At 69.7% G+C, this 55,217-nt stretch carries 53 protein-coding genes, 1 tRNA gene and 1 riboswitch (1 of these 55 running past the window's edge); of the genes, 29 read left to right on the top strand and 25 right to left on the bottom strand.

Features of this window, described 5'->3' with window-relative positions; translation table 11 throughout:
- Positions 1–126: the end of a hypothetical protein gene (locus RUR49_RS04350; protein ID WP_409145069.1), read on the top strand. Its footprint begins 135 nt before the window's first position; 126 of the gene's 261 nt are visible here — the last part of the coding sequence; its start codon lies beyond the left edge, outside the window; the stop codon is at positions 124–126.
- Positions 123–1,565, top strand: a complete 1,443-nt coding sequence (locus RUR49_RS04345) for a primase-helicase family protein (protein WP_409145068.1) — start codon at positions 123–125, stop codon at positions 1,563–1,565. The genes RUR49_RS04350 and RUR49_RS04345 overlap by 4 nt, the downstream gene beginning before the upstream one ends.
- A 1,359-nt stretch (positions 1,566–2,924) precedes the next feature.
- Here the strand turns inward: RUR49_RS04345 and RUR49_RS04340 are convergent.
- Positions 2,925–3,881, bottom strand: a complete 957-nt coding sequence (locus RUR49_RS04340; RefSeq protein WP_409145067.1) for a hypothetical protein — start codon at positions 3,879–3,881, stop codon at positions 2,925–2,927.
- A 119-nt stretch (positions 3,882–4,000) separates the two neighbouring features.
- Positions 4,001–4,459: a multiprotein-bridging factor 1 family protein gene (locus RUR49_RS04335; RefSeq protein WP_409145066.1), complete on the bottom strand. Its 459-nt coding sequence runs from the start codon at positions 4,457–4,459 to the stop codon at positions 4,001–4,003.
- A gap of 78 nt (positions 4,460–4,537) precedes the next feature.
- On the opposite strand from RUR49_RS04335, the gene RUR49_RS04330 reads away from it, so the two are divergent.
- The 5 genes from RUR49_RS04330 (at position 4,538) to RUR49_RS04310 (ending at position 9,469) form a co-directional block, all read left to right on the top strand.
- Positions 4,538–5,314, top strand: coding sequence for a hypothetical protein (locus RUR49_RS04330; protein ID WP_409145065.1), 777 nt, complete (start codon positions 4,538–4,540; stop codon positions 5,312–5,314).
- A 139-nt stretch (positions 5,315–5,453) separates the two neighbouring features.
- Positions 5,454–5,945 carry a hypothetical protein gene (locus RUR49_RS04325; RefSeq protein ID WP_409145064.1) on the top strand — a complete coding sequence of 164 codons (492 nt, stop codon included), beginning with the start codon at positions 5,454–5,456 and terminating at the stop codon, positions 5,943–5,945.
- A 3-nt stretch (positions 5,946–5,948) separates the two neighbouring features.
- Positions 5,949–7,853 carry a prohead protease/major capsid protein fusion protein gene (locus tag RUR49_RS04320; protein ID WP_409145063.1) on the top strand — a complete coding sequence of 635 codons (1,905 nt, stop codon included), beginning with the start codon at positions 5,949–5,951 and terminating at the stop codon, positions 7,851–7,853.
- Between the two features lie 133 nt (positions 7,854–7,986).
- A complete protein-coding gene (locus RUR49_RS04315; protein ID WP_409145062.1) occupies positions 7,987–8,259 on the top strand; it encodes a hypothetical protein in 273 nt (90 codons plus the stop codon).
- On the top strand, positions 8,246–9,469 hold the full coding sequence (locus tag RUR49_RS04310; protein WP_409145061.1) for an integrase: 1,224 nt from the start codon (positions 8,246–8,248) through the stop codon (positions 9,467–9,469). The genes RUR49_RS04315 and RUR49_RS04310 overlap by 14 nt, the downstream gene beginning before the upstream one ends.
- Before the next feature lie 84 nt (positions 9,470–9,553).
- Here the strand turns inward: RUR49_RS04310 and RUR49_RS04305 are convergent.
- Positions 9,554–9,628: transfer RNA gene (locus RUR49_RS04305), tRNA-Gly, on the bottom strand.
- Positions 9,629–9,942: 314 nt separating this feature from the next.
- On the opposite strand from RUR49_RS04305, the gene RUR49_RS04300 reads away from it, so the two are divergent.
- Entirely contained in the window at positions 9,943–10,836 is an 894-nt protein-coding gene (locus RUR49_RS04300) for a Hint domain-containing protein (protein WP_409145060.1), read from the top strand.
- A 42-nt stretch (positions 10,837–10,878) separates the two neighbouring features.
- Here the strand turns inward: RUR49_RS04300 and RUR49_RS04295 are convergent, their stop codons facing one another.
- Positions 10,879–11,967: a 2'-deoxycytidine 5'-triphosphate deaminase gene (locus RUR49_RS04295; RefSeq protein ID WP_409145059.1), complete on the bottom strand. Its 1,089-nt coding sequence runs from the start codon at positions 11,965–11,967 to the stop codon at positions 10,879–10,881.
- A gap of 157 nt (positions 11,968–12,124) precedes the next feature.
- A riboswitch (SAM riboswitch) is annotated at positions 12,125–12,202 on the top strand.
- Positions 12,203–12,326: 124 nt separating this feature from the next.
- Between RUR49_RS04295 and RUR49_RS04290 the strand changes: the two genes are divergently transcribed.
- Positions 12,327–13,559 carry an O-succinylhomoserine sulfhydrylase gene (locus RUR49_RS04290; protein WP_409145058.1) on the top strand — a complete coding sequence of 411 codons (1,233 nt, stop codon included), beginning with the start codon at positions 12,327–12,329 and terminating at the stop codon, positions 13,557–13,559.
- A gap of 92 nt (positions 13,560–13,651) precedes the next feature.
- On the top strand, positions 13,652–14,044 hold the full coding sequence (apaG, locus tag RUR49_RS04285) for a Co2+/Mg2+ efflux protein ApaG (protein WP_409145057.1): 393 nt from the start codon (positions 13,652–13,654) through the stop codon (positions 14,042–14,044).
- A gap of 22 nt (positions 14,045–14,066) precedes the next feature.
- Here the strand turns inward: apaG and RUR49_RS04280 are convergent, their stop codons facing one another.
- The gene (locus tag RUR49_RS04280) at positions 14,067–15,107 is read right to left on the bottom strand and encodes an extensin family protein (RefSeq protein ID WP_409145056.1); all 1,041 of its coding nucleotides are present in this window, start codon (positions 15,105–15,107) and stop codon (positions 14,067–14,069) included.
- Between the two features lie 852 nt (positions 15,108–15,959).
- Here RUR49_RS04280 and thrS point away from each other — a divergent pair.
- A complete protein-coding gene (gene thrS / locus RUR49_RS04275) occupies positions 15,960–17,939 on the top strand; it encodes a threonine--tRNA ligase (protein WP_409145055.1) in 1,980 nt (659 codons plus the stop codon).
- 166 nt (positions 17,940–18,105) lie between these two features.
- Here the strand turns inward: thrS and RUR49_RS04270 are convergent, their stop codons facing one another.
- Positions 18,106–18,480: a hypothetical protein gene (locus RUR49_RS04270; protein ID WP_409145054.1), complete on the bottom strand. Its 375-nt coding sequence runs from the start codon at positions 18,478–18,480 to the stop codon at positions 18,106–18,108.
- Positions 18,481–18,564: 84 nt separating this feature from the next.
- On the opposite strand from RUR49_RS04270, the gene RUR49_RS04265 reads away from it, so the two are divergent.
- Both RUR49_RS04265 and RUR49_RS04260 read left to right on the top strand, forming a co-directional pair.
- Positions 18,565–19,137 (top strand): hypothetical protein, encoded by a 573-nt coding sequence (locus RUR49_RS04265; protein WP_409145053.1) that lies wholly within the window; start codon positions 18,565–18,567, stop codon positions 19,135–19,137.
- The gene (locus RUR49_RS04260; protein ID WP_409145052.1) at positions 19,127–19,720 is read left to right on the top strand and encodes a hypothetical protein; all 594 of its coding nucleotides are present in this window, start codon (positions 19,127–19,129) and stop codon (positions 19,718–19,720) included. The genes RUR49_RS04265 and RUR49_RS04260 overlap by 11 nt, the downstream gene beginning before the upstream one ends.
- 148 nt (positions 19,721–19,868) lie before the next feature.
- Here RUR49_RS04260 and RUR49_RS04255 read toward each other — a convergent pair whose 3' ends face one another.
- Positions 19,869–20,900 carry a hypothetical protein gene (locus tag RUR49_RS04255; protein ID WP_409145051.1) on the bottom strand — a complete coding sequence of 344 codons (1,032 nt, stop codon included), beginning with the start codon at positions 20,898–20,900 and terminating at the stop codon, positions 19,869–19,871.
- A 289-nt stretch (positions 20,901–21,189) separates the two neighbouring features.
- On the opposite strand from RUR49_RS04255, the gene RUR49_RS04250 reads away from it, so the two are divergent.
- The gene (locus RUR49_RS04250) at positions 21,190–21,753 is read left to right on the top strand and encodes a nitroreductase (protein WP_409145050.1); all 564 of its coding nucleotides are present in this window, start codon (positions 21,190–21,192) and stop codon (positions 21,751–21,753) included.
- A 37-nt stretch (positions 21,754–21,790) separates the two neighbouring features.
- Positions 21,791–22,414: a flavin reductase family protein gene (locus RUR49_RS04245; RefSeq protein WP_409145078.1), complete on the top strand. Its 624-nt coding sequence runs from the start codon at positions 21,791–21,793 to the stop codon at positions 22,412–22,414.
- 50 nt (positions 22,415–22,464) lie between these two features.
- Here the strand turns inward: RUR49_RS04245 and RUR49_RS04240 are convergent, their stop codons facing one another.
- From RUR49_RS04240 to RUR49_RS04215, 6 genes are all read right to left on the bottom strand, one after another.
- Entirely contained in the window at positions 22,465–23,349 is an 885-nt protein-coding gene (locus RUR49_RS04240) for an HpcH/HpaI aldolase/citrate lyase family protein (protein ID WP_409145049.1), read from the bottom strand.
- Positions 23,350–23,405: 56 nt separating this feature from the next.
- Positions 23,406–23,873: a MaoC family dehydratase gene (locus RUR49_RS04235; protein ID WP_409145048.1), complete on the bottom strand. Its 468-nt coding sequence runs from the start codon at positions 23,871–23,873 to the stop codon at positions 23,406–23,408.
- 29 nt (positions 23,874–23,902) lie between these two features.
- The gene (locus RUR49_RS04230) at positions 23,903–24,697 is read right to left on the bottom strand and encodes an NAD kinase (RefSeq protein WP_409145047.1); all 795 of its coding nucleotides are present in this window, start codon (positions 24,695–24,697) and stop codon (positions 23,903–23,905) included.
- Between the two features lie 110 nt (positions 24,698–24,807).
- Positions 24,808–25,101 (bottom strand): DUF2218 domain-containing protein, encoded by a 294-nt coding sequence (locus RUR49_RS04225; RefSeq protein WP_409145046.1) that lies wholly within the window; start codon positions 25,099–25,101, stop codon positions 24,808–24,810.
- 71 nt (positions 25,102–25,172) lie between these two features.
- Positions 25,173–27,851: a DUF3772 domain-containing protein gene (locus RUR49_RS04220; RefSeq protein ID WP_409145045.1), complete on the bottom strand. Its 2,679-nt coding sequence runs from the start codon at positions 27,849–27,851 to the stop codon at positions 25,173–25,175.
- A gap of 148 nt (positions 27,852–27,999) precedes the next feature.
- Positions 28,000–28,584, bottom strand: coding sequence for a hypothetical protein (locus RUR49_RS04215; RefSeq protein ID WP_409145044.1), 585 nt, complete (start codon positions 28,582–28,584; stop codon positions 28,000–28,002).
- Positions 28,585–28,794: 210 nt separating this feature from the next.
- Here RUR49_RS04215 and RUR49_RS04210 point away from each other — a divergent pair, with 210 nt between their 5' ends.
- Positions 28,795–30,171: a hypothetical protein gene (locus RUR49_RS04210; RefSeq protein WP_409145043.1), complete on the top strand. Its 1,377-nt coding sequence runs from the start codon at positions 28,795–28,797 to the stop codon at positions 30,169–30,171.
- A gap of 21 nt (positions 30,172–30,192) precedes the next feature.
- Here the strand turns inward: RUR49_RS04210 and ccrA are convergent, their stop codons facing one another.
- Positions 30,193–31,485, bottom strand: coding sequence for a crotonyl-CoA carboxylase/reductase (gene ccrA / locus RUR49_RS04205; RefSeq protein WP_409145042.1), 1,293 nt, complete (start codon positions 31,483–31,485; stop codon positions 30,193–30,195).
- A gap of 269 nt (positions 31,486–31,754) precedes the next feature.
- Here ccrA and RUR49_RS04200 point away from each other — a divergent pair, with 269 nt between their 5' ends.
- From RUR49_RS04200 to RUR49_RS04190, 3 genes are all read left to right on the top strand, one after another.
- Complete coding sequence (locus RUR49_RS04200) at positions 31,755–33,791, top strand: methylmalonyl-CoA mutase family protein (RefSeq protein WP_409145041.1); 2,037 nt, start codon at positions 31,755–31,757, stop codon at positions 33,789–33,791.
- Between the two features lie 350 nt (positions 33,792–34,141).
- Positions 34,142–34,573, top strand: coding sequence for an Hsp20 family protein (locus RUR49_RS04195; RefSeq protein ID WP_409145040.1), 432 nt, complete (start codon positions 34,142–34,144; stop codon positions 34,571–34,573).
- 124 nt (positions 34,574–34,697) lie between these two features.
- Positions 34,698–34,958, top strand: a complete 261-nt coding sequence (locus tag RUR49_RS04190; RefSeq protein ID WP_409145039.1) for a DUF1150 family protein — start codon at positions 34,698–34,700, stop codon at positions 34,956–34,958.
- A 99-nt stretch (positions 34,959–35,057) separates the two neighbouring features.
- On the opposite strand, the gene ptsN is transcribed toward RUR49_RS04190, so the two are convergent.
- The 8 genes from ptsN to RUR49_RS04150 form a co-directional block, all read right to left on the bottom strand.
- Positions 35,058–35,525 carry a PTS IIA-like nitrogen regulatory protein PtsN gene (ptsN, locus tag RUR49_RS04185; RefSeq protein WP_409145038.1) on the bottom strand — a complete coding sequence of 156 codons (468 nt, stop codon included), beginning with the start codon at positions 35,523–35,525 and terminating at the stop codon, positions 35,058–35,060.
- Positions 35,526–35,679: 154 nt separating this feature from the next.
- Entirely contained in the window at positions 35,680–36,276 is a 597-nt protein-coding gene (hpf, locus tag RUR49_RS04180; RefSeq protein ID WP_409145037.1) for a ribosome hibernation-promoting factor, HPF/YfiA family, read from the bottom strand.
- Positions 36,277–36,523: 247 nt separating this feature from the next.
- Positions 36,524–38,059 carry an RNA polymerase factor sigma-54 gene (gene rpoN / locus RUR49_RS04175; protein ID WP_409145036.1) on the bottom strand — a complete coding sequence of 512 codons (1,536 nt, stop codon included), beginning with the start codon at positions 38,057–38,059 and terminating at the stop codon, positions 36,524–36,526.
- 85 nt (positions 38,060–38,144) lie between these two features.
- The gene (lptB, locus tag RUR49_RS04170) at positions 38,145–38,966 is read right to left on the bottom strand and encodes an LPS export ABC transporter ATP-binding protein (RefSeq protein WP_409145035.1); all 822 of its coding nucleotides are present in this window, start codon (positions 38,964–38,966) and stop codon (positions 38,145–38,147) included.
- 68 nt (positions 38,967–39,034) lie between these two features.
- Positions 39,035–39,691, bottom strand: coding sequence for an LptA/OstA family protein (locus RUR49_RS04165; RefSeq protein ID WP_409145034.1), 657 nt, complete (start codon positions 39,689–39,691; stop codon positions 39,035–39,037).
- The gene (lptC, locus tag RUR49_RS04160; RefSeq protein ID WP_409145033.1) at positions 39,688–40,419 is read right to left on the bottom strand and encodes an LPS export ABC transporter periplasmic protein LptC; all 732 of its coding nucleotides are present in this window, start codon (positions 40,417–40,419) and stop codon (positions 39,688–39,690) included. The genes RUR49_RS04165 and lptC overlap by 4 nt, the downstream gene beginning before the upstream one ends.
- A 159-nt stretch (positions 40,420–40,578) precedes the next feature.
- Positions 40,579–41,193 carry a ribonuclease H-like domain-containing protein gene (locus RUR49_RS04155; protein ID WP_409145032.1) on the bottom strand — a complete coding sequence of 205 codons (615 nt, stop codon included), beginning with the start codon at positions 41,191–41,193 and terminating at the stop codon, positions 40,579–40,581.
- Positions 41,194–41,329: 136 nt separating this feature from the next.
- Positions 41,330–42,196: an outer membrane protein gene (locus RUR49_RS04150; RefSeq protein ID WP_409145031.1), complete on the bottom strand. Its 867-nt coding sequence runs from the start codon at positions 42,194–42,196 to the stop codon at positions 41,330–41,332.
- A gap of 268 nt (positions 42,197–42,464) precedes the next feature.
- On the opposite strand from RUR49_RS04150, the gene RUR49_RS04145 reads away from it, so the two are divergent.
- Both RUR49_RS04145 and RUR49_RS04140 read left to right on the top strand, forming a co-directional pair.
- Entirely contained in the window at positions 42,465–43,964 is a 1,500-nt protein-coding gene (locus RUR49_RS04145) for a S8 family peptidase (RefSeq protein ID WP_409145030.1), read from the top strand.
- Between the two features lie 201 nt (positions 43,965–44,165).
- Entirely contained in the window at positions 44,166–45,617 is a 1,452-nt protein-coding gene (locus RUR49_RS04140) for a S8 family peptidase (RefSeq protein ID WP_409145029.1), read from the top strand.
- Between the two features lie 24 nt (positions 45,618–45,641).
- Here RUR49_RS04140 and RUR49_RS04135 read toward each other — a convergent pair whose 3' ends face one another.
- Positions 45,642–47,456 carry an ABC transporter transmembrane domain-containing protein gene (locus tag RUR49_RS04135; protein WP_409145028.1) on the bottom strand — a complete coding sequence of 605 codons (1,815 nt, stop codon included), beginning with the start codon at positions 47,454–47,456 and terminating at the stop codon, positions 45,642–45,644.
- A 234-nt stretch (positions 47,457–47,690) separates the two neighbouring features.
- On the opposite strand from RUR49_RS04135, the gene rpmE reads away from it, so the two are divergent.
- The gene (gene rpmE / locus RUR49_RS04130; protein WP_409145027.1) at positions 47,691–47,912 is read left to right on the top strand and encodes a 50S ribosomal protein L31; all 222 of its coding nucleotides are present in this window, start codon (positions 47,691–47,693) and stop codon (positions 47,910–47,912) included.
- 341 nt (positions 47,913–48,253) lie between these two features.
- Here rpmE and RUR49_RS04125 read toward each other — a convergent pair whose 3' ends face one another.
- A complete protein-coding gene (locus RUR49_RS04125; RefSeq protein ID WP_409145026.1) occupies positions 48,254–48,445 on the bottom strand; it encodes a DUF1192 family protein in 192 nt (63 codons plus the stop codon).
- Between the two features lie 174 nt (positions 48,446–48,619).
- On the opposite strand from RUR49_RS04125, the gene RUR49_RS04120 reads away from it, so the two are divergent.
- Complete coding sequence (locus tag RUR49_RS04120; protein ID WP_409145025.1) at positions 48,620–49,645, top strand: NAD(P)H-quinone oxidoreductase; 1,026 nt, start codon at positions 48,620–48,622, stop codon at positions 49,643–49,645.
- Between the two features lie 328 nt (positions 49,646–49,973).
- A complete protein-coding gene (locus tag RUR49_RS04115) occupies positions 49,974–50,693 on the top strand; it encodes a DUF1013 domain-containing protein (RefSeq protein ID WP_409145024.1) in 720 nt (239 codons plus the stop codon).
- Positions 50,694–50,828: 135 nt separating this feature from the next.
- On the opposite strand, the gene RUR49_RS04110 is transcribed toward RUR49_RS04115, so the two are convergent.
- On the bottom strand, positions 50,829–51,383 hold the full coding sequence (locus RUR49_RS04110; protein WP_409145023.1) for a DUF3833 family protein: 555 nt from the start codon (positions 51,381–51,383) through the stop codon (positions 50,829–50,831).
- 175 nt (positions 51,384–51,558) lie between these two features.
- Here RUR49_RS04110 and RUR49_RS04105 point away from each other — a divergent pair, with 175 nt between their 5' ends.
- The 5 genes from RUR49_RS04105 (at position 51,559) to RUR49_RS04085 (ending at position 55,157) form a co-directional block, all read left to right on the top strand.
- Positions 51,559–52,410 (top strand): 23S rRNA (adenine(2030)-N(6))-methyltransferase RlmJ, encoded by an 852-nt coding sequence (locus tag RUR49_RS04105; RefSeq protein WP_409145022.1) that lies wholly within the window; start codon positions 51,559–51,561, stop codon positions 52,408–52,410.
- A gap of 172 nt (positions 52,411–52,582) precedes the next feature.
- Positions 52,583–53,116 carry a hypothetical protein gene (locus RUR49_RS04100; RefSeq protein WP_409145021.1) on the top strand — a complete coding sequence of 178 codons (534 nt, stop codon included), beginning with the start codon at positions 52,583–52,585 and terminating at the stop codon, positions 53,114–53,116.
- Positions 53,113–53,790, top strand: coding sequence for a ribonuclease T2 family protein (locus tag RUR49_RS04095; protein ID WP_409145020.1), 678 nt, complete (start codon positions 53,113–53,115; stop codon positions 53,788–53,790). The genes RUR49_RS04100 and RUR49_RS04095 overlap by 4 nt, the downstream gene beginning before the upstream one ends.
- Entirely contained in the window at positions 53,787–54,641 is an 855-nt protein-coding gene (locus RUR49_RS04090; protein ID WP_409145019.1) for a hypothetical protein, read from the top strand. Before RUR49_RS04095 ends, RUR49_RS04090 begins: the two co-directional genes overlap by 4 nt.
- Before the next feature lie 30 nt (positions 54,642–54,671).
- Complete coding sequence (locus RUR49_RS04085) at positions 54,672–55,157, top strand: hypothetical protein (protein ID WP_409145018.1); 486 nt, start codon at positions 54,672–54,674, stop codon at positions 55,155–55,157.
- Positions 55,158–55,217: the final 60 nt, after the last annotated feature.

Below are 55,217 nucleotides of genomic sequence, written 5' to 3'. Positions count from 1 at the left end.
CTGGCATTGCGTGTGCGGCGCCTGTCCGATCCCTTCCGCGCCGACCCTGAGCGGATCTTCGCCGAGAAGGACGAGATTGCCGCTAGGCTGCTGCAGCTCGCGCGTCGCCTCGAGGTGGCGGCATGAGCGACGGGGAGGACGACAATCCGATCCGCCGCACGGTGCTGGCGGCAGTCCGCTTCACGACAGAAGGCGAACCGGCGGCCGCAGGCGCGGACGTGCACGCGATCGGCGATTGGACCGAACGGCTGAACGAGCGGTACGCCGTCGTCAAGCTGGGCTCGCGGGTGATGATCCTCGACGAACGGCGCGGCAGCGGGGCACCGCCGGAGTTCCTCACGGTCGAGGCCTTCGGCACGTGGATGAGCAATCAGTTCGTCGAGCGACGCAAAGGATCCGGCGGCGGCGTCGAGGCGGTTCCGGTCTCGACGCTCTGGATGCGGGACGGGCGGCGGCGGCAGTATGAGGGTGTCGGCTTCGAGCCCTTCGCACCTGGCGAACCGGACCCGATCGAAGACGGGACTTTCAATCTCTGGCGCGGCTTTGCCGTCGAGCCCGATCCGGCCGGCGACCCCGGCGCGTTCTTCGACCACCTGATGGACAACGTCTGCGGTGGCTCGCAAGAGCTGTACGACTGGCTGCTGGCGTTCTTCGGCCACATGATTCAGCGGCCGCGTGAGCGGGTCGCGACGGCCCTTGCGCTGCGGGGGCGCATGGGGACGGGCAAGAGCATCGTCGGTGAGATCATCGGCCAGCTTTTCCCCGCGCACTACTACCTCGTGGACGATCCCCGCTATGTGGTCGGCAACTTCAATGCGCACCTGCGGGCGTGCCTGCTGATGCAAGTCGACGAGGGCTTTTGGGCTGGCGACAAACAGGCGGAGGCGCGGCTCAAGAGCCTCATCTCCAGCGAAACGACTATGGTCGAGCTGAAGGGCGTCGATCCGATCCAGGTGGCGAATCGGGTCCGGCTGATGGTCACCTCCAACGACGACTGGATGGTGCCGGCTGGAAAGGAAGAGCGCCGCTGGGCGGTCTACGACGTGGGAGACGGCCGGATCCGTGACGGCTCCTATTTCGCCGCGCTGAAGCACGCTATGCGTCAGCCTGGCGCCCTGGGTGGGCTCCTCCACCAGCTGATGCACGTTTCGCTCGTCGGAGTGGATTTGCGCGACGTGCCGGCGGCCCGGGCGCTCTTCGAACAGAAGACGCACAATCTCAGCCCCTTCGAGTCTTGGTGGCTAGAGCGGCTTCGCGACGGCTCACAGCTCCCCGGCGAGGGCGTCTGGCGCGACTTCGTGCCGACGAGCCGTCTTCTGCGGAGCTACCGTACGGAGGCCGAGGCCATCGGAGCGCGCCGGAAGGCGACGGAGATCGAGTTCGGCCACGCCTTCAACAAGGCAGTGCCGAGGCTCAAGCGCGTGAAGCGACTGGACATTGACGACGCGCCACCGGGCGGGGCAAACAGGGTGTGGGGCTATGTCTTCCCGCCTCTGGCCGAGGCGCGCGCCGCGTTCGCAGAGGCGATGCGCTCGGAGATCGACTGGGACGCCGGGGAGGAGTAGCGGCCGCGTCCCATAGTCAATGGGACGTCGTCCCATCGGACGCTCTCCCGCGGCGCCGAATTCATCAATGATTTCAAGGGGCGTCCCATAAGTCCCATAAGTCCCATTGAATCCCCTCGTGCGCGCGCGTGCGCTCGCGCGAGACCGACGCTTCCATCCCCGTGACTTTTTTCAATGGGACTTATGGGACTTATGGGACTACCCCAGCGTTTCTGCGGTTCCAGGCGCGTCCCATTGACCTCCGGCGGCCTCGATTGAATGGGACCTATGGGACGCGGCCGGCGCGCCTCGTTTGGACGTGGGTGGCGCCCATCTCCAAGCTGGCAGTGACGCAGCCCACCCCATGCGGGTCCTCCCGGCGCCAGTGCCCCCGACGGGAGCTCAGCCGCCTCGGGCCTGGGCAGTAGGTCGGCTTACAAGCGGTACACGGAACGCACGATGGCACGCGTGGACGCGTGCGGCCGCCCATTCGCGTGAAGGCTCACGCGTGAATGGGTGAATCCGTGAACCACTTGCGCACGGTTCTACTGCCGAAGCCTGAGGCGGCTGAGCTCCCGTTGGGGCAGCCATCTACAGAAGGACCCGAATGGGTGGGGGCACCGCGGTAGCGGAGCCGGCCGCGGGCGCGCCCCTCACAGCGCCGTAGCTCGCGGGCGGCGGAGCGGGCCAATCGACGAATTTCGTCGCTTCGGGTGCGGCGCGCCTTGCGCGGGGACGGTTGTGTCCCGCCTGGCGACTAAGGGGAGCCCTACCCCGGTGGGTCCTACCCGGAGGATCTAGCGCACGGGCAGCACGGCGCCCGAGGGTTCGGTAGTCTGACCGCGTTCGGAGAGCCTTCAGACGGGCTAAAGTCGAGCCTTAACAGCAAGCGGCAGCGGCGCGCGGCGCGAGCGGCAAGCGGACGGATTCCGTTCGGGTGCCGCGCCTACCCCTTCCGGGTCCTCCTGGCGGCCATCCCCCTCGCGGGTGCTCAGCTGCCCGAGGGCTCCTCAGAAATGCAGCCGCTGAGCTGGGTTGCGGATGGGTTGCGATGGTTGCGGAGGCGAGCGACGGGTTGCGGATGGCTCGGGCGCCGACACTGATGCTGCGGCCGCTGTTCGCCCCGGCGCAATGGTCGCGATCGTTACGTGCGCCCAGCAGCCGCTTCGTAACCCACCAAGCCCTTTGTAACCTCCGTAACCGCACCGTAACCCACCCGGCCGGCTGCATTTCTGCGGAACCCTCGGGCTGCCGCGCCCCCGCTGGGGCGTATCAGGCTGGAGAGGACCCGAGGGCCGCAGCCGACTTCGGTCGCTCATAACGGCGCCTGGGAGCGTGGCGGTGGATTGTGTAAGAGCCAGTTGTGCCGCGCGCGGGAGATCACTGCTGTCTAAGCATGCTCCTAAGTCTATGGGAAAGCCCTACAACCGAACCTCCGTTTGGTCTTTCGTCCTCAAGAAAAAAATCCATATCTGCCGATCGATAGGATGCATTCATTTCACGCAACAGCCAATATCGGCGTAAGATCGACTTGTAAATATTCATAGATTCGTCCGGAAGCCGCCCAAGTTCGCTAATTCTTTGAATATCTGATGCATCCAATGTAGGCTTGTGCAACTCTGCAATTGTTTGAGCGGAGTGCTTCCTGTTAATGTCGTCTAACTGTTCTAGCACATTCAAAATTATTGAAATAAGGTTCTCCTCAGTTTCAATGCGTGCATCTGTAGAATCGCCTTCAGCATCTGTTGTGCTGACAATTCTTAGATAATCTGCAATTCCAGGGCAATCTATAAAGATCGCGTCCTGATCCAGTTTTTCCTTTAGTTTTGCTACTATTCTCCATTCTTTCTGATATGAGTATTTCTCAAGTTTGATGAAGGGGTTGCCCGAAGTGGAGCGCCCTCGTGTCAAGGGGCTTCTGTTGCTTCTATACGAAACTGGGTCGCAGATTAGCTCGGATAAAACGTCCTTGACCGCGCCCTTATCGCGAATAATGCCATCGCTCCAGAGTAATTTGACGCATTCTTCCAAGTTTGTAATCTCAATACACGTACCATAACCTGCAGGATCAATATCTAGCTTGCGAAAAGATGAGTGCAGTTCTTCTGCGTCTCCGTAAGAAAAGCAAAATACAAAACAGTCAATCTCTCGAATTATCTCTATATTCGAGACTTCTAAAGAGGTCGCTGCGTCAACCTCTATGTATGCAGACCGCAAGAGCTCGCGGTCTTGGTTGCCATCTTCGCCCGGAGAGACGAGTAGATGGTCGATGAACTCGATAGATCTGCCCTCATTTTTGTCGCCGATTCTGTCGTCTCCAAAGACAATTTCAAGCATCTGATAATATCGAAGTCGGCCGAACCGTAATGTTCCGCTCGCAGTTGACTCAGCATAACGGGAGGGGGTGAATTTAAAGTACGGCACTGCATCCTCCTTCGCTCGGCTTGCCCCGGCCGTTACTTATTTGCGTAGATCCGTCGAGCTGCCATCAGTGCTTCCTTAAAGTCGCTAATATCGACCCATTCCTTCTCACGCATATGGTCTAGCCAGCCGTAACCCTCATTCTCCTCCCAAACGCGGGATCGTTGAATAAAGTATGTACCATCGCGCGCCTCTATCCCGCGGTCCGTAACCGCCCACTGCCGTCCAATCCAGATGATCGCTGACGAGAGTCTCTCCCCGCGATTCCGCACTAGCTTCATTTTGACGCCTGGCTCCTCCGCTCCGAACAACTCGACCCCGTGGGCCTCTAATGTTCGTCTGAGCGCTTCAAGGGTGGAGTTAATCGGCGATCGCCTGCCGGATTCGAAATCCGAGATCGTACGCTCCGCGACCTTGGACTGATGAGCGAGTTCGCTTCTCGACAAGCCCAAGAGGGCCCTGGCGGAGCGGCATTCAAGCGGCGACAGGGTCATGTTGCAACCTTGCTGGATTTATGCATATCTTCGTGTCGGCAATCTTGCCGGAAAGAAGCGTATCACAGGAGCCGCCGCATGTCGCGCATGGAGGGGGCACGGGAAAGCCGTGCCCATGCCGCCACCTTCTTCACGCTCGCACCGGCTGACCTCGTCGCCAGGCTGGAGGCAATCGTCGAGGCCGGAATCGAGCTGCTCGATTGGATCGAGGGCGACAGCGACTATGAGCCGTCGCTCGACAGCCCATGCCCTCACTACTTCGCCATCGACGCCGAGGCGGACGATGCGGACGACGAGGACGACGGCTGCAGCGAGCCCTCCCTTGCAGCCCCTGAGACCGAGCTGCGTGGCGCGGACTATCTTTTCCCTGATGGGGCGACCTTCGCTCACGCTGAGCCGCTCGGCTCGCAGGTGGGGTGGTCGCGGGGCGGCGACGACGACCGGGAGGACGAAGACGAGCACGGTGGAGACATTCAGGAAGAGCCGCACGATGACGGCTTGCACTGTGGCGCCGACAGCGAGCCGTCCCTCGGTTGGACAATTGACGGCCAAGTCGGCTGCAACAGCGACAGGGAAAAGGACCCAAGCGGCGGTCCCTATCGCCGTCGCCGGTTGACGGCTACGCGACCTTCCGAGCCTCCGCCCCTTGTGGAAATCGACCCGGAGCACGAGGCGGGGCTCTGTTCTGCCAAGGGACGAATCTTCACCGACTCCCGCGGCCGGCGCTTCCCGATCCCCCCGGCCCATCGCTTGCCGCCGCTCGCGCCCGGTGAGCGGCTGTTCATCGACATACACGGCGCCTCGTACCGCTTCGCCCCACGGTCGCCAGCGCCTGCCGTGGAGGTGGTCCGTTGAGTGCCCCGACGGGCGGCCCGTCTGGAGCGCCCGGCATTCCAGCTGAAGCCTCTTGGCGACAGACCGCTGGAAAATTCCTGAAGGTCGTTGACCAGCGCCGCGATGTGAGGCATCCTCTAGAAAGATTCTGGAGGTGACCATGCCAAATATGATTGTTTCCACCCTCTGCCGGCTCACCGGCTTGGAGCGCGGCCGCGTCGATACCTGGGTGAGCGACGGTGACCTGTTCTTCGATATGCAGGTGAAGAACGGGCAGACCCGCCACCTCACCAAGATGGATGCCTTGCGCATCCTCGTCTTCGCCGAGGCACGCGCCATCGGCCTCAGCACCTCGCGGGCGCGGGATGCCATTCACATGCTGCGCGGCGGTTTCGAGGGCTACGGCGACCTGTTCGTGATGCTGAAGGTCTACTCCGCCCGGTACGCGGGCGCCGGCGACTTCGCCGACATCGACCCCACCGGCGACGCCAACAGCGTCGCCTTCACGGGCAGCCTCAAGCGGGCCGGCGAGCTGCACGAGATCGCCAACGACGTGCGGCGGCCTACGACCATCGTGATTGCGCTGGCGCCGCACGTGGCGATGGTCGAGGCCCTGTGGCGTGCCGCGGGCATCGACGAGGCGGAGGGTTAAGGCGTGACCATCCAGCCCAATCTGCACGAGCGCCGGGCGACCCTGCCGCTGCAGGCGCGCCTGGCCACCGTCGAGACCCGCGACGCAGCCGCACGCACGGTGACCGTCTGCTTCTCGACGGGCGCGGCCGTCGCGCGAGCGGCGAGCAACCGATACGGACGCGAGCACGGGGCCTATGAGGAGGTGCTCGTCGTCAGTGAGGAGGCGCTCGACCTCACCCGCTTTGCCTCAGGGCGCGCACCCGTCCTCGACAGTCACGGCGCCTGGTCGGCTCATGGACAGCTCGGCGTTGTCTCTCGCGCGTGGATCGAGGGTGGCAAGGCCTATGCCGAGGTGCGCTTCCCGAGCTCCGGCATCTCGCCGCAGATCGACGAGTTCGTCGCCCTCGTTCTCGACGGCCAGCGCGCCAACGTGTCCGTGGGCTACAGCGTCGATCGCGTGCAGATCGAACCGGCCGGTGAGGGCCAGCCGGAGCGTTGGCTCGTCGTCCGCTGGACGCCTTACGAGTTGTCGTTCGTGACAATGGGCGCCGACCCGGACGCCCACGTCATTTCAGGCCGCCGCACCCTCGACACCGCCGATCGGGAGTTCCCCGTCGTCATCGCCGCGTCGGCACTGCCCCCCGCCGAGGCCGAGCGGCAAAGGGTGCTCACACTCTCCGCCATCGCGGCGAGCGTCCGCTCAGGGCTCCCGAGCGACTTCCTCACACGTCACGTGGCGGCCGGCTCAGACGAGCCGACGTTCCGCTCTGCCGTCCTCGATTTCCTCGCAACGGAGTCCGACAGAATGTCGAGTTTCCCCCACATCGCCGTCGGCGCCTCCGGCGACGACCCGGCTGGCCGCAGCGCCGCCCTCGAGAACGCCCTGATGCACCGGCTTGGGGTGCCCGGCGCACAACTCACCCCGCGCGGCCGCGAGTTTCGCGGTCTCTCGCTCGTCGGCATGATGCGGCAGGCGATGGAAGAGGCCGGCATTCGCGCGCGCGGCATGACGGACCTCGACGTGGCGAATGCCACCTTCGGCGGGCTGCAGGGGCGGTCGCACACCGTGTCCGACTTCCCGCTGGCGCTGGAGAACGCCCTCAATACGCGGCTGCGGGCCGCGATGGTGGCGGCCGACAGCGGCGTTAGCCTGGTGCTCGCCGAAAGCAGCGCCAACGACTTCCGCGAGCAGGCGGAAGTGGACTTTTCCGACTATCCGACGCTGGAGGCTGTCGGCGAGGACGGCGAAGTGAAGTACGGCACCTTGCACGAGGGCAAGGAGGCCGTTCGCGCCGCAAGCTTCGCGCGGGCGATCAACATTTCCATGCAGGTGCTCGTCAACGACAACCTCGGCGCACTCGAACGCGCCGTGTCGCTGGCACCGGGACGGTCGGCAGCCGAGCTGAAGACGCGCCTGGCGGTGGCCGCACTCATGGGCAATCTCTCTGACGGGCTGCCCATCTTCCACGCCAGCCGCAGCAATCTCGGCACCGCCGCCGCGCTCGGAATCGAAGCCATCGGTGCCGGGCGGCTCGCGATGCGGCAGCAGAAAGCAATCGGCTCGACGGTGCCGCTCGGGATCGGCCCCGCCTTCCTAATGGTCCCTTCGGAGCTGGAGACCGAGGCGGAACAGATCCTGGCGCCGATCGCTGCCGCCACGTCTCAGGCGGTCAATCCGTTTGCTGGCCGGATCCAGCTCGCTGTCGAGCCCCGCCTCGCCGATCCGCTCGCCTGGTTCCTCTTCGCCAGCCCCGAGGTGGCCCCGGTCCTGAAGTTCGTGACCCTCGTCGGGCACGAGGCGCCGAGGCTGGAGACGCGCAACGAGTTCGATCGGCTCGGTGTGTCCTACCGCGTCACCTGGCATTGCGGGTGCGCCCCCGTCGACTTCCGCGGCGCCTACAAGAACCCCGGCGCCACGCCGGAGTAACCGTACCCCCTGCGCCCCTTCGCTACGGGTGGCCCGGCCCATCCGTGACCAAGCCAGCCTCCCCACGGCGCAGGGGTACTCGGCCTTCGGGGCCAAGGCTGGCGAGGCCGGGACCTTTGCGTGCGAGGTGGCAATGCCGACGGCGAAGCGACAGACGGGCGAGGCGGTACGGAAGCAGGGCTTGTTCCCGTCCGAGGCGGAAATCGCTCGGCGCCTGTCGCAGACGCCTACGGAGTGGGCTGCCAAGGCTGCGCTTTTGGAGCGCGCCGGGCTGCCCCGCATCGACCCTGTGATGGGCGGGCGCTTCTGGCCCGCCGTCGAGGCCTACTGGCGCCGGCGGTACGGTCTCTCTAGCGTCGAGGTGTCCACTCTGGACGGATTGGAGAACCTTGATGCCTTGGCATGATCTTGACACACCCGGCCATAAGGTCCGGCGAACCAAATCGGGGGCAGCACACTATTGGGTGTGCCGCGACGACATTCGAAAGCAGGGCTACACGCCGACTTTGGTGCGGCTGCACTACAACATTGACGATCCGGCCGAGCGGCTACTGCTGGCGGGTGCCTGCAGGCGCCTTCAGGCCGAAATGCTGGCGTGGTCGAAGGGCTTCCGGCCCGACCCGCTCGCCTTTGACGGGACGGTCGCAGGGCTGGTGCGGCTCTACCAAGTCGACGAGGCGAGCCCCTATCGGAACCTCAAGTGGAACACTCGCCGCACTGTCGACCATACGCTCAAGATCATCGAGCGGGCGTTCGGCAAGCGTGCGCTGGCGGCGCTGCGGATCGCCGACTTTCGCCGCTGGTATGACGAGGCCAAGAAGCCGAAAAACCCCGGCGAGCCGGAGCGCGTGAGAAAGGCGCACGGCATCATCTCCATGACGCGGCGCATCGTCGGCTATGGGGTGACTGCGGAGCTGCCGGAGTGTGCGCGCCTCGCCGCGATCCTCGACGAGGCCCGTTTCAAGCAACCGGCGCGCCGGCGCGTGACGCTCAGCCTCGACCACGTGCGCGCCTTCATCGAGGCGGCGTTGGCCGCTGGCAGGCTGTCGCTCGCCCTTGGCACTGCGCTGCAGTTCGAGACGGCGCTCCGACAGCGCGACGTGATCGGCGAATGGGAGCCGATCCCGGACGGTGCGGCCGCAACAGGCATCGTCCTCAATCGCCGGCGGTGGGTTAACGGCCTTACGTGGGCGGACCTCTCGCCGGACCTCGTCCTCTACAAAGTCACGACGAAAACGGGGGCGGACGTGACGCACGACTTGCGCCTGGCGCCGCTCGTGCTCGCCCTTCTGGAGAAGGTGCCGCCCGATCAGCGCGTGGGACCGATGATCATCGACGAGACGGCGGGCCGACCCTACGCCGAGTTCGCCTACGGCAGGGACTGGCGCACGATCGCGCAAGCGGCCGGCATTCCCGACCACGTTCGCAACATGGACGCACGCGCCGGCGCCATTTCCGAAGCGGACGATGCGGGCGCGGACCTCGACCACATCCGATCGGCCGCGGGCCACACCTTGGCGTCGACCACGGCCAGGTACGTGCGCGGTGCCTCCGGCAAATCCCGCAAGGTCGCCGAGCTGCGCTTGGCGCACCGGGCCACCCGGAACGGGGCGTAAACAGAAATGGGGAACGCGGTAGGGAACATGGGGAACGCGTAGATCAGCGGTAGGGCGTCAAGTCCCTGAGTTCGCTTCGGATATTGGAGCGGGCGATCGGGATCGAACCGACGACATTCAGCTTGGGAAGCTGACGTTCTACCACTGAACTACGCCCGCGTCGGACCAAGGCCCGAGAAAGGGTGACGCCGCGGCGCGCCGCGGCCCTTCCGGTGGCAGTTGTACGCGGAACCGGTCGCCGTCATCAAGGCCGTCGCGCAGCTTTGGGCGCGACCGGCCCGTCGGCGAGGCGAGGACTTCACGCGGCCTCTCGTGACCGGGACGCCCTCCGGCATCCGCCCCTGCCGCGGCCTCACGCGGCGGGGCAGCGCTCTGCGCCGATTTTTTCCCGATCAGTGGGTACAACCACTCTTTGCACATGTGTATCATCGCGTGTGCGGGGGCGCGTAGCTTCGCTTCTGAAGGGAAGTCAGATGGCGACCTTTACCGCCGGGTATGCGTATGTTCTGGGTCAGGTTTCGGAGAACCAGTACACCATCGACAATGCGTTTATCATCACCACTGTCGCAGATGATGGCGATTCGAGTGGTGCATTCGAGCTTGGGGATGTCTTGACAGGGCAGGGCCTGCCGCCGGATGGACTGACCTATATCGGCTCGTACCTGGACGGGTGGATCGGCATCACGCAGGACGAGGGTACGATCTACTTTCTATCCAACCAGATCTTGCCGACCAGCTCGACGCCGTTCACCGCCAGCACCGATGCATTCACGCCCTGCTTCCTCGCGGGCACGCTGATTGCTACCCCGGCGGGTACTCGCTCAGTCGAGTCTCTCGCCATCGGCGACCTCGTCCTGACGGCCGACGGCCGCGCGGTGCCGGTGCGCTGGGTCGGGCGGCGGACGGTCGTCACGGCGTTCGGACCCGGTGCCGAGCAGGCCCCGGTTCAGATCTCCGCCGGCTCACTCGGCCCCGGCCTGCCGGCACGGCCGCTGCGGCTGACGGCGGACCATGCACTCTGTCTCGAGGGGCTCCTCGTGCAGGCCGGCGCCCTCGTCGGCACGGCGGCGCGCCGCCTGAGCGCGGCCGAGCTCGGCGAGCGCTACACCGTCTTCCACGTCGAGACGGAGGCCCATGACCTCATCCTCGCCGAAGGCGTGCCGGCCGAGACCTTCCTCGACACCGTGACGCGGCGGCGCTTCGACAACGCCGCGGAATACGATGCCCTCTACGGCGCGGCCATGCCGGTCATCGCCGAGATGGTGCTGCCGCGGGTGAAGTCCGCCCGCCAGTTGCCGGCGGCGCTGCGCGCTCGGCTCGTCGCGCGGGCGGCCGACCTCGAGGACGTCGTCGCCGCGGCGGCTTGAGGCGGTCCGCGACGGCTCCGATGCCTTCTCCGCGCCGCGGCCTCACGCGGTGCGGAAATGCTTCGACAGCTTCAGCCCCTGGGCCTGGTAGTTCGAGCCGATGTCCGTGCCGTAGAGGCGGGACGGGGGCGCCGCCATGCGCTCGTAGACGAGCCGTCCGACGCTCTGGCCGTGCTCGAGGATGAACGGTACCTCGCGGCTGCGCACTTCGAGCACCGCCCGCGAGCCGTGGCCGCCGGCCGCGGCGTGGCCGAAGCCGGGGTCGAAGAAGCCCGCATAGTGGACGCGGAACTCGCCGACGAGCGGGTCGATCGGCACCATCTCGGCCGCCGTCGAGGGCGGCACGTGGACGGCCTCGCGCGAGACGAGGATGTAGAACTCGTCGGGGTCGAGCACGAGGCCGGAGGCCGGATCGGCGGCGATCGGCTCCCAGAAGGCGCCGACGGCACAGCCGCCGACACGGTCGACGTCGACGACGCCGGTGTGGCGCTTCGCCCGGTAGCCGACCGGCGCCCCCGGCGCGGCGGGGGTGAGGTCGACCGACAGCACCAGGCCCCCGTCGATCACCGGCGCGCCGGGTGCGGCGATCGTCTCGGCGGCGTGGAGGGCGGCGAGGGCTGCATCGTCGAGGAGGGCCTCGCCCTGCCGGAGCCGCAGCTGCGACAGCCGCGAGCCGGTGCGCACCAGCACCGGGAAGGTGCGCGGGCTCACCTCCAGATAGAGCGGTCCGCGGTAGCCGGCGGGGATGGTGTCGAAGGCGCGGCCGTAATCGGCGATGACGCGGGTGAAGACGTCGAGGCGTCCGGTCGAGCTCTTCGGGTTGGCGGCGGCGGCGATCGCCTCCGGCAGCTCGAGGCTCTCCTGCAGCGGCACGAGGTAGACGCACCCCGTTTCCAGCACCGCGCCGTCGGCGAGCGAGATGGTGTGCAGCGTCAGAGCGCCGAGCTTGTCCTCGACGCGCGCGTCGGGGCCGGGCAGGAAGCTCGCGCGGATGCGGTGGGCGACGGGCCCGAGACGCAGATCGAGGCTCGCGGGCTGCACCTGGCCCTCGGCGAACGGCCGCGCGGCGATGATCGCCCCGGCCGCGGCGAGCCGCTCCAGCTCGTGGTCGGGAAGGATCCCGCTCGTCATCGCCCGCTCCCCGGCGCCACCCTGCGCGCGCCCGTCCTGTGAGCTAACCCATCACGGCAGCGCCGCCAAGCCGCGGGCGGACGATGGCGCGAAGCTTGCGTTGCCGTGCCCCGCGACGCCGGCCGCGTTGACGCCGTCGCGGGGCGCGGCTAAGGAATGCGGGTGTCGTGGTGATTTGGCCGGCCGGCTTGCAGCCACGTTAAACAACTCGCTAAAAGGTCGGGCTCCCGCCAGGCGGACCCCGGGCACCCACGAGGGTCCCGATCCCCGACAGGGCACACCCGGTCACGGCGAGCGCGTCGGCCGGGTTTTTTTGTGCCCGGCGCCCGGTGAGGGCGCCGCATGTCGGAGGTTCCTCGATGTCGACCCCGAGCGACCGCGGCGCGCCGCGACGCTACCGCCCCGCAACCGAGCTCGTGCACGGCGGCGGCCTGCGCACGCCGTTCGGCGAGACGTCGGAGGCGCTCTTCCTCACCCAGGGCTTCGTCTACGAGACGTCGGCCGCGGCGGAAGCGCGCTTCAAGGGCGAGGATCCAGGCTTCATCTATTCGCGCTTCTCGAACCCCACCGTGGCGATGTTCGAGAGCCGCATGGCACTGCTCGAGGGCGCCGAGGACGCTCGGGCGACCGCGAGCGGCATGGCCGCCGTCACCGCCGCGCTGCTCTGCCAGGTGCGCGCCGGCGACCACGTGGTGGCGCCGAAGGCGATGTTCGGCTCCTGTCGCTACGTCGTCGAGGACCTGCTGCCGCGCTACGGCGTCGCCTCGACGCTGATCGACGGCGCCAGCGCCGACCAGTGGCGCGCCGCCGTGCGGCCGAACACCCGCGCGGTGTTCCTGGAGACGCCGACCAACCCGACGCTCGAGGTCGTCGACATCGCGATGGTCGCCGAGGTGGCGCACGCCGTCGGCGCGACGGTGGTGGTCGACAACGTCTTCGCGACGCCCCTGCAGCAGAAGCCGCTGGAACTCGGCGCCGACGTCGTCGTCTATTCGGCGACCAAGCACATCGACGGCCAGGGCCGCTGTCTCGGCGGCGTCGTGCTGTCCTCGAAGGCGTGGATCGCCGAGCACCTCCACAACTTCCTGCGCCAGACCGGGCCGAGCCTGTCGCCGTTCAACGCCTGGGTGTTGCTGAAGGCGCTCGAGACCCTGCCGCTGCGCGTCGAGCGCCAGACGACGAGTGCCGCCCGCATCGCCGACTTCCTCGCCGAGCAGCCGGGCGTGTCGCGGGTGATCTATCCGGGCCGGGCCGATCATCCGCAGGCCGAGGTGGTGAAGCGGCAGATGAAGGGCGGCTCGACGCTCGTCACCTTCGAGCTTCCCGGCGGCAAGGCGGAGGCCTTCGCGGTCGCCGACGCGCTGCGCCTCGTGAAGATCTCCAACAATCTCGGCGACGCCAAGAGCCTCGTCACCCATCCGGCGACGACGACGCACCAGCGGCTGTCGCCGGAGGCGCGCGCCGAGCTCGGCATCACCGACGGCATGCTGCGGCTGTCGGTGGGTCTGGAAGACGTCGACGACCTGCTCGAGGACCTCGACGCGGCGCTCGCCGCGCTCGGTCGCGGCGCCCGCGTCCGCGCCGTCGGCTGAACCATTCCCGTCACCCGGCGGCGCGGCGGCGTTGACGGCGCCGCGGCGCCGCGCTAGCTCCCGCGTCCAGTCACAGCGGAGCGGAGGCCGCCATGTACCGCGCCGTCACCAACGGGGTTCAGGTCACCGTCGAGCCTCGCTTCGTCGCCGAGGAATCGCAGCCCGACGACGGACGCTGGTTCTGGGCCTATCAGATCGAGATCCGCAATCTCGGTGGCGAGGAGGTGCGCCTCAGGACGCGCCACTGGCGCATCACCGATGCCACCGGCCGCACCCAGGAGGTGCGCGGCGCCGGCGTCGTCGGCGAGCAGCCGGTGCTGAAGCCCGGCCAGGCCTTCACCTACACCTCCGGCTGCCCGCTGCCGACGCCGTCGGGCATCATGGTCGGCAGCTACCGGATGGAGGGGGAGAGCGGCACGGAGTTCGACGTCGCCATCCCGGCCTTCTCGCTCGATTCCCCCGACGAGGCGCGCACGCTGAATTGAAGCTGCGGCCGGCGCGACGGGGTCAGCTGGCGTCGGTGCCGGGAATGCGCCAGCGGCAGTAGCTGCGCGTCGAGCGCCGCTGGGCGAGGTCCACGTGGATGTGGTTCTCGTGGTAGCCGTCGGAGCCGGGGCCGAGGATCGTCTTGAAGCGGGCGCAGGCGGTGGCGCGCATGGTGACGCGGAACGGTTTCGGCAGGCCGTTGCCGGCGACCTCCAGCACCCGCCCGTCGGCGAGCTTGAAGCCGCCGATGTCGATGGCGTTGCCGCGGCCGTGCTCGCTCATGCGGGCACCCTTCACCCGGTTGCGCGGCCGGCAGGAATAGTCATCGGCGACCTTCACCGCCACCACCGCCGAGCCGCCCCGCTCCAGCGCCGGCACGAGGTCGTCGCGCAGCCAGGCGGTGGCGGCCGCCGCCATGTCGCAACGCAGCTCCGCCGCCGGCGACAGCGCCACCAGCCGTCCGTCGGGCATCTTCAGCGCCTTCAGGCGTACCGGCCGCTCGATCCCGCAGGCGCCCGATTGCGGCAGGTCCGGCGCCGCCTCGACGACGGCGGGACCCTGCGCCATCAGCGCGGCGCAGTCGGCGCTGGTCGGCCTCGCGATGGTCTTGAGGGCCGTGGCGGGTGCGTCCGCCTCTCCGGGTTTCGCCGTCTCGATCGGCGGCGCGCCGGGTGCCGTCGGCGCCGGCGTCACGGCGGCGGGCGGTGTCGGTGACGCCGTGGCCGGCGCGCGGGCCGTCGGCGGCAGCTTGCCGTCGCGGGCGGTCCAGCGCGGCGACGGCCGCGCCTCCGTCGGCGCGGGAGCGTAGGCGAGCGTCGTTGGCGGGTCGACCGGGGCCGGTTCCGCCGGGGCGGACGTCGCCGGAATCACGGGCTCCGCGGTCGCGGTCTCGGTGGGTGCCGCGCCGGCGGGCGACGGGTCGGCGGGCGCACCGGCGACGGCGGTGCCGCGAGCCGGCGCCGGCCGTGGCAGCACGGGGGCGGAGCCCGCCACGACCGCCGGTGTCTCGACGGCGGTTTCCGCCGGATCGGCGGACGGCGTATCCGTCGGCGCGGTCGGCACCGGGGCCGGTGACGCCGCAGGGGCCGACGCGGGCGGTGCAACGGGCGTCTCGATGCTCGCTGTCTGCGTGACAGGACGACGGCGGGGCAGCGCCGTCGCCACTGACGGAGAAGCGGGCGGTGAGGCCGCCGGCGACGCGGTCGTCGCCGCCGGCGACGGTGAAGGCGGGGCCGGCTCGGTGGCCGTTACGGCGGCTGGCCGTGCCTCGGCTGGCGCCGGTTCCGGCACGGCGACCGTTGCCGTCGATGCCGGGCGGCGCTTGGCGGCCGCAGCAACCGCTGCCGGCGTCAGGCCGGCCGGCAGAACCGGCGTGTCGCCGAGCGCCTTCGGGGCCGGAAACGGTGACGCAACGGCGGCGGCCGGGTCTGGCGACGGTTTGGTTTCGGTGGCGGCGGAGACGGGTGGCGGTGCCGCCTCCGGGGCGGCCGATGTCCCGGCTGCTCCGGCGGTACCGGCGGACCCCTGCGGCCGCGGCGACGGCACCGGCGTGTCGGCGGCGGCGATAGCGGTGGCGACGCCGAGGGTCATGATCAGCACGAGGCTGGTGGCCGCGAGCCGGCGCGTCCGGCCGCCGGCAGCGCCGAAGCCCTGTCCAAGGCGCGGCTCAGGGCGGATGCCGCCCGTCCGCCGGAGGTGTGTTCGAACCGGAATGCGACCGCTCCGCTTGGACCCGCCCCACCCGCCTCGTCGCACGGACGGAAGGGGGAGGCAAGCTTGGCACCCGGGGAAGGCGGCAAGCGCGGCGCCAGCTTCCCCATGCCGCCGGCGTTGACGGAACGGCGCGATCGCGCGAGAACGCCGCCCGAAGCTTACCTGCGCTCGTAGGCAGCGAGTGAGCAAACGAGGACTGACATGATCGAGCTCGTCTTTCCGGACGGCGCCGCGCGCCCGTACGATGCCTCCGTCAGCGGCCGCGACGTCGCCGCCTCCATTTCGAAGTCGCTCGCCAAGAAGGCGGTCGCCTATGCCCTCGACGGCGAGGTGCGCGATCTTTCGGACCCTGTGGGTCGGTCCGGCCGCGTCGAGATCCTCACCCGCGACGACCCGCGCGCGCTGACGCTGATCCGCCACGACGCCGCCCACGTGCTGGCGGAGGCCGTGCAGGAGCTGTTTCCCGGCACCCAGGTGACGATCGGCCCGGTGATCGAGAACGGCTTCTACTACGACTTCCACCGCAACGAGCCGTTCACTCTCGACGACCTGCCGAAGATCGAGGCGAAGATGCGCGAGATCATCGCGCGCGACGCCCCGTTCACCAAGGAGCTGTGGAGCCGCGAGGAGGCCAAGCGCGTCTTCGCCGAGAAGGGCGAGGCCTTCAAGGTCGAGCTCGTCGACGCCATTCCCGCCGGCGAGGACCTGAAGATCTACCGCCAGGGCGACTGGTTCGACCTCTGCCGCGGCCCGCACATGGCCTCCACCGGCCAGGTCGGCAACGCCTTCAAGCTGATGAAGGTGGCCGGCGCCTACTGGCGCGGCGACGCCAAGAATCCCATGCTCTCGCGCATCTACGGCACCGCCTGGGCGAACCAGGCCGAGCTCGAGCAGTACGTCCACATGCTCGAGGAGGCGGAGAAGCGCGACCATCGCCGCCTCGGGCGCGAGATGGATCTCTTCCACTTCCAGGAGGAAGGGCCGGGCGTCGTCTTCTGGCACGCCAAGGGCTGGACGATCTTCCAGGAGCTGATCGCCTACATGCGCCGCCGCCTGAAGCGGCTCGGCTACCAGGAGGTCAACGGCCCGCAGGTGCTCGACAAGTCCCTGTGGGAGACCTCCGGCCACTGGGGCTGGTACCGCGAGAACATGTTCGCCATCCGCACCGCCGGCGAGGAGGCCGACGACGACCGGGTGTTCGCGCTGAAGCCGATGAACTGCCCGGGCCACGTGCAGATCTTCAAGCACGGGCTGAAGTCCTACCGCGACCTGCCGCTCAGGCTCGCCGAGTTCGGCTCCGTCCACCGCTACGAGCCGTCCGGCGCCCTGCACGGGCTGCTCCGCGTGCGCGGCTTCACCCAGGACGACGCCCACGTCTTCTGCACCGAGGCGCAGATGGCGGAGGAGTGCCTGAAGATCAACGACCTGATCCTCTCGACCTATGAGGACTTCGGCTTCGGCGAGATCGTCGTGAAGCTGTCGACACGGCCGGAGAAGCGCGTCGGCACGGACGCCATGTGGGACCACGCCGAGGCGGTGATGCAGGACGTGCTCGCCGAGATCGAGCGCCGCTCGGGCGGCCGGGTGAAGACCTCGATCAACCCGGGCGAGGGCGCCTTCTACGGGCCGAAGTTCGAGTACGTGCTGCGCGACGCCATCGGCCGCGACTGGCAGTGCGGCACCACCCAGGTCGACTTCAACCTGCCGGAGCGCTTCGGCGCCTTCTATGTCGATGCCGACGGCTCGAAGAAGCCGCCGGTGATGATCCACCGGGCCATCTGCGGCTCGATGGAGCGCTTTCTCGGCATTCTCATCGAGAACCACGCCGGCCATCTGCCGCTGTGGCTCGCGCCGCTGCAGGTGGTGGTGGCGACGATCACCTCGGACGCCGACGACTATGCCGAGAAGCTGGTCGAGACCCTGCTCGACGCGGGTCTCCGCGCCGAGGCGGACGTGCGCAACGAGAAGATCAACTACAAGGTCCGCGAACACTCGCTCGCCAAGGTCCCGGTGATGCTCGTCGTCGGCAAGCGCGAGGCGGAGGAGGGCACCGTGTCGATCCGCCGCCTCGGCTCCCGCGACCAGCAGTCGGCAACGCTGGCGGAGGTTCTGGCGGCCCTCGTCGACGAGGCGACCCCGCCGGACGTGAAGCGGCAGCGGGCGGCGATGGCGGCGGCTTGAGCCGCCGGCAGGAGAGTGCCGGCCGCCGATCTGGCGGCTGGGCGACGCCCCAGGTGGGCGTGTTGGGTGGGCCTGGAGTGGTGGCAAGCCGACATGGACCTCGTCGACCGGATCCTGAAGGCAGACGCGCATGCGCGGCCGGCGCTGCGTTGGTAAGGGACTTCGACTAGTGAGCCGTCCCGTCGCGCAGCGCCATCACTCCGTTGAAGAAATTTTCGGACTCTTTGGCGGGGACACGGAAGTGGAAAGCGTCCTCGGGCGACACGAACAACGAGAGGTGCAGATCACCGCTCTCCACTAGCTTTCCGCCAAATCCGTGAACATTGTAAAGAAGCTCGAGATCTTCGTCAGGCCGCGTCCCCGCAGGCGGCGCCTTTTGCGCCACCACGTTAATGAACATTTCAACAGCAGCCGTCGGAAGCTTTATGCGGAGCTCGGACCCATCGTCTAGGAGAAATCCAAGGGTGCAGTCGTTGCCTCCATTCGAGAATCCTACACCGCTAAGCTGGGTGGCGCTGAGTTTGCGCGAAGAAACGGACACGGATGCTTTCCCCCCCTTGGTTTTTTCAAGGGCGAGGTTACCATGCAATGCGGATCACGCAACTCTGGGGTTAACCGCGGATTGATGATGCAGGCGCTGGCGCAGCACCAACTTGGACTGAACGATTCAGCTCGGCAATCTGTCTCGTTCAAGGCAGAGCTGCCTAGAGTGTTGGCGGATATCTGGCGTCGGCGGATCGCACTTGCGCCACCCTCTGTTACTTTAAAGGCTTTCGGCGCTGAGCGTGTACGAAATGCATTCTGGAGCGGTACCTACATATCATATTGGGCAATAGGGTCGAGGCCGTTCATTTCCCAGTGTAGTGAAAGGCACAGAAACTTTGGAAATCCATTTCCACTTCTTGTAACAAATTCTAAAGAGATACCAACACTTTTTTCATTTGAAAACTCTCGCGGATGCATGTTTGTTGACATTAATTTTAAAGTTGAGTCTGGGGCAGTCCGTGTGTTTGGAAATTCTTCGGTTTTGTTCAGGAGAGGTGCCCTCGAAGGCGGAAATATCTCGTATGAGGTGGAAACTGCAATTGCAGTGACTGTCTCTGATCCAAGCGGCTGGGTCGAGGCGTTCGCGGATATTGATCTGCTTCTTGCCAGTTATATTCGCGATTACGTGCACAGAGCGGGCCATGTCGTTTGACGCTTTCTGCGCATTGATCGATGATACAACCCGGCACACCGAGAGGGAGTGTCAACAATATGTTGGAGACATTGCTGAGAAGCTTTTTGAACAAACGCCAGAGTCATTCGTTACCATACGGTTAGAGCAACGCAGCTTTTATGGATCAAGTGATTTTATAGTTGCCGCAAACATCAGAACGGCTACTGGACTGCAGCGGCATGTCCGGTTCTGGGAATTGAAGGCTCCACAGAACCTACTGATGAAGTGGGACGGTAATAACAACCGGTATGGACCATCAGACGATCTTGTTAAAGCTGAAAACCAGCTAATCCAATACGTTTATCTTGCTCAAAGAGACGGGGCGTTTCATTCTAGGTACTCCACGTACGGTGATTTTGTCAGGCCCGGTGGGGTTATTATTGGACGTAATGAAAAACTTATAAATAGCAGTAACCCACAAGAAATCGAGGCGGCCGCAGAATCTCTAAAAATTCGTGGAATAATGATGTATGAAGCAATGAACATTAAGCTGTACACATGGGATCATGTAAAATACCTCCTCAAGCCGCCTGAGCCGATTACGGGATTGGCCGGAACTTAGGTATCCGGCGGCCCGTCAGTGACGGTCTCTACATTGCGCTGACACACGCACGACCGCGGCCCCAGATGGGGTCGCTTTCTCGTGGCAATTGTCGGTCTAGCGTGTCGCAGGTGTGGAATTCCGGCCTGAGATTCGCCTAGAGCCGTCGCTACTCCTCCAGCCGCCCCGGCACCGTCTCTTCCGTGGCGATGACTTCCACGTCGCGGTCGCGGCCGGCCTCGACGTGGAAGGCGCCGTTGTAGACGCGGTTGGCGTTCTTCGCGACGACGGCGTACTCGCCCTCGGCGAGCACGAAGCTCGGGAAGGCGCCGATGTCCTCGACGACGACGTCGCCGCCCGGGCTCAGCACCGACCAGTGGGTGTTGGCGAGCGCCTCGCCGCCGGGCTCGGCGACGAGCTTCAGGGTCACCTCGGCTGCCTGGTGGTGGAGGATCGCCTCGGTCAGCTTGCCCGGCTGCACCTCGAGGTCGGCGCGCAGCACGGCGTTGACGCCGCCATAGCGGCTGACGACCTGGTAGGTGCCGGCGGCGACCCGCAGGATCGCCGAGGGCTCGACCTTCTCGGCGACGAGCACGCGTTCGCCGGCGACGTTGGCGAGCACGTCGAACTCGACTTCGGCCGGGTCGATCGGCAGGTCCTCGTCGATCACCGCCTCCAGCTTGAGGCCGCCGGCGTTCATCACCACCGTCTCGCTGACGACCTCGTCCATGAGGTCGACGCGCAGCGTCGTGCCGGCCTTGCCGAAGGCGGCGTGGACGAAATAGGTGCCGGGCTTCAGGCGGAACTCGGCGTCGCCGCCGACGGCGGAGCCGACGAGCGGCAGCTTGCCCGTCTCGTCGGCCATGGCCCGGAAAACCCGCCATGTCATGCCGGAGGCGATCGACTCGCCCTCCTCCGTCAGCTTGGCGACGAGATAGAGCGGCACCTCGCGGCCCGCCGGGCGGCCGGTATCGGGCGTCACGGCCGGGGCGTAGGGCACCGCCGTCTGCGGCGGTGGCGTCGTGGCGAGCGGATTGGCGGTGGCGGCGTCGGCGGGCGGGCGCGGGCGGGGGACGACGTAGGCGCCGGCAGTCGGCTCGGCGAGAGCGGCCGGGGCTGCCGCGAGGAGCGTGGCGAGAGCGAGCAGCGAGCCTGCCGTCCGCCGCAGGAGATGGTTGCTCCGCTCGCCGCCGTCCGCCATCCGTGGTGCTCCGTCAGCCGATGATCCCGCCGCACTGCAGTCGCAAAACGGGGGCGATTTCAAGGCCCCGCCGCACCGGCCCGACGAAGGGCGGTGACGGTGTGTACACCGCCGGAGGCGCCGGGCGCCACCCGCGCGACGTTGACAGGCGCGCCATGCTTCGCCCTGATGGCGCGGCCCCGCCCTTCCGGCAGCGTCCCGGCGCCCGTCGAGCCGTGTCGCCACTCGTGGAGGGCGCCAGACCTCCGCGCCGAACGCGCGCTTCCCGACCCTCGCCCAGCGGACACCGATGACCGATCTCCTGACGCACCTGCGCACCCGCCGCTCCATTCCCGCCCCGCAGCTCGGCGAGCCCGGACCGGACGCGGCGTCACTCACCGACATCCTGACGATCGCCGCGCGCGTGCCGGACCACGGCAAGCTCGCCCCCTGGCGCTTCATCCTCTACCGCGGCGATGGTGCGGCACGGGCCGGCGCGGCGCTGGCGGACCTTCTGGCCGGCCGCGACCCGGCGACCTCGGCCGATCGCCTCGCCTTCGAGCGTGCCCGCTTCACCCGCGTGCCGCTGACGATCGGCCTCGTCAGCCGTGCCGGACCGCACGTCAAGGTGCCGGAGTGGGAGCAGCAGCTCTCGGCCGGCGCCGTCGGCGTCAACCTCCTGCACGCCATCCACGCCCACGGCTTCGCGGCGCAGTGGATCACCGAGTGGCCGTCGTTCGACGCCGAGGCGGGGACGCTGCTCGGACTGCAGGACGGCGAGCGCTTCGCCGGCTTCGTCCACGTCGGCACGCCGAAGCAGCCGCCGTTCGAGCGCGACCGGCCCGACATCGCCAAGCTCGTCACCGAGTTCTGAGGCCCCGTCCCGAGGCCCTGAAGAGGCTCAGCCCGTGATCTATTTCGACCTCGCCACCGGCCACCCGTCGCTCGAGCGCGATCCCTTCAAGGCGATCGTCGCGCCGCGGCCGATCGGCTGGATCTCGACGATCGACGCCGAGGGGCGGCCGAACCTCGCCCCCTACAGCTACTTCAACGCCGTCGGCGAGAAGCCGGCGGTGGTGATGTTCTCCTCCGCCGGGATGAAGCACTCGCTCGCCAACGTCCTGGCGACCGGCGAGTTCGTCTGCAACCTCGCCACCTGGACGCTGCGGGAAGAGGTCAACATCACGTCGGCGCCGGCTGCGGCGGGGGTGAGCGAGTTCGAGCTCGCGGGCCTGACGATGGCGCCGTGCGTGGCGGTGAAGCCGCCGCGGGTGGCGGAATCGCCGGCGGCGCTCGAGTGCGTCCTGCTCAAGACGGTGCAGCTCGACGACCGCCACGGCAAGCAGACGAAGAACGTCATCGTCTTCGGCGAGGTGGTGGGCGTGCATCTCGACGAGCGCGTCATCGTCGACGGGCGCGTCGATCCGGGCAAGCTCGAGACGATCACCCGCCTCGGCGGCTTCAACTATTCGGTCGCCCGGCCGGACACCATCTTCGTGATGAAGCGGCCTCCGGGCGCCGGCGGTACGGACTAGAACTGCGCCGGCGGCACGGACTAAAACCGCGCCGGCGGCTCCGAACGCCTTCAGCCGAGTCCGGCGGCGCGGGCGCGGGCGATGAGGCGCTCCGCCTGCAGCCGGTGCGGCTGATCGAGCATCGCGCCGTCGAGCGAGACGACCCCCGCCCCCGGCCCGGCCGCCGCGAAGGCGGCGAGCACCGCCCGCGCCCGCCCGACTGCGTCCGCCGTCGGCGTGAAGGCCGTGTTGATCACCGGCACCTGGGCGGGGTGGATGGCGAGCTTGCCGGTGAAGCCGTCGAGCGCCGCCGCTTCGGCTTCCGCCGCCAGCCCATCGAGGTCGCGGAAGGCGGCGTGGATCGAATCGATCGGCGCGACGCCCGCCGCCACCGCGCCGGCGAGGCAGAGCGTGCGGGCGAGGCGGAAGGCATCGGTGAAGTGGCCGTCGGCGTCGCGCTGGCGGATCGCGCCGAGGTCGGCCGACAGGTCCTCTGCCCCCCAGGTGAGCCCGCGCAGGCGGCGGCTCGCGCCCTGGAACGTGCCCATCGAGAACAGCGAGGCCGCCGTCTCGGTGGCGATGGCGACGATCTCGGTGCCGCCGTCCGGCAGGCCGTCGACCGCCTCGCGCACGGCGATCTTGGCGTCGAGGTGGGTGACGTCGCGGCCGCCGACGGCCTTCGGCAGAAGGATGCCGTCCGGTCCCGCCGCCATCACGGCGTCGAGGTCGGCGTCGGCGAGGCCGCTGCCGAGCGCATTGATGCGCACATAGAGGCGCGGCCGGCCCGGCACGCCGCGGGTGCGGCGCAGGAAGGCGGCGGTCGCCTCGCGGGCGGCGGGCTTGGCGTCGGCGGCGACGGAATCCTCGAGGTCGAGCAGCAGCACGTCGGCGCCGCTCTCGACCGCCTTGTCGAGTTTGCGCGGGCTGTCGCCCGGAACGAAGAGCAGCGAGCGCATCGGCGGTCTCCAGGGTCTCGGGGAAACGGTCTCGGAAACAGGTCTCGGAAGCGGGTTCAGGCGCCGGCGGTGTCCGCCGGGCGCTTCTGCAGCAGCACCTGGCGCAGGCAGGTGGCCACCACGACGCCGTCCTGGTTGGTGGCGACGTGCTCGAACTCGACGATGCCGGCGTCCGGCCGCGAGCGCGATTCCCGAGCCGCCTTGACCGTCGAGACGACGCCGATGGTGTCGCCGTGGAAGACCGGGTTCGGGAACTTCACCTCGGTCATGCCGAGGTTGGCGACGATCGTCCCGAGCGTCGTCTCGTGGACGCTGAGGCCGATGACGAGGCCGAGCGTGAACAGGCTGTTGACCAGCGGCCGGCCGAACTCGGTCTTCGCCGCGGCGGCGAAATCGATGTGCAGCGGCTGCGGGTTCATCGTCAAAGACGAGAACAGCACGTTGTCCATCTCGGTGACGGAGCGGCGGATCGCGTGCGGGACCACCCGCCCGGGGGTGCAGTCCTCGAACCAGAGGCCGGCCATGGTCCCTCCCTGCGCGCTGTCGCGGTCCGTCAGTAGCGGAACTGCTCGGTGAGGATGCGCTCCGACCATGAGTGGTCGTTGTCGAACATCACGAGGCTCGTCGCCACCGGGTCCTCCTCGACGTCGACGCGCGCGACGTTGCGGATCTCGGTGTGGTCGGCGGCGGCGGCGACGGGGCGCTTGTCGATCTCCAGCACCTCGATGGCGATCTTCGCGGCCTTCGGCACCAATGCGCCGCGCCAGCGCCGCGGCCGGAAGGCGCTGATCGGCGTCAGCGCCAGAAGCGAGGCGTCGAGTGGCAGGATCGGGCCGTGGGCGGAGAGGTTGTAGGCCGTCGAGCCCGCCGGCGTCGCCACCAGCACGCCGTCGCAGATCAACTCCTCGAGGCGGACGCGGCCATCGATGGAGATGCGCAGCTTCGCCGCCTGGTGCGTCTCGCGCAAAAGCGACACCTCGTTGAGCGCGTAGCCCCGGTAGGTCTTCCCGGCCCGGTCGACGGCGGTCATGCGCAAAGGCTTCAGCGCCGTCACCTCGGCGGCTGCCAGCCGGTCGAGCAGGCCGTCCTCGTTGAACTCGTTCATCAGGAAGCCGACGGAGCCGCGGTTCATGCCGTAGATCGGCTTGCCGGTGTTCATGAAGCGGTGCAGCGTCTCGAGCATCAGCCCGTCGCCGCCGAGCGCCACGATGACGTCGGCCTGCTCCGCCGCGACGCTGCCATAGCGGGCGCGCAGGCGCTCGCAGGCGGCCTGGGCCCCTTCGGTGGCGTTCGGGACGAAGGCGACGGCAGGGCTGGCGACGGTCGGGGTGGTCACGGCGGCCGTCATCGATGGGCGTTCCCGACAGGAGGGACAGCGGAGGTATCACGCCGGCGGGGGGGTTGCCAACGAAGCGGGGCCTTTGCGCGATCCACCTGGGCTCGGCGACGGACGCCCAGTCACACCGGGTCGCGCACCCATGTGATGTCGGGGTTCGTCTTGAAGGCGAAGCGCTCGAGGTGCTCCTTGATGACATGCTCGAGCTGGCCGAGGTCCTCGGCGTCGGGCGCCTTCAGGCGCAGGCGCAGCGTCGAGCCCTCCGCCACCAGCGTGCAGGTGCCGAACGGGAAGGTGATCGAGCCGCGGCCCTCCTCCAGCGTCGTCGGCACCCGGTGGCCGAAATGCTTGACGAGCTGGCCGAGATAGCGCTCGGGCGGCTCGAGACTGACGACGGCTATGGAAATCAGCGACATGGCGGCTCCGCTCGGCGGGTGTGATGCCGCCATGGGAGGCGGACGGACCACCCTTCGTCAAGCGTCCTCGCTCATGCGCCGCCGGCCGGCTTGCCACCGCCCGCGGGCGGTCCGTCGGGGGTACCCGCGCCGCCGGCCGGACCCTCGTCCGCACGCTTCAGGATGAAATCGCGGACGAGCGCCTCGATACGGTCGAAGTCGCGGATCTTCACGTCGCTCTGGGCGAACGGGATCTCGATGCTCGCCTCCCGGAAGGCCTTCAGGATCGCGACGCGCAGGTCGGAGCGCACGCCGCCCATGTTGCCGACGTTGGCGACGTAGCAGAACAGCACGAAGTCGAGCGTCGAGGCGCCGAAGTTGGTGAACTGGGCGAAGGGCTGCGGGTAGGCCAGCACCTGCGGATGACCGCGGGCGGCGGCGAGCAGGATGGCGATCACGCGCTCCGGGTCGGCGTCGTAGCCGACGCCCACCGGCAGCATCACCCGGCCGGTGAGGTCGTGGTGCATCCAGTTCTTCACGGTGCCGGAGATCAGGCTCGAGTTCGGCACGATGACGGTGGCGCGGTCGAAGGTCTCGATCTCGGTCGAGCGGACGTTGATGCGCTTGACGGTGCCCTCGTCCGGTCCGACGACGATCCAGTCGCCGACCTTGATCGGCCGCTCGGCGAGCAGGATCAGGCCGGAGACGAAGTTGTTGACGATCGACTGCAGGCCAAAGCCGATGCCGACGGAGAGCGCGCCGGCGACGATGGCGATGTTCTGCAGGTTCAAGCCCGCGAAGGCGAAGGCGATCATGCCGGCGGCGATGGTGCCGACATAGCCGACGCCGGTGCGGATCGAGGTCTTCAGCCCGACGTCGAGCCGGGTGCGCGGCAGATAGCGCTGGTCGAGCCACTGCTGCAGGCCGCGCGTCGCCGCGACGCCGAGCACGAACAGCACGATCGCGCCGAGGATCGCCGTCGGCGACAGCGTCAGGCCGCCGATCGACAGGCCGGAAACGATGGCCGCGCTGATCGAGGAGAGGTCGGCGGACGAGAAGCCGAGCCGCCCGATGATCAGGAGCACCGCGACGATGATCAGGAGCAGCCGGGCGACGCCGGACAAGAGCACGCCGATCTGCCCGATCGCCGCATAGGAAAGGCCGAAGTTCGCCGACAGGAAGCGGCCGACACCGGTGCCGGACTTGAAGCCCGCACTCGTCGCCTCGTCGACGACGGTGAGGAGCAGCAGCAGCAGGCCCAGCACCGAGGCGGTCCAGACGATCTGCGTGGCGAGGAACCAGGCGAGCGCCAGATAGCCGGCGACGGCTGCGGCCAGCGTCGCGGCCACCACCAGCCAGCCGAGGGGGATCAGCCAGCGCCAGCGGCCGCCGGCCTCGCCCTCGGGCTGGTCCTCGCCCATAGACAGCCCACGCGACACCGCCCGGAGCAGGAGCGCCGTGATGATCGCGAGCGCCACCGCCACCACGGCCTGCACGGCGACCGTCACCACCACCGGCAAGGCGAGCACGGAGGCGGCGGTGAGAAGGGCGATGCCGACGGCGAACACGCCGCCGCCGATCAGGATCCAGCGGATGGCCGGATCGATCGCGGCCTCCGGCAAGTCGACCAGACGCCATTTCGGCCGCCCGGGAGCGAGCAGGCCGCGCGACAGGCCGAAGGAGAAGGAGAAGAAGCCGACCGCGATGGTGATGCCGCGCAGCACCCGCTCGATGCGCGTCGGCAGCACGTCCATCGCCTCGAGCGTGAAGCGCAGCAGCAGCAGGCCGAGAACGGGTATCGCGGTGTTGGCAATCAGGACGGCGCAGGCCGCCAGCGCCCGCTTGAGGGGGGGCACCTCGGTGTCCGTGTCGTCGGCGCGCCAGGCGATGGCGAGCAGGCGGTGCCGGAAGGTGGCGTAGACGACGATGCCGGCGACGGCGATGAGAAGGATCAGCGCGGCCGCGGCGCGTCCGGCCCGGTCGAGCACGGCGCCGGCCCAGTCCTCCACCAGCAACCGTGCGCTCGTCATCGCGCGCGGCAGCTCGCCGATGACCGCCACCCACAGCACGGGGTCGAGCACGCTGACGCGCCGCTCGAACAGGCGTTCGGCGAAGAGGGCCCGACGGCGCTCGATGATCTGTGCCGTCAGTTCCTCGGCGCGCAGGCGCTGCACCTGCGCCTGCTGGTCGATGGCGCGCAGCGCCGCCAGAGACCGGCTCTCGAGCTCGCGATCGCGCTTCACGAGGTCGGACTCGACGCCGTCGGCGTCCGTCGGCTGCGCCAGCTGGCCGAGCCGGACCTCGGCCGACTTGATGCGCGGGGCGAGCTCGAGGCTCGTTGCCGCGGCGGCGTCGCGCACCACCCCGGTCTCCAGGCGCAGCCGCTCGAGGGCAGCGTCATCGAGATCGGTGCGGGCGAGCGCGGCGGTCACCTGGTCGAGCGTCGCCCGCCAGGTCGCGAGCCGCGCCTCGGCGACGGGATCGATGAGGACGCCGGCCCCCGCGTCGGCGGCGGTGGCGGGTGAAGCAGCGGGGGCCGTCGTTCCGGGTGGCGAGGCGGCTGGCGTCGTTGCGGCCGGCGCGGCCCCCGCCGGGGCGGCGGGCGCGGGCGTCCCGGTCGTCGCGGTCCCCGTCGACGGCGCGGTCGACGTCGCCGGCGCGGCCGTCTGCGCCCCGACGGACAGCGGCGCCGCAGCGGCGGCGAGCCACGCGAGGATCGCGACGGTGAGGAGGCGGCGAGGTGAGGAGAGATTGCGGCCCATCACGGCCATGATGTCCGTTCGCCGTGGCGAATGCGAGGTCGTGCGGCGGGCTACGCGCAGAGAACACGGCGCGGCGGGCCGCGGTCGGAAAGCACCGAGTGCGACGGGTCGGCCGGGGCCGGCCCGTCGCGAAGCTTCAGGCGCGCGAGGCCTGCGGTCAGGCCTTGGCGTCGAGGTCGATCGCCTCGAAGAAGGTGATGTCGGCGAGGTCGCCCGGGCGCACCTTCAGCTCCTGCAGGATCTTCGGGTCCTGCACCTGGGCGGTGCGGGTCTCGCCGTCCGGGGCGATGAAGGTGACCGTGCCGGCGGCGGCGTCGACGCTGACGACCTGCGCCGTGGCGGTGACGAGGCGCTTGATGAAATCGACGGGCAGGTCGCCCTGGTCGGCCCAGGTGACGTCGTCCTCGACCGAGAAGCCGGGCTCGCCGCCCGGGAACACCTCGATGTCGGTGACGACGCCGAGCACGTAGCTCACCTCGAGCACGCGGTTCTTCACCGTCAGCTCTGGGTCGTTGATCACCTCCGGCACGTAGAGCGGGTACTGGTCCTTGTTCGGCGTCTTCACCAGCAGCTCGCCGCGCTCCGCGAACACGCCGACGACCTGCACGTCGAAGGTGGTCGCGACGGCGTCGCCGAACGCTTCCTCGACGGTGATGGTGATCGGGTCGGCGAGCGCCGGCAGGGCGGCGACGGAAAGGACGGCGGCGAGCGCTGCGGCCTTGGCCAGGCGGAAGATCGACATGTGAGGTCCCCGTGCGACTGCATTGTCTCGTCCGGGCGCGGAGCGTTCCGCCGCCCGACGCCGCCGCCATAGCACGCGGCCGGGTGAGAGGCGATAGGAGCGCGGCGGTGTGGCAGCGGCCGGGCCGCGGTGGCGGCGATCGGGCGTTGCCGCTGTCGGGGCTACACGCTAGGAGAGTGCCGGCCGCGCGGGGTGGCCGCGAAAGACAGCATGACGGCGACGCTCGACGCCTTCCGGTCGTCCCTGCAGCGCGGCTCCGGCCGCGCCATGCTGATCCTGCGCGAAAATCACGGCCATCCCGATCTCATCGCGGCGCTCTTCCACAGCTGCACGGTCAACGAGGTCTTCGACACGCAGTGCGAGGAAGCGCGGGCCGCCTATCTCCGCCGGCTGATCCTCGCCACGGGACAGGCGGACGCCTTCCGGCGCGACCTCGCCGCCCACCTGGCGGGTGCGGGTGCGGCAGTGGGCTGGAAGGGATCGGAGGAGAGAGGCGGCGGTGCCGCGGAACCAAGTCCCGGCGACATGCGCCCAGAGGACATGCATTCCGAGGATCTGCGCCCCAAGGATCTCGGCCAGACCTTCGAGCTCCTCTGTCTTCTCGCCGCCGACGAGCCGGCCTTCGATCGCCGCGTGCTGTGGGACTTCCTCGCGCGCACGGACTTCGACACCGCCTGCTTCGGCTGCGCGAACGCGCTGGTAAGGCTCGACGGGTTGCCGGCGCTACTGCACTGCGTCGAGCATTTCCGGCAAGACTATGCGGAAGCGAATTGGGAGCTGGGTCATCTGCTCTACGAACTGCGCGAGCGCGACGGCGAGGCGCTCGCGAACGAGGCGCTCGAGGACGCGCGCTGCACCTCGCCGGCGCTCGACCATTTGCTGACGCTCGTGCCCTATGATGGGCCGTGGTCGACGTGGCGCGATCAGCCGAGCGACTACCGCACCCTCAAGGCAGACTTGGATGCCGGCGAGCGTTCGCTATTTCCCGGCGGCTGGTCGTTCCGTGCCTCACCGGAGGACCTGGCGCTCGCCGCGACGGATCTGCTCGCCGAGACGGACGACCTGCGCCGACGGCCCTACCTGCACCTGTTCTTCCGCATTCCATTCCCGCTCGACCCGGAGCCGCTGTTCCCGCTGTTGAAGAGCGAGCACAAACGCGTCCGGTTCGCGGCGCGCAGAGTGTTCGGCCAGATGTGCCATCCGGGCGTCCGGCAACTCGCTCTCGCTGCCATCACCGACGGAGCAGCGGCGGGCTGGGCCGGACTGCACCTTCTGCGCGGCAGTGCGGAGCCGGGCGACTCGGCCCTTTTCGATCCATTCATCGCGGCGGCGAGTGCTGCCGGCGAGGACGCCGTCGTCCACTGGGCCTACATCAGCATCCTGGAGATCATTGAGAACGACCGCCTTCCGCTCGACGAGGGCCTGCCGTGGCTCGTGCGGGTCTACGAGGAGACGCCGTGCTCCACCTGCCGGCGCCGCGTCGTCAAGAATTTGATGGCGGTCGGGCGCGTACCGGACTGGATCTCGGCCGAGTGGTCGTTCGACGCCGCGGCGGATGCGGTGGCGCTCAACGAGGCCAACGCCTGACGGTCGCCGTCCCGATCCCGCCTACCCCCCGCACGCCTCGATCACGTCCTCGTAGGTCCTGAGGCCCGACACCGGGGCGTTGACCAGCACGGCCATGTTGCCGGGGGCGTGCTGGTTCTTCCACATCTTGGTGTGGGCCTTGGGGATGTCGGACCACGGGAAGACTTCCGACATGCACGGGTCGATGCGGCGGTCGATGACGAACTGGTTCGCCGCCGAGGCCTGCTTGAGATGGGCGAAGTGCGAGCCCTGGATGCGCTTCTGGCGCATCCAGACGTAGCGGGCGTCGAAGGTGATGTTGAAGCCCGTGGTGCCGGCGCAGAACACCACCATGCCGCCACGCTTCACCACGAGGCAGGAGACCGGGAAGGTCTGCTCGCCGGGATGCTCGAAGACGATGTCGACGTCGCGCTTGCCCGTGATGTCCCAGATCGCCTTGCCGAAGGCGCGCGCCCCTTTGGTCCACGCCAAATATTCCGGCGAGTTGACCGTCGGCATCTGGCCCCAGCAGTCGAAGTCCTTGCGGTTGATGACGCCCTTGGCGCCGAGGCCCATGACGTAGTCGCGCTTGCTCTCGTCGGAGATGACGCCGATGGCGTTCGCGCCGGAGGCGGCGACGAGCTGCACGCCGAACACGCCGAGGCCGCCGGAGGCGCCCCAGACCAGCACGTTGTCGCCCGGCTTGATGGTGTGCGGGGCGTGGCCGAACAGCATGCGGTAGGCGGTGGCGAGGGTCAGCGTGTAGCAGGCGCCCTCTTCCCAGGTGAGGTGGCGCGGCCGCGGCATCAGCTGGCGCGCCTGCACCCGGCAGAACTGCGCGAACGAGCCGTCCGGCGTCTCGTAGCCCCAGATGCGCTGGGACGTGGAGAACATCGGGTCGCCGCCGTTGCACTCCTCGTCGTCGCCGTCGTCCTGGTTGCAGTGGACGACGACCTCGTCGCCCACCTTCCAGCGCTTCACCTTCGAGCCGACCGCCCAGACGATGCCGGAGGCGTCGGAGCCGGCGACGTGGAAGGGCTGCTTGTGGACGTCGAAGGGCGAGATCGGCTGGCCGAGCCCAGCCCAGATGCCGTTGTAGTTGACGCCGGCGGCCATCACGAGGACGAGCACGTCCGTCTCGCCGACGGGCCAGGTCGGCACGACTTCCACCTGGAAGGACTGCTCCGGCGGCCCGTGCCGCTCGCGGCGGATCGTCCAGGCGTACATGTTCGCCGGCACGTGGCCGAGCGGCGGGATCTCGCCGAGCTCGTAGAGGTCCTTCAGCACGCCCCGGGGTGCCGTCTCGACGCGCTGTGCGCCGGCCGCCGCTGCCATGATCTTCTCTCCCGTCCCTCCGCGGGCGGCTCCTGCCGCCTCTTGTCGGCCGAGCATGCCCATCTCATTCCGCATTGCAACACGGAAAATCGTCTGAGAGGGGCGTTTGGCGCAAGCATTCGAATGAAGTCGACGACTGAACGATCGAAACTTTCGATCAAGTCGACGAAAGTGCAACTGGTGCACCCTTCATGCTCTCCCAATGCCGCATTGCACCACGGCCAGCGGGCTGGCATGGTTTGCGAAAGCGCCAGGGGAGGCGAGGGCCGATGTACGAGAAGAAGACTGCCGAGAGGCCGGCCGCCGAGAGCGGAACGAAAGCTTCCCGCGACAAGGCTCCGCGCGATAAGCCCTGGATGTTCCGCACCTACGCCGGTCATTCGACGGCGGAGAAGTCGAACGCGCTCTACAAGATGAACCTCGCGAAGGGCCAGACCGGGCTGTCGGTCGCCTTCGACCTGCCGACCCAGACCGGCTACGACCCCGACCACCCGCTCGCCCGCGGCGAGGTCGGCAAGGTCGGCGTGCCGGTCGCCCATCTCGGCGACATGCGGACCCTCTTCGACGGCATCCCGCTCGAGAAGATGAACACCTCGATGACGATCAACGCCACGGCGGCGTGGCTGCTCGCCCTCTATGTGGCGGCGGCGGACGCGCAGGGGGCGGACCGCGACAAGCTCACCGGCACGACGCAGAACGACATCATCAAGGAATATCTGTCGCGCGGCACCTACGTGTTCCCGCCGGCGCCGTCGCTTCGACTCACCACCGACGTCATCGCCTGGACCTACGGCGCGATGCCGAAGTGGAACCCGATGAACGTCTGCTCCTACCACCTGCAGGAGGCCGGGGCGACGCCGGTGCAGGAGCTCGCCTTCGCGCTGTCCACCGCGATCTCGGTGCTCGATGCGGTGAAGGCGGCCGGCGCCATTCCGCCGGACGAGTTCGGGCCGGCGGTCGGCCGCATCTCCTTCTTCGTCAACGCCGGCATGCGGTTCGTCACCGAGATCTGCAAGATGCGGGCGTTCGTCGATCTCTGGGACGAGATCACCGCCACCCGCTACGGCGTGACGGATCCGAAGCACCGGATGTTCCGCTATGGCGTGCAGGTGAACTCGCTCGGCCTCACCGAGAGCCAGCCGGAGAACAACGTTTATCGCATCCTCATCGAGACGCTGGCGGTGACGCTGTCGAAGTCGGCCCGCGCCCGGGCGGTGCAACTGCCGGCGTGGAACGAGGCGCTCGGCCTGCCGCGTCCGTTCGACCAGCAGTGGAGCCTGCGGGCCCAGCAGATCCTTGCCTATGAGACCGATCTTCTGGAGTTCGCCGACATCTTCGACGGCTCGGTCGCCATCGCCGAGAAGGTCGAGGCGCTGAAGGCGGAAGCGCGCGCCGAACTCGCCCGCATCGACCAGATGGGTGGCGCGGTGGCCGCGGTCGAGTCGAGCTACATGAAGCAGAAGCTCGTGGAGGCGAACGCCGCCCGCCTCTCGGCGATCGAGAGCGGCGACCTCGTCGTCGTCGGCGTCAACGCCTTCACCGAGAGCGAACCGTCGCCGCTGTCGACCGGGGCGGCCGCCGTGCAGACAATCGACGAGGCGGTCGAGGCCGAGGCAGTGGAACGGCTCGCCGCCTGGCGCGACGCCCGCGACGGCAAGGCGGCCGCTGCCGCCCTCGTCGCGCTCGAGGCTGCGGCCCGCGAGGGCCGCAACGTCATGGAGCCGTCGATCGCCTGCGCCAAGGCCGGCGTCACCACTGGCGAGTGGGGCGAGACGCTCCGCCGCGTCTTCGGCGAGTACCGGGCGCCGACCGGCGTCGGCCGCGCCGCCCGGGGCGACGCCGGCGACCTCGCGAGCGTGCGCGCCGCGGTGGAGTCGGTGTCGATCAAGCTCGGCCGGCGGCTGAAGCTCCTCGTCGGCAAGCCCGGTCTCGACGGCCACTCCAATGGCGCCGAGCAGATCGCGGTCCGTGCCCGCGACTGCGGCATGGAGGTCGTCTACGAGGGCATCCGGCTGACGCCGGCGGAGATCGCCAACGCGGCGCTCGAGGAGGGGGTGCATGTCGTCGGGCTGTCGATCCTGTCGGGCTCGCACCTCGCCCTTGTCCGCGACGTGCTACAGCGCCTGCGCGCCTCCGGGCTCGACGACGTGCCGGTCGTGGTCGGCGGCATCATCCCGCCGGAGGACGCCGCGTCGCTGAAGGCGGCCGGTGTGGCGGCGGTCTACACGCCGAAGGACTTCGACCTCACCCGCATCATGGCCGACATCGTCGCCATCGTCGACGCGGGCACCAGCAAGGCGGCGTGAGGGGAACCGTCGACGGAACCGTCCGTCATCCCGGACGCGGAGCAACGCGGAGCGATCCGGGACCCAGCGGACTCTTGTCGCGCGGAACGCGCGACACTCAAGCCGCGCCTTCGGCGCGAAGTCTTCCGCTGGGTCCCGGCTTTGCGTTCGGCTGCGCCTCGCTTGGCCGGGATGACGCCCGTTGTTGTGCCCCATCGCCACCGCCCCTCGCTTGAACCCGACCGCCTGCCTGCCCATATTCCGAGCAACGGCCGCGGGGCCGCCGGATGCCGATCTCGGGTCCGACGTGACCGTAGGGCTGTGTTCGCAAGGTCGAACTTCAAGGTCGCTTGGGAAACGAGGACTTTGGCATGTCGCGGATGACCGCCTTTTCGAGCCCGTTGCTGCTCGGCTTCGACGAGATCGAGCGCGTGCTCGACCGGGTGTCGAAGGCGACGAGCGACGGTTACCCGCCCTACAACATCGAGCGGCTGCCGCCCGAGGACGGCCACGGCGAGGTGCTGCGCATCACGCTGGCGGTCGCCGGCTTCCGGCGCGAGGACCTCGACGTCGTGGTGGAGGAGCGCCAGCTCCTCATCCGCGGCCGCCAGTCCGACGACGACAAGGGCCGCCAGTTCCTCCATCGCGGCATCGCCGCGCGGCAGTTCCAGCGGGCGTTCGTGCTGGCCGAGGGCATCGATATCCTCGGTGCGGAGTTGAAGGACGGGCTGTTGTCGATCGACCTCGCCCGGCCGGAGCCCGAGAAGATCGTGCGGCGGATCGATATCGCGGCACGCGACTGACCAGCCGGCGCCTTGCCGGCGACTGACCAGGGCGGCGGCGACGCCGGCTTGCGGACAGACCGGCCCCGGAACGGGGGCCACAGAGCCACACGGGCCGTCACGGACGTGGGGCAGGAGGCGTAAAATGCGTAGTTCCGTCAACGAGACGAAGGTGGTGCCGCCGGAGGTTCTCGCCGGTATCGGAGCCGGGCGCATCACCTATGTGAAGGCGATGTCGTCCGACGAGGCGACCAACCTGTTTCCGCAGGCGCCGAAGCTGGCGCCGGGGCTGAAGCTGTTCGCGCTGCTCGGCGCCGACGGCTCGCCGATCCTGCTCACCGACAGCCGCGAGGCCGCGGTGGCGAGCGCCCTGCAGAACGACCTGATCACCGTCGCGGTGCACTGAAGCCGGGCACGATGCCGCGTGCCGCTGCCCATCGCAGCGGCACGCCGCCCGCCTTACGGCGGGTATTCTGGAATGCCGGACTGTGTCCGCCCGCCGACCTCAGGCCGCGTTCGACGATGCCGTCGGCTGCGTGAGCAGCGCGAAGAGCGCGTTCGCCTCGGTGGTCGCCCTGAGCTTGGTTGCCGTCGCGGGATCGCGCAGCACGCGGGCGATGCGCGCGAGCGCCTTCAGATGGTCCGCTCCCGCCCCCTCCGGCGCCAGCAGCACGAACACGAGATCGACCGGCTCCTCGTCGAGCGCCTCGAAGTCGATCGGCTGATCGAGGCGGGCGAACAGGCCGAACAGGCGGTCGAGCCGGACGAGCTTGCCGTGCGGGATCGCCACGCCGTGCCCGACCCCGGTCGAGCCGAGCCGCTCGCGCTGCAGGAGCGTGTCGAAGATCTCGCGCTCCGGTAGCCCGGTGAGCGCGGCAGCGCGCTCCGACAGCTCCTGGATCGCCTGCTTCTTGCTCGCCACCTTGAGCGAAGGCACGATGCCCTGCACCGAGAGAAGGTCGCTCAGGTCCATGGGAATCCTCCCGCACCGGGTCCGGCCGGAGCGAGCCGTTCCCGTCGTGATTCAAGGCTGGTGCCAAACGCCGCGCCGCCGCGCAGAATCGTCCCGGCCGGTGCGCCGGGGCGACCGCGAGAGCGGGTGACGGCTCGCAGGGGAAGCACGATGATCAGCCGCCGTTGCTGGTGAGGGCGGGATCGACCCAGCCGATGTTGCCGTCGGCCCGGCGATAGACGACGTTCAGCCCGCCGTGGGCGGCGCTGCGGAACACCACGACGGGTGCCTCGCTGAGGTCGAGCTCCATCACCGCCATGCCGACGGTGAGGGTGCGCACCTTGGTGGCGGTCTCGGCGACGACCACCGGCGCGTAGTCGGCCTCGACCTCCTCCTCCTCCTGCGGCGAGACGAGCACGTAGCTCGCCGCCTCGAAGGCGGGCTCGCTGGCGGACGCGCCGGTCGGGCGGGCCTTCAGCTTGCGCTTGTAGCGGCGCAGCCGCTTGTCGATGCGCTCGGCCGCCTGGTCGAAGCACTGGTTGGCGTCGACCGCGCTGCCGGACGTCTGCAGCACGACGCCGGTGTCGAGGTGGATGGCGCAGTCGGTGCGGAAGCCCGAACCTTCCTTCTCCACCGTCGCATGGCCGGTGTAGCCGCCGTCGTAATACTTGCGGACGATCTCTTCGATGCGGGCCTCGATGCGCCCGCGCAGGGCCTCGCCGATGTCGACGTTCTTGCCGGAGACCCGAAGGGGAGAAGTCCGAATTGTCATATGATCCTCTGGTGGGCTCGGAGCGGCGGTGCCGGCTCCCTGCTGGCGGCCCTTGGCGGCTTGTTCCTCCGCCTGGCCTCTCGTCCCACGTCGACGTACCGGTTTCGACCGGCTGTCGGTCCGCGGTATCCGGACCGCCCGTCGCGGCGGGGTTCTAGCGCGGCCGGTGCCGCGCTTCAAGCCGTCGGACTTTCCGTCTGTCGGGACTGTAGTGTGGTTTGGGGCGCGAGGGAAACGCCTCGCCGGCTCAGCCGCTGCGGGCGAGACCGCGCTTCTCCCGCCGCCGCTCCACGGACGACGGAATCCGCATCGATTCCCGATACTTGGCGACCGTGCGGCGGGCGATGTCGACACCGCCGTCGCGCAGCGCCTGCACGATCGCGTCATCGGACAGCACGTCGTCGGTCGGCTCGGCGTCGATCAGCTGGCGGATGCGGTGGCGGACCGATTCCGCCGAATGGGCGTCGCCGCCGTCGGAGGCGGCGATCGACGAGGTGAAGAAGTACTTCAGCTCGAAGATGCCGCGCGTCGTCGCCATGTACTTGTTGGCGGTGACGCGGCTGACGGTCGATTCGTGCATGCCGATCTCGTCGGCGACGGTGCGCAGGTTGAGCGGCTTCAGGTGGGCGACGCCGTGCTGCAGGAAGGCCGACTGCTGGCGGACGATCTCGGTCGCCACCTTGAGGATGGTGCGGGCGCGCTGGTCGAGGCTCTTCACCAGCCAGTTGGCGGTCTGCAGGCAGTCGGACAGGTAGGCGCGGTCGCCCGGTCCCTTGGCGGCGCGCGCCACCGTCGCGTAGTAGGTGCGGTTGACGAGCACCCGCGGCAGCGTCTCGGCGTTGAGCTCCACCCGGAAGCCGCCGTCCTGCGCCGGGCGCACCACCACGTCGGGCACCACCGTCGGAACCGCCGCGCCACCGAAGGCGTGGCCGGGCTTCGGATCGAGCCGCTTCAGCTCGGCGAGCATCTCGGCGAGGTCCTCGTCGTCGACTCTGCACAGCCGCCGCAGCGCCGGGTACTCGCGACGCGCCACGAGGTCGAGGTGGCCGACGAGCGCCTGCATCGCCGGGTCGTAGCGGTCGCGGTCCTTGAGCTGCAAAGCGAGGCACTCGGCGAGGTCGCGCGCGGCGATGCCGGCGGGCTCGAGCCCCTGCACCACCGCGATCATCTCCTCGACGACCGCCTCCGTGGTGCCGAGCTGGGCCGCGGTGGCGGCGATGTCGATGCGCAGGTAACCGGCCTCGTCGAGGCTGTCGACGAGGAACTGGCCGATCAGCCGCCGGGCCGGGTCGGAGACTGCGAGCGCCAGCTGGTCGAGCAGGTGGTCGCGCAGGCTGACCTCGCCGGCGACGTAGGCCTCGAGGTCGGCGTCCTCGCCGCCCCGGGCCGCGGCGCTCCACGGGTCGCCGGACAGCCGGCCTGGGTCGATCGCACCGGCGCCGGAATCGTCGGGAAAGAGCTCCGAGAGCGACACGTCGACGTCGGCGGTACGCTCCGGGCCGGAGGTTGCGGCGTCCATGCCGGCCGGCTCCGGCGGCTCGCGGTCGCCCGCGCCATCGGCGTCGTCGCCGGCACTGTCGGCGGCCTCGCGCTCCTGGTCCGGCGAGGGCGGCGCCGGCGGCTCCTCCTCGCGCTCCAGCAGCGGGTTGCGCTCGAGTTCGGTCTCGACGAAGGCGACCAGGTCGAGGTTCGACAGCTGCAGCAGCTTGATCGCCTGCATCAGCTGCGGCGTCATCACCAGCGACTGGGTCTGTCTGAACTCGAGCTTCGGTGCGAGGGACATGGGCTCTTCGGTCGCCGGCGCTTGGTCCGGTTCTTGCTAGGACTGAACGGCCTACCTTACGACCTTATTGCGCCGGCGCCATGCGTCAAAGCGTGAAGCGCTCGCCGAGATAGAGCCGGCGCACGTCCGGATCGGCGACGATGTCGGCCGGCAGTCCCTCGGTCAGCACCATGCCGGCGGCGATGATGTAGGCCCGGTCGATCAGGCCGAGCGTCTCGCGCACATTGTGATCGGTGATCAGCACGCCGATGCCGCGGGCCGTCAGGTGGCGGACGAGGGCCTGGATGTCGCCGACGGCGATCGGGTCGACGCCGGCGAACGGCTCGTCGAGCAGCATGAAGGCCGGCCGGCCGGCGAGCGCCCGGGCGATCTCGACGCGCCGCCGCTCGCCGCCCGAGAGCGCCGTCGCCGGCTGTTCGGCGAGATGATCGAGGCGGAACTCCGAGAGCAGCGCCGCGAGTTCGGCCTCGCGCCGGCGCTTGTCGGGTTCGGCCACCTCGAGCACGGCGCGGACGTTCTGCTCCACCGTCATGCCGCGGAAGATCGACGCCTCCTGGGGCAGGTAGCCGATGCCGAGGCGGGCCCGCCGGTACATCGGCAGCTCCGTCATGTCGAAGCCGTCGAGGGTGATGCGGCCGCGGTCGGGCCGGATCAGGCCGGTGATCATGTAGAAGACGGTGGTCTTGCCGGCGCCGTTCGGGCCGAGCAGGCCGACCGCCTCGCCGCGTCCGACGGCGAGGCTGACGTCGCGCACGACCTCGCGGCGGCGATAGCTCTTCGCCACCCCGGTGACCACCAGGCGATCGGCGCCCTCGGCGGCCGGGACCGGTGCGGCGGCCGCGTCACGGCGCCCGCTCGGCGCGCCGCCCCGGGGGGGCAACTTCGAAGGGTCGACTGGGCGTTGCATCGGCTCGATGGCTCACGCACCGGCCGCCGCCGGGGCGGCGACTGGCGCGGCGGAAGGGGAGGGCGCCGTCAGTTGCCGGCGGGCGTGGTCTGGCTGCCGGGGGTGAGCAGCATCTGCACGCGGCTCTTGGTGGAGAGCACGCGCGCGCGCCCGGTCTGCATCTCGACCACCAGGCGGTCGCCGCGCACGACGTTCTTGCCCTGGGTGAGGACGACGTCGCCACGGAGCTCCAGCACCTCCGTCTTGCCGTCATAGGTGGCGGAATCGCCCGAGGCGGTCTGGTCCTTGGAGGTGACGAGCACCTTGCCGCTCGCCTCCAGCCGGTCGATCTCCTGCGAGCCGGCGACCGGCGCGGCGCCGCCTTCGGCCGCGGCGGGGGTCGCGGGGGCGGCCGGTGCCGCTGTCCCGGCGGCCGCGGCCGCCTTCTTCTTGCCGCCTTCGCCGCCGCCGTCGCCGGCGCCCTGGCCGCCGCCGACATAGTGGACGACGAGCTTCGCGGTCTCGAGCGTCGTCTCGCCCTGCTTGACGACGACGTCGCCGGTGAAGATCGCGACGCCCTCCTTGTCGCGCACCTCGAGCTCGCGGGCCTCGATCTGGATCGGGCCGCCGTCGCTGCCGCCGAAGCCGGAGAAGCCGCCGGCGGTCTGGGCGTGTGCCGCTACGGGCAGGGAGACGGCGAGGACGAGGGAGGCGAGGGCGGCGTGCCGCCACGGCGTCGGGATCATGGGCGTTTCTCCGCGGCAGACGGATCGAGGGTGAGGGTGACGCCGTCCTTGAAGACGATGCCGGTGCCGTCGCCGCTGGCTTCGGCACTTCCGGCGCTGATCTTGCCTCGCGGACCGTCGATCGTCAGCGGCGAATCGCTCACCACGAGCCCCGTCTTGAGGTCGATGTCCGCCGTGGTGAACGTGGCCTGCTCGCCATCGCTTGATTCGAGCGTGATGCCCTCCGACAGCTTCAGCCGCTCGACCTCGCTGTCGTACTGGCCGTGCTTCGCCTTCAGCACCACCCAGGCGTCGTTGGGAAGCGAGATGCGCGCGTCGATGCCGTCGAGCTCGATCAGCTTCGGATTGGTCAGGCTCTGCACGGCGCGCTCGGCGGTGATGTCGTAGGAGCGATCGCCGTCGTGGCCGGAGAGCTTCGGGTTCGCCATGACCAGCCCTTCGGTCGAGACGCCGACGTCGCCGAGGTCGATGCCGGGCATCAGCGTCGGCGCGAGCATCGCGACTGCGAAACCGCCGACGATGACGAGGGCGGCCACCGGCAGCAGCCAGCGCAGGCGCCGTACCGCGCGGCTGTGGCCGGAGGCGGCCCGGCGGGCGGTGCTGCGACGGGGATCGTCGGCGCGCAGGGGCGGCGACACGCCGCCGATGCCGGCATAGGCCGACGGCGGGTCGTTCCGCGGCGTGGCGGTCACGGGAGGCGACAGGGAGGTCACGGTCCGCTCGCTCATTGCCCTCGTCCGGAGCCTCCGGGGCTCCTCGTGGCCTCGACCCGGCCCGGCACTACGGTGGTGGTGGCCGGACCAGAGGTGCCCCCGACGCGAGCACCGACGGTCAGCCCCTATATGGCGCGTTTCGCGGCCGCGTGCGACCCCCCGGTGCGCGCGCGGTCAGGAGTGGGCGAAGATGTCGTCCTCGGGCCAGCCCGCGAGGTCGAGGGCGACGCGGGTCGGCAGGAAATCGAAGCAGGCCTGCGCCAATGCCGCCCTGTCCTCGCGCTCGAGCCGGCGCACCAGCTCCGTGCGGACAGCGTGCAGATGCAGCACGTCGGAGGCGGCGTAGGCGATCTGCGCCTCCGACAGCGTCTCGGCGGCCCAGTCCGAGCTCTGCTGCTGCTTGGAGATGTCGACGCCGACGAGATCCTTCAGGAGGTCCTTCAGGCCGTGACGGTCGGTGTAGGTGCGCACCAGCCTGGAGGCGATCTTGGTGCAGAACACCGGCTCCGGCATGACCCCGAAGGTGTGCTTCAGGAGGCCCATGTCGAAGCGGGCGTAGTGGAAGACCTTCAGCACCTTGGGGTCGGCGAGCAGCGCCTGGATGTGCGGCGCCTCGGCCTGGCCCTTGGCGATCTGCACGACGTCGGCGGTGCCGTCGCCGGGTGACAGCTGCACGACGCACAGGCGGTCACGGTGCGGGTTGAGGCCGAGCGCCTCGGTGTCGATGGCGACGACGTCGCCGTAGCGGTCGAGGTTCGGCAGGTCGCCGTGATAGAGCCGGTTGGTCATGGCACCGTCGCTCGCCGCGGGCCGGGGCGCGGGCGGGCGCTTCGGCGGTCGCAAGGGGGATGGATGGGTCGCCGGTGCATAGCACCGCGGCCCGCCGGGAGTCGAGGCGCCGCGGGGCGGGCGCCGGGCCGCGGCTTCAGGGGAAGCGCACCCGCACGCCGAGCCGCACCTGATGGACGGCGATATCCTCGAGCTTGGCGCGGCCGCGCCCGCCACCGCCGCCGATCGCCGTGCGGCCGGTCTCGGCCGAGCCGAGGGCGAGGTAGCGGTAGCCGGCATCGAGGGTGACGGTGTCGGCGACGTCGAATCCGACGCCACCGGCGAGCGCCCAGGCGAAGTTCCAGCCCTCGGCATCCGGGCGCTTGCCGGTGCGGCCGTCGGGCCGCGTCGTGCGCCAGTCCGTCGCCTCGATGCGGGAGACGCCGATACCGCCGCCGACATAGGGGCGCACCACCCCGTCGAACTCGACATAGGCGTTGAGGAGGGCGGCGAGCGCCGAGACGTCGGCGCGCTCGCGGGTGAAGCCGCCGCCGGCGCAACCGGCGCAGACGGAACGGGCGGAGAAACCGCCGCTGCCGACGGCGTCGAGCGTCACGTCGGTGCGCAGGAAGCCGCCGAAGTCGTAGCCGAGGCCGGCGCCGAAGGTGACGCTCGGGTCGATCGAGGGCGAGCGGAAGCGTCCGACGGGGGCGGGGAGCCGCGCTGTCGGCGTCGCGAACAGGGCTGCGCCGATGTCGCCGCGCACGTAGAAGCCGGCGCGGCTCGAGTCCTCGGGGAGGATGTCGTCGTCGTGCTGCAGCACCGGCGCCTGGCCGTCGTCCGGCGTCTGCGCGTCGCCCTGCGGCGCTGCGTCCTGATCCTCGGGCCCCGCGTCGGCGGCGGCGATGGCGCGCGCGACGACGTCGTCCTCCGGCCCGACCGAGGCGGTCGCTGCCACGGCGGGTGCCGCGAGCGTCAGCAAGAGAACGAGGAGAACGCTGCTCGCAGGACGCGACGAGGGCATCGGGACGGCTCCGGGCGGGGCGTCGGTCAAGGCCCCGCGATCACCGACAAGCTGGCCCGGCAACCCTTAAGGCGCCGTTAACCACATCCCTTAACCATAACGCCTCACCGAGGGTTCTCGCGCCGACGGCCGGGCGAGGCAGGTCACGGCGAAGCGTCCGCCGTGATCTCGCCAAGGTGTGATGCACTTCACAGCTCGGAGCTTTCTAATGTGCTTTGAAACCGGGGCGACCAGCGTCGCGTCCAACTCGAACCCCGGGGAGCGGGATATGACCAAAGCCCAGCCGATCAGAAGCCGCACCGCCGCCCGCTTGACGTTCGGCGCTGCCGCCTTCGCGCTCGTCGTCGCCACCGGGGGAGCTGCGGTGGCGGCCGAACCGTGGGATCGCACGCCGGCCTTCTTCGACAAGACAGCGCCGGTGGCCCAGTCCTCCGGTCGCGGTGGAGCCGTCTCCGACCTCACCGCCCAGGCGCGCCGTCAGGGCCGCATCAAGGTCATCGTCGGCCTCGACGTCGCGATGTCGGACGACGAGATCACGCCGATGGCTGCCGCCCGCGAGAAGGCGAGCCTGAAGTCGGTGCAGGACGCCGTCATCGCCAACGTCTTCAACCGCCGCACGCGCACAGCGTCCGGCCCGGCCTCGGGCGAGGAGCCCGATGTCCGCCGCTACGAGACGATCCCCTACCTGGCGATGACGGTGACGCCGTCCGAGCTCGAGCGGTTGATCGCCGACGGCCGCGTCACGACCATCCAGGAGGACGTGCCCGTGCCGCCGACGCTCGCCCAGAGCGTGCCGCTGATCCAGGGCGACATCACCCGCACCGCCGGCTTCACTGGACGCGGCGTCGCCGTGGCGGTGCTCGACACGGGCGTCGACATCAAGCATCCGACCTTCGGCACGCGCATCAAGTCGGAGGCGTGCTTCTCCTCCACCGTCAGTGGCCAGTCGAAGTCTGTCTGCCCGAAGGGCGTGCAGGAATCGACGAAGACCGGCTCGGGCAAGAACTGCAAGACCAACATCTTCGGCTGCGACCACGGCACACACGTCGCCTCGATCGTCGCGAGTGGCGGCTCGGGCATTCGCGGCGTCGCGCCCAAGGCGAACCTGATCGCCATCCAGGTGTTCAGCCGCTTCGACAACCAGGGCGACTGCGGCTCCGCGCCGGCTCCGTGCGTCCTGAGCTTCAACAGCGACCAGCTCGCCGGTCTGGAGCGGGTCTTCAAGCTCCGCAGCAAATACACAATCGCCTCGATCAACATGAGCCTCGGCGGCGGCCAGTTCTTCGCCCACTGCGACAACAACAATCCCGCCTTCACGAAGATGGTGAAGAAGCTGCGCAAGAACGGCATCGCCACCGTCATCGCCGCCGGCAACAACGGCTTCAACGGTTCGATCTCCTCGCCGGCCTGTGTTTCGGCGGCGGTGGCGGTCGGCTCGACGACGAAGCAGGATGTCGTCTCGGGCTTCTCCAACCACTCCCTGCTCGTCGACGTGATGGCGCCCGGTTCGGACATTACCGCAGCTGTCCCCGGCGGCAGTGGCGTCAAGAGCGGCACCTCGATGGCCACCCCGCACATCGCCGGTGCCTTCGCCGTGCTGAAGCAGTCCGTTCCGGCCGCGACCGCGAAGGAGATCGAGCAGGTGATCAAGCTCACCGGCCTGGTGGTCGCACGCAATGGCGTCGCCAAGCCGCGCGTCCTGCTCAACGACGCGCTCCTCGAGCTCCAGGCGGAGTTTCAGGCGGAGCAGCAGGTGGCCGCCGACTGACCACGCGTCACCGTCCTTCCACCGTTTTCGGGGGCCGCTCGTCGCGAGGCGATGCGGCCCTTTCGCTTGCCCGGGGAACGGCGGTGTTGCCGGTGGGGCACGGCCCTCGGGTCACGGTGCCGTCCAGGACTACCTGAGGATGCAGCCGGCGGCCGAAGCGAGTATAGAGACCTTCCAGATCACCCGGTGGATGCGTTCCCCATGGCGAAGTTCTCGAGCAGCCGCTTCCCGTCGCTCACGCTGGCGGCTCTCGCCGCCGCGGCGATCTTCATCGTTCCGGCCGTCGCTTCGGCGGCCGAGCCGTGGGAGCGCAATCCCGCCTTCCTCGACAAGCGCGATCCCGTGCCACAGGCCTCCGGCCGGGCCGCCGACGGCGGCCTCGCCGCTGAGGCGCGCAAGCAGGGCCGCATCCGCGTCCTGGTCGAGCTCGAGGTCCCGACCACGGCCGCGACGGCCGGGGACGAGACCGCCGGCTTCGCGGCGCTCGCCGCCGTGCAGGACGCCGTCATCGCGGCGACGTTCGGGTCTTCGGCGGCCGCGACCAGCGCGGCGGGCTCCGAGGCCGGCATCCGGCGCTACGAGATCATCCCCTTCCTGTCCCTGACGGTGACGCCGGCCGAGCTCGAGCGGCTGATCGCCGACGGCCGCGTGCTGTCGATCCAGGAGGACATCCCCGCGCCGCCGGTGCTGAACGAGGCACTGCGCATCATCCACGCCGTCCAGGCACAGAAGGCCGGCTTCGACGGCAAGGGCTTCGCGGTGGCGGTGATCGACTCCGGCGTCGAGGCGAAGCACCCGATGCTGAAGGGGCACGTCAAGGCGGAGGCGTGCTTCTCCTCCAATGTGCGTGGCGCGGCGAAGACGGTCTGCCCGAACGGCCGGGAGCGCGACGAAGGTGGCGGGTCCGCCCGGCCGTGTGGCAAGTCGATCGCAGGATGCGACCACGGCACCCACGTCGCCTCGATCGCCGCCGGTTCGTCCGGCAGGCGCGACGGCGTCGCCCCCGGGGCGAAAATCGTCGCCGTGCAGGTCTTCAGCCGGTTCGACAAGAAGGAGTGGTGCGGCTCGATCCCGGCGCCATGCGCGCTCAGCTACTCGAGCGACCAGATTTCGGGTCTCGAATTCGCCTACAAGCAGCGCAAGGCGCACGCTATCGCCGCGGCCAACATCAGCATCGGCTCCGGCGCCTACAAGACCGCCTGCGACAAGGTCGTGCCGGCCATGACGGATATCATCCGCCGTCTTCGCAAGGTCGACGTGGCGACGGTCATCGCCGCCGGCAATGGCGGCAACGACAACGCCATCTCCGGCCCGGCCTGCATCTCCGTGGCCATCGCCGTCGCGGCCTCCAGCGACCGCGATCGCATCCCGACCTGGTCGAACTGGGGTTCGCTGGTCGATCTCGTCGCCCCCGGCGTCGACATCCTCGCCGCCGTGCCCGGCGGCTACGGCACCAAGAGCGGCACCTCGATGGCCGCTCCCATGGTCGCCGGCGCCATCGCGGTCCTGCGCCAGGCGGACCCGTCAGCCGGCGTCGGCACCATCGTCGAGACGCTGGCCGACACCGGCGAGCCGATCTCCCGCGACGGCCGCCGCAAGCCCCGCATCGACGTCAACGCTGCCCGCAAGGCCCTGCAGGCGTCCGGTAGCTAAGTCGGCACCGGCTGGTGGACACCGTCAACCGGCGGCGCCCAGCGCCGCCGCGCCAGTCTCGAACTGCAGGCGGGCGAGGCGGGCATAGAGGCCACCGCGGGCGACGAGCTCGCGGTGGGTGCCGGTCTCGACGATGCGGCCGCCGTCCATGACGACGATGCGGTCGGCCGACAGCACGGTCGCGAGCCGGTGGGCGATGACGATCGTCGTGCGCCCCGCCTTCAGCTTTTCGAGCGCCGCCTGCACGGCCGCCTCGCTCTCGGCGTCGAGGGCGCTCGTGGCCTCATCCAGAAGCAGGATCGGCGCGTCCTCGAGGAGAGCGCGCGCGATGGCGAGCCGCTGCCGCTCGCCGCCCGACAGCGTCTGCCCGCGCTCGCCGACGATGGTGTCGAGGCCGTTCGGCAGCGCCGCGGCGAAGCGGTCGACGCGGGCGGCGATGGCTGCGTCTCGCACCGCCGCCGCATCGGCGTCCGGCCGGCCGCGGCGGATGTTGTCGAGGATGGTGCCGGCGAACACCACGGTGTCCTGCGGCACCAGCGCGATGCGGCCGCGCACGTCGGTAAGCCGCGCCTCGCGCAGGTCGACGCCATCGAGCACGACGCGCCCGGCCGTCGGGTCGTAGAAGCGCAAGGCGAGGGCGAAGAGCGTCGACTTGCCGGCGCCGGAGGGCCCGACGATCGCCACCGTCTCGCCCGGCGCCACCGCGAGGTCGATGTGGTGCAGCGTCGGTCCGTCCCCGGTCGGGTAGGAGAACGCCACGCCCTCGAAGGCGAGGCGGCCCTGCGGCGGCTGCGGCAGCGCCCGCGGCTCGGGCGGATCGGCGACGGCCGGAACGGTCGCGAGCAACTCGCCGAGGCGCTCGGCGGCGCCGGCGGTCTGGGCGAGCTCGCCGCCGACCTGTGACAGCTCCCCGAGCGTGCCGGCGGCGAACACGGCGTAGAGCACGAACTGGCCGAGCGTGCCGGCGCTCATCTCGCCGGTGAGGACGTCGGTGGCGCCCATCCACAGCACCGCCACGACGCTCGAGAACACCAGGAAGACGCCGACGGCGGTCAGCGCCGCGCGCGCGACGGTCGCTCCGCGCAGCGCCTGGAACGCCGCCTCGAGCCGCCGGCGGTAGCGCGTCGTCGCATCGGTCTCGCCGCGGAAGGCCTGCAGGGCCCGCATCGCCCCGATCGCCTCGGTGGCGTCGGCGGAGGCCTCGGCGATCAGGTCCTGGGCGAGGCGGGAGCGCCGCCGGACCGTGCGGGCGAAGCCGTATAGCGGCAGCACGATCACCGGGATCGCCACGATGACGAGCAGCGACAGGCCGGGGCTCGTCACCACCATCATGGCGATGGCGCCGACGCAGAGCACGAAGTTGCGGAGCGCCGAGAAGATCGTCGTGCCGACGGCGCTCTTGATCTGGGTCGCGTCGGCGGTGAGCCGCGAGACGATCTCGCCGGAATGGGTGCGGTCGAAGAAGCCGGCATCGAGCCGCGCCACGTGGGCGAAGACGTCGGCCCGCAGGTCGGCGACGACGCGCTCGCCGAGCCAGGTGACGAGGTAGTAGCGGGCGGCGCTTGCCAGCGAGAGGACCGCGACGATCACCACCAGCATGCCGAAATAGCGGTCGATGAAGCTCGCGTCGTCGGCGCCGAAGCCGAGGTCGATCATCCGCCGGACCGCGAGCGGGATCGTCAGGGTCGCCGCCGCCGCCACGAATAGCGCACCGGCGGCGAGAGCCAGGCGGCCGCGGTGGCGGGCGATGTAGGGCGTGAGCATCTTCAGCGTGCCGAGGCGGGGCCGTGCCGTTCCCGTGCCCTCGGTCTCGCTGGTCGTGCGCCGGCGTCGCGCCACCCGCTGCCCTCCTTCGCTTCGGTTTTTCTTCGGGCGAAGTGAAATCACGTCGCGGGGCAGGGGCACAAGCGGGGGTCGGCCTTGTGGGGGCGGGCACTGTGGGATATATCGTCGCCCCGATCGACCGGCCGGGCTCCGTTTGGCGCCCGGACCGGCGTGTTTGCCGTGCGCGAGTGCGGATCCGAAGACATCAGCGGCCGGCAGCGGCTGCCCTCAGCCAGCGGACGACCGGCGATGAAGAACGACATCCACCCCGACTATCACAAGATCAAGGTCGTGATGACCGACGGCACCGAGTACTGGACGCGCTCCACCTATGGCGCCGAAGGCGACACGCTGACCCTCGACATCGACCCGCGCACCCATCCGGCCTGGACCGGCGGCCAGCAGCACCTGCTCGACCGTGGCGGCCGTCTGTCGCGCTTCAAGAACAAGTACGGCGGCTTCCTCGGCTGATCCGTCCGCGCGGGCGCGCTGCGCCCGCGCCTTCGCCGGCTTTCGGCCGGCGGGTCGACGACAAAAAAGATCCGCGCAGGGCGCGGCGAGAGCGGCCCCCGGGCCGCGTGTCGACGACAAAAAAGAGCTGCGCAGGGCGCGGCGGGAGCGGCCCCCGGGCCGCGTGTCGACGACAAAAAAGAGCCGCGCAGGGCGCGGCTCAAGAAGTCGACAGGGAGGCTCGGGGTGGAGGGGAACCACCTCGCGTCCGCATGCGGACGTCCTTGTTGATAATTCGGAAAGGCTAATGCCGGGTTAACGCGCCCGGCATGCCCCGGTCCACGCCGGCCCTGTCGCCGCGATCACAGCCGGAAGACGGCATCCGCCGCCGCGGCGCTCGCGCGCTTCGATGCCATCGCCGCCTCGATGCGGGCGATCTCCTCGCGCAGCATCACCGTCCGCTCCGCCAGTTCGTCGAGCGACAGCACCGACAGGTCCTGGCCGATCACGTGTGCCGCCGGCTTCGGCCGCGGCCGCTCCTCTTCGAACGCCATCGCGCTCTCCCTTGTCTCGTCCGCTCGGGTTCGTCGCGCCCGATGCTTCGCGTGCGATCCTGCCGCCCCTGCGCGCGCTTGCCAACCCGGCCAGGTCCGAGCCCACCTCGCCCGCGTTGCCAGTGCCCCGTCGCAACGGCTACACCGCCAGGGCACCCATTCGGGAGACCGCCGATGACCGCCGCTTCACCGACCCCCACCCTGCCGCCGACGATGACCGTCGTCGCCTGCCGCACGCCCGGCGGGCCGGAGGTGCTGAAGCCGGAGACGCGCGAACTGCGCCCGCCCTCCGACGGCGAGATCCTCGTGCGTGTCGTCGCCGCCGGCGTCAACCGGCCGGACGTGGTGCAGCGCCAGGGCCACTATCCGCCGCCGAAGGGCGTCACCGACGTGCCGGGCCTCGAGATCGCCGGCACGGTCGTGGCCGTCGGCGAGGGCGTCGCCCGCTACAAGGTCGGCGACCGCGTCACCGCGCTCGTGCCCGGCGGCGGCTATGCGGAGTACTGCCCCGTCCACGCCGAGAACGCCCTGCCGCTGCCGGCCGGGCTGTCGATGGTCGAGGCGGCGGCGCTGCCGGAGACCTTCTTCACCGTCTGGAACAACGTCTTCTGGCGGGGCGGCCTGAAGGCCGGCGAGTGGATCCTCGTGCACGGCGGCACGTCCGGCATCGGTACCACCGCGATCATGCTCGCCAAGGCCTTCGGCGCGAAGGTCATCGCCACCGCCGGCACCGACGAGAAGTGCGACGCGTGCCGCGGCCTCGGCGCCGATTTCGCCGTCAACTACCGCACCACCGACTTCGTCGAGGCGGTGAAGCAGGCGACCGGCGGCCACGGCGCCGACGTGGTTCTCGACATCATCGCCGGCTCCTATGTGGAGCGGAACTGGCAGGCGGCCGCCATCGAGGGGCGCATCCTGCAGGTCTCGGTGCTGGAGGGACCGGCCACCGTCGACTTCCGCCGCCTGATGATGAAACGCCTCACCCACACCGGCTCGACGCTGCGCATCCGCGACGTCGCCTTCAAGGCGGCGATCGCCCGCGAGCTCGAGGAGAAGGTCTGGCCGCTGATCACCGAAGGCCGCATCCGCCCGGTAATCGACTCGACCTTCCCGCTCGCGGAGGCCGCCGCCGCCCACGCCCGCATGGAGAGCTCCGCCCACATCGGCAAGATCGTGCTGACGGTGGCCGTGGAGGGGTGAGGCTCCAAAGTTCCGTCATCCCGGACGCGAAGCAACGCGAAGCGATCCGGGAGCCAGCGGAAGACTTGTCGCGCGAAGCGCGACGCTGAGTGCGTGCCTGTGGCACGCGTTCTTGCGCTGGGCCCCGGATCGGCGGTCGGCTTCGCCTCCCTTGTCCGGGATGACGGCCGCCCTCTGAAACGGACGGAGGATCGGTGCGGTTTGCATCGCGTCCCGTCGCGCCGTATATGGGAGACAATCCCGAAAGCCGACGAAGTCGACACCGGGCTCCCGCGGCTGAAACCGCTGGACGCGGACGGGAACGTCATAGCCTTTGAGGACGACCCCGATGATGAACGGACCGCTGATGCCGAAGGCCACCGCCGTGTGGCTGGTCGAGAACACGGCGCTGAGCTTCGAACAGATCGCCGCCTTCTGCCGCATGCATCCGCTGGAAGTGAAGGCGATCGCCGACGGCGATTCCGCCCAGGGCATCAAGGGTCTCGATCCGGTGCTGACCGGCCAGCTGTCGCGCCAGGACATCGAGCGCGCGCAGGCCGATCCGAGCGTCCGCCTGAAGATCGCCGACCCGAAGGTGAAGGTGCCGGAGAGCAAGCGTCGCGGCCCGCGCTACACGCCGGTGTCGAAGCGTCAGGACCGCCCGAACGCCATCCTCTGGCTGCTGCGCAATCACGGCGAGTTGAAGGACGCGCAGATCATGCGCCTCGTCGGCACGACGAAGACGACGATCGAGTCGATCCGCAGCCGCAACCACTGGAACGCCCAGAACCTGCAGCCGATGGACCCGGTGACGCTCGGCCTGTGCAGCCAGATCGAGCTCGACATCGAGGTCGAGCGCGCCGCCCGCTCCGCGCCGAAGCGCGAGGAGGGCGCGCCGGGCGCCGCCACCCTGCTGCCGGTGCAGGAGACCACCGCGCCGGACGCCATGGAAGCGTTCCGCGCCGAGCCGGCCCGCCGCGAGGAGGACGACGAGCTCGACGCCGAGGCGGTCTTCGCCAAGCTGAAGGCGATGAAGAGCGAGACGCCGGACGACGACGAGGACGCCTGAGGGCCTGGGGCCTCAGGTCCCCGAGCGCCGTGGCGGGCCGTTCCGGCCCACGCACTCCTCGACTTCACATCTCCCACGGGCCGCCTTCGCGGCCCGTGTTGCGTTCGGGGGTGATGCCGTGCGCGTCGGCGCCCGTCAGCGCCGGTCGAAAAAGACGTCGACGCGGCCGACCGGCACGCCGAACTTCGACACCACCGCGATGTTGCGCACCCGCCGCGGCCCCTCCTGCACCAGCACGTCCTCGAAGCGCACGCGGGTGACGTTGCCGTCCTTGCCCTTCACGTCGGCGTCGTAGCTGAGGCGGATGGCATTGCCGTCGACGCGCACGTCGGCGGTACCGTCGACGTCCTCGCGCCGGCCGATCCAGCGGCCCTCGCCGGCCCTCTCGAAGACCCAGGTCTTGCGGTCCTTCTCGCCGTCGGCGAAGACGAAATCCTCCACCAACGTCAATGTCTTGCCGTCGAAGCGGCCGCGCGTCGTCACCGTGAAGGCGCGGTCGGCGCCGCCGATGGAGCTGACGAAGCGGCCCTCGCCGCTGGTGCGCCCGGTGAAGAAGCGCTCGAACTGCAAGGGCGGCCCCTCGGTGCCGGCCGGCACCGGCGGGACTGTGGCGCAGCCGGCGAGGACGAGGAGCGCCGCCACCGCCAAAGCGAGGCGGGCGACGGGCGACGATCGCGTGGACGATCGCATGGGAAAACCTCCGAAGCGGGTGCGAGGCCGTGCGCGCAGGGGCTGCGGGCGGCGGCTCAGACCGGTGCTGCAGATACGTCGCGCGGCGGCCGGCGGACCAATCGCCCCGTCGCCATCCATCAGTGCGCCGCTGCGCCGCTTGCCGCGGCGGTGGCCGCGTGCGACGAGGCGCGCCATGAACTACCGCCACGCCTTCCATGCCGGAAACTTCGGCGACGTCCTCAAGCACGTCGTGCTGGCGCGCGTGCTCGTCCACCTCGCCCAGAAGGCGGCGCCCTACCGCCTGATCGACACCCACGCCGGCATCGGCCGCTACGATCTCCTCACCGGCGAGGCCGAGCGCACAGGCGAGTGGCGCGACGGCGTCGCGCGGGTCTGGGCCGCCGACCCGCCGATGGAGGTCGCCTCGCTGCTGTCGCCCTGGTGGGCGGCGGTGGCGGCGGAGAACCCCGGCGGCGGCCTCGCCGTCTATCCGGGCTCGCCGGCGCTGGCGCTGACCCTGATGCGGCCGCAGGACCGGCTCACCGCCGTCGAACTCCACCCCGAGGACGCCGTGACGCTGAAGCGCGCCATCGGCCGCGATGCCCGCGCCCGTGTGTCCGTGCAGGACGGCTGGCAGGCGCTCACCGGCTCCGTTCCGCCGCCCGAGCGCCGCGGCGTCGTCCTCGTCGATCCGCCCTACGAGGCGACCGACGAGTTCGACCGCCTCGCCGACGGGTTGATCGCGGCGGCGGCGAAGTGGCCGACCGGCTGCTTCATCGGCTGGTATCCGATCAAGTCGTTCGGCCCGGTGGACATCCTGCACGCCCGCCTCGCGGACGCCGGCGCCAAGCGCCTCGTCACCGCCGACCTCCTCGTCCGCACGCCGGACAAGTGGATCCCCGGCCTGCCGGGGGCGGGCATCGTCGCGATCAACCCGCCCTATACGCTGGCCGCCGAACTCGCCGTGCTGCTGCCGTGGCTCGCCGCGACGCTCGCCCAAGGGGAGGGCGCCCACCACCGCCTCGCCGTCCTCGCCGACGGCTGAGCGACGGGTGCCGGGGTGATGCAGCATGGCGACAGCGCCGCGAAACCGCACCCGCCGTCCGCCGTCGCGCGCCGTCGCCACCGTGCGCCGCCTTGACCCGGCGGGCCGGGTCGCCCAAGGTCCGAACGGTCCGTCCGAGCCGTCCGTCGGCGCGTCCGTCCGGGAGCCGTCCATGTCCCTTCGCCGCTGTTCCCGCCCCCTCGCTGGCGCACTCCTCTTCGCCGGCGCCGTCGCCCTGTCGGGCCCGGCCGCCGCCGACTGGTTCGGAGGCGGCACGCCGCAGCCGGTGGAAAAGCGTGTGCCCGCCTGCGACGACGCTTCCGTTCAGGCCAAGCTCGTGAAGTCGATCGCCAGCGCCGATCCGCGCTACTACGGCGTGACGGTGAAGACGCTGAAGCACATCGAGCAGTCGGCGCTGGTGGACAACCAGGACAGCCCGCTCGCCCGCCGCTACTGCACCGCCCGTCTCGAGTTCGATCCGCTGCCGGCCAACCTGCCGGCCGGCAAGGCACCGCCGAAGAACGTCCTGTTCGGCGGCGAACCGGCCCCGACGCTGCCGCACGAGCGCTTCGCCTTCTACATGGTGGAGGAGAAGGCGGGCTTCGTCGGCATCTCCTGGAACGTCGAGGTCTGCATCTCCGGCCTCGACCGCTGGCGCGTCTATGACGGCCAGTGCGAGACGGTCCGCCCGCCGCCGACGCAATGATCGCCCGTTTCGCCGCGGCCATCGTCCTCGCCGTCCTCGCGCTCGGCTCGCTTCACGCGCGGGCTGCCGATGTGCGGTCGGGCGACGTTGCAGGGCGCTTCGACCACTGGCTGTTCGTGCTGTCGTGGTCGCCGAGCTACTGCGAGGCGGAGGGCGACGGCGGCAGCCCGGAGCAGTGCTCGTCCGGGCGCCCCTACGGCTTCATCGTCCACGGCCTCTGGCCGCAATACAATCGCGGCTGGCCGGACTACTGCGCCTCCGCCGAGCGTCGTCTCGCCCCCGACCTCGTCGACGAGATGCTGCCGCTGATGCCGAGCCGCGGCCTGATCCGCCACCAGTGGGAAAAGCACGGCACCTGCAGCGGCCTCGGGCCGGACGAGTATTTCGACCTCGTTCGCGAGGTCCGCCGGCTGATCCGCGTGCCCGACGACCTGCAGCGGCTCTACGTGGATTCGATGGTGTCGCCGGCGGTGGTCGAGCGGATGTTCCGCGGCGTCAATCCGGGCATGCCGGCAGACGCGATCTCGGTCACCTGCGACCGCCGGCGCCTGCGCGAGATCCGCATCTGCCTCGATCGCGACCTCGGCTACCGCGCCTGCCCGGCGGTCGAGGCGCGCGCCTGCAAGGCCGACTGGATCCGCATGCCGCCGGTGCGCCCGGTGCCGCTGCGGTGAGCGCCTCACATCGTTCCCTCGCCTGCAGCCTCGCGGCAATGACGCTGTCGGCACTCCTCGGCAGCGTCGCCCCGCTCGCCGCCCAGGACACGACACCGCCGACGGACCGCCCGGCCGAGACCCCGCCCCAGTCCGAGACGGCGCCGCCGCCCGAAGCGCCGGCGGCCCGGCCCGACGTTGCCGGCGCGACTCCGGTCCCGGAAGGCTCTGCCACGGCGGCGCCCGCCGACGCCCCGGAAACGCCCCCGGAGCGACCCGACGAGGCTGCGCAAGCCCCGGCCGACGCGGCCCCGGCCGCAGACGCCGCCGACGCGCCCTCGTCCGGAGAGCCGCAGTCGGAAGATCCGCCCGCCGAGGGCCCGACGGCGCGCCCCGAGACGGCCGACGACCCGCCGCCGCTGCCCGCCTCGCTCGCCGGCGTGCCGGAGCCGGTGATCGCCCTGCACGTGTCGACCACCTTCTGCGAGGACCCGTCGGGGCCGGCGCTGGCCGACCACGCCGCCCTCGTCACGCCGCTCGGCCCAACCGCCGTGCTCGTCGGCATCCCCTGTACGGGCGATTCCGCCCGCGCCGCCTTCCGCCTCTATGTTCTGGAGACCGGCGAGATCGGCGGCGTCCACGCGCAGTTCTTCGCGCTGCCGTCGAAGACCCTCGGCTGGACCGGCACCGAGGTGCTGTGGCAGCCTTCGACGGACGCCGAGGGCCGCCTGACCGGCACGCTCTACGATCCCGGCGAGGGCCGCTGCGCCAGCCGCGGCCGCTGGCGCTGGAACGGCTACGCGCTCGCCATGGAGACGGCCGAGCTCGAAGCCTCCTGCGGCAAGGGCGACTGGCGCTCCGTCTACCCCTGAGGCCGACCCGACCGACAGCGAGATCCTGCCGTGCCCCAGGTCCCCCGCACCTTCACCGACTACCGCGCCGCGCTGGTGATGGCGGTGCAGGAGGAGATCGCCGGCGAGGCCTATTTCGCCCGCCTCGCCGAGCTCCACCCCGGCCGCGGCCGGCAGGCGCTGGCGCTGCTCGCGCGGATGGAAGCCGCCACGGCGGCCGCGACGCGCCCTCTCGTCGAGCGCCACGGCCTCGCCCTTGAACCGGCCGAGACGCTGCGGGCCGCCGGCCGCGCCGAGGCCGATCGCGACGGCGCGGCGCCGTGGCCGCAGTTCGTCGCCGCGATGGCGGAGAACTATCCGGCCTTCACCGCCGAGTTCGAACAGATCGCCGCCCTCGCCCCGCCGGAGGACGCGGAGCTATGCGCCGTCCTCGTCGACCATGAGGTGGCGGCCGTCGACTTCGCCCGTCTCGAGGTAGCGGGGAATGCTGACAGCTTCGCGCCGCTGGAGGCCTTCCTGGCGCGGCACGGGGGATGAGCGTGCGGCGTCAGCGCGCCGGGATGGCGCCGCGCCACTCCCACACCCCCGCCGACCCCT

The sequence above is a fragment of the Pseudoxanthobacter sp. M-2 genome (assembly GCF_046156265.1).
GTDB lineage: Bacteria > Pseudomonadota > Alphaproteobacteria > Rhizobiales > Segnochrobactraceae > CAMDHY01.
Note: the sequence above shows the minus strand (reverse complement) of the source record. Positions and strands in the feature narration are given on the sequence as shown.

Excerpts from the sequence above, each read along its gene's own strand:
- RUR49_RS04345 (WP_409145068.1), top strand. The coding sequence starts at position 123 with ATGAGCGACGGGGAGGACGACAATCCGATCCGCCGCACGGTGCTGGCG.
- RUR49_RS04340 (WP_409145067.1), bottom strand. The coding sequence starts at position 3,881 with ATGCTTGAAATTGTCTTTGGAGACGACAGAATCGGCGACAAAAATGAG.
- RUR49_RS04335 (WP_409145066.1), bottom strand. The coding sequence starts at position 4,459 with ATGACCCTGTCGCCGCTTGAATGCCGCTCCGCCAGGGCCCTCTTGGGC.
- RUR49_RS04330 (WP_409145065.1), top strand. The coding sequence starts at position 4,538 with ATGTCGCGCATGGAGGGGGCACGGGAAAGCCGTGCCCATGCCGCCACC.
- RUR49_RS04325 (WP_409145064.1), top strand. The coding sequence starts at position 5,454 with ATGCCAAATATGATTGTTTCCACCCTCTGCCGGCTCACCGGCTTGGAG.
- RUR49_RS04315 (WP_409145062.1), top strand. The coding sequence starts at position 7,987 with ATGCCGACGGCGAAGCGACAGACGGGCGAGGCGGTACGGAAGCAGGGC.
- RUR49_RS04310 (WP_409145061.1), top strand. The coding sequence starts at position 8,246 with ATGCCTTGGCATGATCTTGACACACCCGGCCATAAGGTCCGGCGAACC.
- RUR49_RS04300 (WP_409145060.1), top strand. The coding sequence starts at position 9,943 with ATGGCGACCTTTACCGCCGGGTATGCGTATGTTCTGGGTCAGGTTTCG.
- RUR49_RS04295 (WP_409145059.1), bottom strand. The coding sequence starts at position 11,967 with ATGACGAGCGGGATCCTTCCCGACCACGAGCTGGAGCGGCTCGCCGCG.
- RUR49_RS04290 (WP_409145058.1), top strand. The coding sequence starts at position 12,327 with ATGTCGACCCCGAGCGACCGCGGCGCGCCGCGACGCTACCGCCCCGCA.
- apaG (WP_409145057.1), top strand. The coding sequence starts at position 13,652 with ATGTACCGCGCCGTCACCAACGGGGTTCAGGTCACCGTCGAGCCTCGC.
- thrS (WP_409145055.1), top strand. The coding sequence starts at position 15,960 with ATGATCGAGCTCGTCTTTCCGGACGGCGCCGCGCGCCCGTACGATGCC.
- RUR49_RS04265 (WP_409145053.1), top strand. The coding sequence starts at position 18,565 with ATGATGCAGGCGCTGGCGCAGCACCAACTTGGACTGAACGATTCAGCT.
- RUR49_RS04260 (WP_409145052.1), top strand. The coding sequence starts at position 19,127 with ATGTCGTTTGACGCTTTCTGCGCATTGATCGATGATACAACCCGGCAC.
- RUR49_RS04255 (WP_409145051.1), bottom strand. The coding sequence starts at position 20,900 with ATGGCGGACGGCGGCGAGCGGAGCAACCATCTCCTGCGGCGGACGGCA.
- RUR49_RS04250 (WP_409145050.1), top strand. The coding sequence starts at position 21,190 with ATGACCGATCTCCTGACGCACCTGCGCACCCGCCGCTCCATTCCCGCC.
- RUR49_RS04240 (WP_409145049.1), bottom strand. The coding sequence starts at position 23,349 with ATGCGCTCGCTGCTCTTCGTTCCGGGCGACAGCCCGCGCAAACTCGAC.
- RUR49_RS04235 (WP_409145048.1), bottom strand. The coding sequence starts at position 23,873 with ATGGCCGGCCTCTGGTTCGAGGACTGCACCCCCGGGCGGGTGGTCCCG.
- RUR49_RS04230 (WP_409145047.1), bottom strand. The coding sequence starts at position 24,697 with ATGACGGCCGCCGTGACCACCCCGACCGTCGCCAGCCCTGCCGTCGCC.
- RUR49_RS04225 (WP_409145046.1), bottom strand. The coding sequence starts at position 25,101 with ATGTCGCTGATTTCCATAGCCGTCGTCAGTCTCGAGCCGCCCGAGCGC.
- RUR49_RS04220 (WP_409145045.1), bottom strand. The coding sequence starts at position 27,851 with ATGGCCGTGATGGGCCGCAATCTCTCCTCACCTCGCCGCCTCCTCACC.
- RUR49_RS04215 (WP_409145044.1), bottom strand. The coding sequence starts at position 28,584 with ATGTCGATCTTCCGCCTGGCCAAGGCCGCAGCGCTCGCCGCCGTCCTT.
- RUR49_RS04210 (WP_409145043.1), top strand. The coding sequence starts at position 28,795 with ATGACGGCGACGCTCGACGCCTTCCGGTCGTCCCTGCAGCGCGGCTCC.
- ccrA (WP_409145042.1), bottom strand. The coding sequence starts at position 31,485 with ATGGCAGCGGCGGCCGGCGCACAGCGCGTCGAGACGGCACCCCGGGGC.
- RUR49_RS04200 (WP_409145041.1), top strand. The coding sequence starts at position 31,755 with ATGTACGAGAAGAAGACTGCCGAGAGGCCGGCCGCCGAGAGCGGAACG.
- RUR49_RS04195 (WP_409145040.1), top strand. The coding sequence starts at position 34,142 with ATGTCGCGGATGACCGCCTTTTCGAGCCCGTTGCTGCTCGGCTTCGAC.
- RUR49_RS04190 (WP_409145039.1), top strand. The coding sequence starts at position 34,698 with ATGCGTAGTTCCGTCAACGAGACGAAGGTGGTGCCGCCGGAGGTTCTC.
- ptsN (WP_409145038.1), bottom strand. The coding sequence starts at position 35,525 with ATGGACCTGAGCGACCTTCTCTCGGTGCAGGGCATCGTGCCTTCGCTC.
- hpf (WP_409145037.1), bottom strand. The coding sequence starts at position 36,276 with ATGACAATTCGGACTTCTCCCCTTCGGGTCTCCGGCAAGAACGTCGAC.
- rpoN (WP_409145036.1), bottom strand. The coding sequence starts at position 38,059 with ATGTCCCTCGCACCGAAGCTCGAGTTCAGACAGACCCAGTCGCTGGTG.
- lptB (WP_409145035.1), bottom strand. The coding sequence starts at position 38,966 with ATGCAACGCCCAGTCGACCCTTCGAAGTTGCCCCCCCGGGGCGGCGCG.
- RUR49_RS04165 (WP_409145034.1), bottom strand. The coding sequence starts at position 39,691 with ATGATCCCGACGCCGTGGCGGCACGCCGCCCTCGCCTCCCTCGTCCTC.
- lptC (WP_409145033.1), bottom strand. The coding sequence starts at position 40,419 with ATGAGCGAGCGGACCGTGACCTCCCTGTCGCCTCCCGTGACCGCCACG.
- RUR49_RS04155 (WP_409145032.1), bottom strand. The coding sequence starts at position 41,193 with ATGACCAACCGGCTCTATCACGGCGACCTGCCGAACCTCGACCGCTAC.
- RUR49_RS04150 (WP_409145031.1), bottom strand. The coding sequence starts at position 42,196 with ATGCCCTCGTCGCGTCCTGCGAGCAGCGTTCTCCTCGTTCTCTTGCTG.
- RUR49_RS04145 (WP_409145030.1), top strand. The coding sequence starts at position 42,465 with ATGACCAAAGCCCAGCCGATCAGAAGCCGCACCGCCGCCCGCTTGACG.
- RUR49_RS04140 (WP_409145029.1), top strand. The coding sequence starts at position 44,166 with ATGGCGAAGTTCTCGAGCAGCCGCTTCCCGTCGCTCACGCTGGCGGCT.
- rpmE (WP_409145027.1), top strand. The coding sequence starts at position 47,691 with ATGAAGAACGACATCCACCCCGACTATCACAAGATCAAGGTCGTGATG.
- RUR49_RS04125 (WP_409145026.1), bottom strand. The coding sequence starts at position 48,445 with ATGGCGTTCGAAGAGGAGCGGCCGCGGCCGAAGCCGGCGGCACACGTG.
- RUR49_RS04120 (WP_409145025.1), top strand. The coding sequence starts at position 48,620 with ATGACCGCCGCTTCACCGACCCCCACCCTGCCGCCGACGATGACCGTC.
- RUR49_RS04115 (WP_409145024.1), top strand. The coding sequence starts at position 49,974 with ATGATGAACGGACCGCTGATGCCGAAGGCCACCGCCGTGTGGCTGGTC.
- RUR49_RS04110 (WP_409145023.1), bottom strand. The coding sequence starts at position 51,383 with ATGCGATCGTCCACGCGATCGTCGCCCGTCGCCCGCCTCGCTTTGGCG.
- RUR49_RS04105 (WP_409145022.1), top strand. The coding sequence starts at position 51,559 with ATGAACTACCGCCACGCCTTCCATGCCGGAAACTTCGGCGACGTCCTC.
- RUR49_RS04100 (WP_409145021.1), top strand. The coding sequence starts at position 52,583 with ATGTCCCTTCGCCGCTGTTCCCGCCCCCTCGCTGGCGCACTCCTCTTC.
- RUR49_RS04095 (WP_409145020.1), top strand. The coding sequence starts at position 53,113 with ATGATCGCCCGTTTCGCCGCGGCCATCGTCCTCGCCGTCCTCGCGCTC.